General features: G+C 68.0%; 56 protein-coding genes (2 of these 56 cut by a window edge). 28 read left to right on the forward strand and 28 right to left on the reverse strand.

The window, feature by feature from the left end:
• The 4 genes from QGN31_RS13915 to QGN31_RS13930 form a co-directional block, all read left to right on the forward strand.
• Positions 1-426, forward strand: the 3' portion of a protein-coding gene (locus tag QGN31_RS13915) for an MBL fold metallo-hydrolase (RefSeq protein ID WP_014384706.1). 288 nt of this gene lie to the left of the window's left edge; the window shows 426 of its 714 coding nt (coding positions 289-714); the start codon falls outside the window, past its left edge; it ends in the stop codon at positions 424-426.
• A 137-nt stretch (positions 427-563) separates the two neighbouring features.
• Entirely contained in the window at positions 564-2,852 is a 2,289-nt protein-coding gene (aceA, locus tag QGN31_RS13920; protein WP_008256786.1) for an isocitrate lyase ICL2, read from the forward strand.
• 419 nt (positions 2,853-3,271) lie between these two features.
• On the forward strand, positions 3,272-3,682 hold the full coding sequence (locus QGN31_RS13925; protein ID WP_038538645.1) for a hypothetical protein: 411 nt from the start codon (positions 3,272-3,274) through the stop codon (positions 3,680-3,682).
• Between the two features lie 168 nt (positions 3,683-3,850).
• A complete protein-coding gene (locus tag QGN31_RS13930) occupies positions 3,851-5,014 on the forward strand; it encodes an LLM class flavin-dependent oxidoreductase (RefSeq protein ID WP_009956988.1) in 1,164 nt (387 codons plus the stop codon).
• A gap of 59 nt (positions 5,015-5,073) precedes the next feature.
• On the opposite strand, the gene QGN31_RS13935 is transcribed toward QGN31_RS13930, so the two are convergent.
• Entirely contained in the window at positions 5,074-5,541 is a 468-nt protein-coding gene (locus QGN31_RS13935; RefSeq protein ID WP_036459043.1) for an SRPBCC family protein, read from the reverse strand.
• A gap of 199 nt (positions 5,542-5,740) precedes the next feature.
• Here QGN31_RS13935 and QGN31_RS13940 point away from each other — a divergent pair, with 199 nt between their 5' ends.
• The 3 genes from QGN31_RS13940 (at position 5,741) to QGN31_RS13950 (ending at position 9,694) form a co-directional block, all read left to right on the forward strand.
• Positions 5,741-7,585 carry a fatty acyl-AMP ligase gene (locus QGN31_RS13940; RefSeq protein WP_036459042.1) on the forward strand — a complete coding sequence of 615 codons (1,845 nt, stop codon included), beginning with the start codon at positions 5,741-5,743 and terminating at the stop codon, positions 7,583-7,585.
• Positions 7,586-7,649: 64 nt separating this feature from the next.
• Positions 7,650-8,882 carry a serine hydrolase domain-containing protein gene (locus QGN31_RS13945; protein ID WP_201409399.1) on the forward strand — a complete coding sequence of 411 codons (1,233 nt, stop codon included), beginning with the start codon at positions 7,650-7,652 and terminating at the stop codon, positions 8,880-8,882.
• Between the two features lie 134 nt (positions 8,883-9,016).
• Positions 9,017-9,694, forward strand: coding sequence for a hypothetical protein (locus tag QGN31_RS13950; RefSeq protein WP_201409400.1), 678 nt, complete (start codon positions 9,017-9,019; stop codon positions 9,692-9,694).
• A gap of 7 nt (positions 9,695-9,701) precedes the next feature.
• Here QGN31_RS13950 and QGN31_RS13955 read toward each other — a convergent pair whose 3' ends face one another.
• Positions 9,702-10,472: an SDR family oxidoreductase gene (locus tag QGN31_RS13955; protein WP_020822552.1), complete on the reverse strand. Its 771-nt coding sequence runs from the start codon at positions 10,470-10,472 to the stop codon at positions 9,702-9,704.
• 59 nt (positions 10,473-10,531) lie between these two features.
• Between QGN31_RS13955 and QGN31_RS13960 the strand changes: the two genes are divergently transcribed.
• Positions 10,532-11,008 carry a nuclear transport factor 2 family protein gene (locus QGN31_RS13960; RefSeq protein WP_201409401.1) on the forward strand — a complete coding sequence of 159 codons (477 nt, stop codon included), beginning with the start codon at positions 10,532-10,534 and terminating at the stop codon, positions 11,006-11,008.
• Between the two features lie 153 nt (positions 11,009-11,161).
• Here the strand turns inward: QGN31_RS13960 and QGN31_RS13965 are convergent, their stop codons facing one another.
• Positions 11,162-11,569: a tautomerase family protein gene (locus tag QGN31_RS13965; protein ID WP_201409406.1), complete on the reverse strand. Its 408-nt coding sequence runs from the start codon at positions 11,567-11,569 to the stop codon at positions 11,162-11,164.
• A gap of 113 nt (positions 11,570-11,682) precedes the next feature.
• Here QGN31_RS13965 and QGN31_RS13970 point away from each other — a divergent pair, with 113 nt between their 5' ends.
• A complete protein-coding gene (locus QGN31_RS13970) occupies positions 11,683-12,357 on the forward strand; it encodes a winged helix-turn-helix transcriptional regulator (protein ID WP_236600380.1) in 675 nt (224 codons plus the stop codon).
• A 25-nt stretch (positions 12,358-12,382) separates the two neighbouring features.
• Here the strand turns inward: QGN31_RS13970 and QGN31_RS13975 are convergent, their stop codons facing one another.
• Both QGN31_RS13975 and QGN31_RS13980 read right to left on the reverse strand, forming a co-directional pair.
• Positions 12,383-13,126: a DJ-1/PfpI family protein gene (locus QGN31_RS13975; protein WP_036459034.1), complete on the reverse strand. Its 744-nt coding sequence runs from the start codon at positions 13,124-13,126 to the stop codon at positions 12,383-12,385.
• Between the two features lie 18 nt (positions 13,127-13,144).
• On the reverse strand, positions 13,145-14,095 hold the full coding sequence (locus QGN31_RS13980) for a GlxA family transcriptional regulator (protein WP_009954860.1): 951 nt from the start codon (positions 14,093-14,095) through the stop codon (positions 13,145-13,147).
• Positions 14,096-14,216: 121 nt separating this feature from the next.
• Between QGN31_RS13980 and tpx the strand changes: the two genes are divergently transcribed.
• Positions 14,217-14,711: a thiol peroxidase gene (tpx, locus tag QGN31_RS13985; protein ID WP_009954859.1), complete on the forward strand. Its 495-nt coding sequence runs from the start codon at positions 14,217-14,219 to the stop codon at positions 14,709-14,711.
• A 12-nt stretch (positions 14,712-14,723) separates the two neighbouring features.
• On the opposite strand, the gene QGN31_RS13990 is transcribed toward tpx, so the two are convergent.
• Positions 14,724-15,695, reverse strand: coding sequence for an NAD(P)H-dependent flavin oxidoreductase (locus tag QGN31_RS13990; RefSeq protein ID WP_201358508.1), 972 nt, complete (start codon positions 15,693-15,695; stop codon positions 14,724-14,726).
• Positions 15,692-16,072: an NYN domain-containing protein gene (locus QGN31_RS13995; protein WP_201358522.1), complete on the reverse strand. Its 381-nt coding sequence runs from the start codon at positions 16,070-16,072 to the stop codon at positions 15,692-15,694. Before QGN31_RS13995 ends, QGN31_RS13990 begins: the two co-directional genes overlap by 4 nt.
• 77 nt (positions 16,073-16,149) lie before the next feature.
• On the opposite strand from QGN31_RS13995, the gene QGN31_RS14000 reads away from it, so the two are divergent.
• The 6 genes from QGN31_RS14000 (at position 16,150) to QGN31_RS14025 (ending at position 21,752) form a co-directional block, all read left to right on the forward strand.
• The gene (locus QGN31_RS14000) at positions 16,150-17,334 is read left to right on the forward strand and encodes an acyl-CoA dehydrogenase family protein (protein WP_201358507.1); all 1,185 of its coding nucleotides are present in this window, start codon (positions 16,150-16,152) and stop codon (positions 17,332-17,334) included.
• A gap of 62 nt (positions 17,335-17,396) precedes the next feature.
• Complete coding sequence (locus QGN31_RS14005; protein ID WP_014382565.1) at positions 17,397-18,299, forward strand: NAD-dependent epimerase/dehydratase family protein; 903 nt, start codon at positions 17,397-17,399, stop codon at positions 18,297-18,299.
• A 19-nt stretch (positions 18,300-18,318) separates the two neighbouring features.
• On the forward strand, positions 18,319-18,771 hold the full coding sequence (locus tag QGN31_RS14010) for a helix-turn-helix transcriptional regulator (RefSeq protein WP_009954852.1): 453 nt from the start codon (positions 18,319-18,321) through the stop codon (positions 18,769-18,771).
• 4 nt (positions 18,772-18,775) lie between these two features.
• Entirely contained in the window at positions 18,776-19,186 is a 411-nt protein-coding gene (locus QGN31_RS14015; RefSeq protein ID WP_009954851.1) for a VOC family protein, read from the forward strand.
• A gap of 111 nt (positions 19,187-19,297) precedes the next feature.
• A complete protein-coding gene (locus QGN31_RS14020) occupies positions 19,298-20,752 on the forward strand; it encodes an aldehyde dehydrogenase family protein (protein ID WP_014382562.1) in 1,455 nt (484 codons plus the stop codon).
• A 154-nt stretch (positions 20,753-20,906) separates the two neighbouring features.
• Positions 20,907-21,752 (forward strand): class I SAM-dependent methyltransferase, encoded by an 846-nt coding sequence (locus QGN31_RS14025; protein WP_201409402.1) that lies wholly within the window; start codon positions 20,907-20,909, stop codon positions 21,750-21,752.
• 10 nt (positions 21,753-21,762) lie between these two features.
• On the opposite strand, the gene QGN31_RS14030 is transcribed toward QGN31_RS14025, so the two are convergent.
• Entirely contained in the window at positions 21,763-22,611 is an 849-nt protein-coding gene (locus QGN31_RS14030) for a glycoside hydrolase family 16 protein (protein ID WP_014382560.1), read from the reverse strand.
• Between the two features lie 253 nt (positions 22,612-22,864).
• Between QGN31_RS14030 and QGN31_RS14035 the strand changes: the two genes are divergently transcribed.
• On the forward strand, positions 22,865-23,071 hold the full coding sequence (locus QGN31_RS14035; RefSeq protein ID WP_131810880.1) for a hypothetical protein: 207 nt from the start codon (positions 22,865-22,867) through the stop codon (positions 23,069-23,071).
• A 340-nt stretch (positions 23,072-23,411) separates the two neighbouring features.
• On the opposite strand, the gene QGN31_RS14040 is transcribed toward QGN31_RS14035, so the two are convergent.
• The gene (locus QGN31_RS14040) at positions 23,412-23,711 is read right to left on the reverse strand and encodes a PE family protein (RefSeq protein ID WP_014384695.1); all 300 of its coding nucleotides are present in this window, start codon (positions 23,709-23,711) and stop codon (positions 23,412-23,414) included.
• 677 nt (positions 23,712-24,388) lie between these two features.
• Here QGN31_RS14040 and QGN31_RS14045 point away from each other — a divergent pair.
• Positions 24,389-24,577: a hypothetical protein gene (locus QGN31_RS14045; protein WP_201409403.1), complete on the forward strand. Its 189-nt coding sequence runs from the start codon at positions 24,389-24,391 to the stop codon at positions 24,575-24,577.
• A 36-nt stretch (positions 24,578-24,613) separates the two neighbouring features.
• Here QGN31_RS14045 and QGN31_RS14050 read toward each other — a convergent pair whose 3' ends face one another.
• Positions 24,614-25,255 carry a carboxymuconolactone decarboxylase family protein gene (locus QGN31_RS14050; protein WP_201358505.1) on the reverse strand — a complete coding sequence of 214 codons (642 nt, stop codon included), beginning with the start codon at positions 25,253-25,255 and terminating at the stop codon, positions 24,614-24,616.
• A 158-nt stretch (positions 25,256-25,413) separates the two neighbouring features.
• The gene (locus tag QGN31_RS14055; RefSeq protein ID WP_201358504.1) at positions 25,414-26,109 is read right to left on the reverse strand and encodes a cutinase family protein; all 696 of its coding nucleotides are present in this window, start codon (positions 26,107-26,109) and stop codon (positions 25,414-25,416) included.
• A 119-nt stretch (positions 26,110-26,228) separates the two neighbouring features.
• Here QGN31_RS14055 and QGN31_RS14060 point away from each other — a divergent pair, with 119 nt between their 5' ends.
• The gene (locus QGN31_RS14060; protein WP_038536312.1) at positions 26,229-26,891 is read left to right on the forward strand and encodes a class I SAM-dependent methyltransferase; all 663 of its coding nucleotides are present in this window, start codon (positions 26,229-26,231) and stop codon (positions 26,889-26,891) included.
• 14 nt (positions 26,892-26,905) lie between these two features.
• Here the strand turns inward: QGN31_RS14060 and QGN31_RS14065 are convergent, their stop codons facing one another.
• From QGN31_RS14065 to QGN31_RS14075, 3 genes are read right to left on the reverse strand one after another with little or no spacing between them, the layout of a single operon-like run.
• Positions 26,906-27,982, reverse strand: coding sequence for a prenyltransferase (locus tag QGN31_RS14065; RefSeq protein ID WP_038536309.1), 1,077 nt, complete (start codon positions 27,980-27,982; stop codon positions 26,906-26,908).
• Entirely contained in the window at positions 27,969-28,727 is a 759-nt protein-coding gene (locus QGN31_RS14070) for a class I SAM-dependent methyltransferase (protein ID WP_201409404.1), read from the reverse strand. The genes QGN31_RS14065 and QGN31_RS14070 overlap by 14 nt, the downstream gene beginning before the upstream one ends.
• Positions 28,721-29,971 carry a glycosyltransferase family 4 protein gene (locus QGN31_RS14075; RefSeq protein WP_008256684.1) on the reverse strand — a complete coding sequence of 417 codons (1,251 nt, stop codon included), beginning with the start codon at positions 29,969-29,971 and terminating at the stop codon, positions 28,721-28,723. Before QGN31_RS14075 ends, QGN31_RS14070 begins: the two co-directional genes overlap by 7 nt.
• 290 nt (positions 29,972-30,261) lie before the next feature.
• Between QGN31_RS14075 and QGN31_RS14080 the strand changes: the two genes are divergently transcribed.
• Positions 30,262-31,059 carry a DUF1906 domain-containing protein gene (locus QGN31_RS14080; protein WP_201407210.1) on the forward strand — a complete coding sequence of 266 codons (798 nt, stop codon included), beginning with the start codon at positions 30,262-30,264 and terminating at the stop codon, positions 31,057-31,059.
• Positions 31,060-31,119: 60 nt separating this feature from the next.
• Here the strand turns inward: QGN31_RS14080 and katG are convergent, their stop codons facing one another.
• The 3 genes from katG to QGN31_RS14095 form a co-directional block, all read right to left on the reverse strand.
• Complete coding sequence (katG, locus tag QGN31_RS14085; protein WP_201409405.1) at positions 31,120-33,360, reverse strand: catalase/peroxidase HPI; 2,241 nt, start codon at positions 33,358-33,360, stop codon at positions 31,120-31,122.
• Positions 33,361-33,410: 50 nt separating this feature from the next.
• Entirely contained in the window at positions 33,411-33,851 is a 441-nt protein-coding gene (locus QGN31_RS14090) for a Fur family transcriptional regulator (RefSeq protein ID WP_008256681.1), read from the reverse strand.
• 111 nt (positions 33,852-33,962) lie between these two features.
• Positions 33,963-35,189: a L,D-transpeptidase gene (locus QGN31_RS14095; protein WP_008256680.1), complete on the reverse strand. Its 1,227-nt coding sequence runs from the start codon at positions 35,187-35,189 to the stop codon at positions 33,963-33,965.
• 158 nt (positions 35,190-35,347) lie between these two features.
• On the opposite strand from QGN31_RS14095, the gene QGN31_RS14100 reads away from it, so the two are divergent.
• Positions 35,348-36,100: a hypothetical protein gene (locus QGN31_RS14100; protein WP_008256679.1), complete on the forward strand. Its 753-nt coding sequence runs from the start codon at positions 35,348-35,350 to the stop codon at positions 36,098-36,100.
• Between the two features lie 61 nt (positions 36,101-36,161).
• Positions 36,162-37,649, forward strand: a complete 1,488-nt coding sequence (locus tag QGN31_RS14105) for an FAD-dependent oxidoreductase (protein WP_008256678.1) — start codon at positions 36,162-36,164, stop codon at positions 37,647-37,649.
• An 11-nt stretch (positions 37,650-37,660) separates the two neighbouring features.
• Here QGN31_RS14105 and QGN31_RS14110 read toward each other — a convergent pair whose 3' ends face one another.
• A complete protein-coding gene (locus tag QGN31_RS14110; protein WP_263651982.1) occupies positions 37,661-38,671 on the reverse strand; it encodes a class I SAM-dependent methyltransferase in 1,011 nt (336 codons plus the stop codon).
• Between the two features lie 91 nt (positions 38,672-38,762).
• Positions 38,763-39,944, reverse strand: a complete 1,182-nt coding sequence (locus tag QGN31_RS14115; protein WP_036428872.1) for a glycosyltransferase — start codon at positions 39,942-39,944, stop codon at positions 38,763-38,765.
• A gap of 463 nt (positions 39,945-40,407) precedes the next feature.
• On the opposite strand from QGN31_RS14115, the gene QGN31_RS14120 reads away from it, so the two are divergent.
• Positions 40,408-41,805 (forward strand): PPE family protein, SVP subgroup, encoded by a 1,398-nt coding sequence (locus tag QGN31_RS14120; RefSeq protein WP_014382550.1) that lies wholly within the window; start codon positions 40,408-40,410, stop codon positions 41,803-41,805.
• 89 nt (positions 41,806-41,894) lie between these two features.
• A complete protein-coding gene (locus QGN31_RS14125) occupies positions 41,895-42,740 on the forward strand; it encodes an MOSC domain-containing protein (protein ID WP_089151747.1) in 846 nt (281 codons plus the stop codon).
• Positions 42,741-42,748: 8 nt separating this feature from the next.
• Here the strand turns inward: QGN31_RS14125 and QGN31_RS14130 are convergent, their stop codons facing one another.
• From QGN31_RS14130 to QGN31_RS14155, 6 genes are all read right to left on the reverse strand, one after another.
• Positions 42,749-43,000 (reverse strand): hypothetical protein, encoded by a 252-nt coding sequence (locus QGN31_RS14130; RefSeq protein WP_038536277.1) that lies wholly within the window; start codon positions 42,998-43,000, stop codon positions 42,749-42,751.
• Positions 43,001-43,096: 96 nt separating this feature from the next.
• Complete coding sequence (locus QGN31_RS14135) at positions 43,097-43,345, reverse strand: DUF6480 family protein (protein WP_134770564.1); 249 nt, start codon at positions 43,343-43,345, stop codon at positions 43,097-43,099.
• Positions 43,320-44,555, reverse strand: coding sequence for a zinc-dependent alcohol dehydrogenase (locus tag QGN31_RS14140; protein WP_029385454.1), 1,236 nt, complete (start codon positions 44,553-44,555; stop codon positions 43,320-43,322). The genes QGN31_RS14135 and QGN31_RS14140 overlap by 26 nt, the downstream gene beginning before the upstream one ends.
• Positions 44,556-44,569: 14 nt before the next feature.
• Positions 44,570-45,058, reverse strand: coding sequence for a hypothetical protein (locus tag QGN31_RS14145; RefSeq protein WP_014384690.1), 489 nt, complete (start codon positions 45,056-45,058; stop codon positions 44,570-44,572).
• 222 nt (positions 45,059-45,280) lie between these two features.
• A complete protein-coding gene (locus tag QGN31_RS14150; protein ID WP_009957172.1) occupies positions 45,281-45,535 on the reverse strand; it encodes a hypothetical protein in 255 nt (84 codons plus the stop codon).
• 45 nt (positions 45,536-45,580) lie between these two features.
• A complete protein-coding gene (locus tag QGN31_RS14155; RefSeq protein ID WP_014384689.1) occupies positions 45,581-46,597 on the reverse strand; it encodes a zinc-dependent alcohol dehydrogenase family protein in 1,017 nt (338 codons plus the stop codon).
• A gap of 320 nt (positions 46,598-46,917) precedes the next feature.
• Between QGN31_RS14155 and QGN31_RS14160 the strand changes: the two genes are divergently transcribed.
• Positions 46,918-47,475, forward strand: a complete 558-nt coding sequence (locus QGN31_RS14160; RefSeq protein ID WP_009957170.1) for a general stress protein CsbD — start codon at positions 46,918-46,920, stop codon at positions 47,473-47,475.
• A gap of 26 nt (positions 47,476-47,501) precedes the next feature.
• A complete protein-coding gene (locus QGN31_RS14165; RefSeq protein ID WP_014382546.1) occupies positions 47,502-48,176 on the forward strand; it encodes a hypothetical protein in 675 nt (224 codons plus the stop codon).
• A gap of 8 nt (positions 48,177-48,184) precedes the next feature.
• On the opposite strand, the gene QGN31_RS14170 is transcribed toward QGN31_RS14165, so the two are convergent.
• From QGN31_RS14170 to QGN31_RS14180, 3 genes are all read right to left on the reverse strand, one after another.
• Positions 48,185-48,847, reverse strand: a complete 663-nt coding sequence (locus QGN31_RS14170) for a cutinase family protein (protein ID WP_026071609.1) — start codon at positions 48,845-48,847, stop codon at positions 48,185-48,187.
• 67 nt (positions 48,848-48,914) lie between these two features.
• Positions 48,915-49,688 carry an enoyl-CoA hydratase/isomerase family protein gene (locus tag QGN31_RS14175; protein ID WP_014382545.1) on the reverse strand — a complete coding sequence of 258 codons (774 nt, stop codon included), beginning with the start codon at positions 49,686-49,688 and terminating at the stop codon, positions 48,915-48,917.
• Between the two features lie 59 nt (positions 49,689-49,747).
• On the reverse strand, positions 49,748-50,770 hold the full coding sequence (locus QGN31_RS14180; protein WP_201407214.1) for a YhjD/YihY/BrkB family envelope integrity protein: 1,023 nt from the start codon (positions 50,768-50,770) through the stop codon (positions 49,748-49,750).
• Positions 50,771-50,909: 139 nt separating this feature from the next.
• Here QGN31_RS14180 and hrpA point away from each other — a divergent pair, with 139 nt between their 5' ends.
• Together hrpA and QGN31_RS14190 are read left to right on the forward strand one after the other, a co-directional pair.
• A complete protein-coding gene (gene hrpA, locus QGN31_RS14185) occupies positions 50,910-54,827 on the forward strand; it encodes an ATP-dependent RNA helicase HrpA (RefSeq protein ID WP_201407215.1) in 3,918 nt (1,305 codons plus the stop codon).
• Positions 54,828-55,019: 192 nt separating this feature from the next.
• A protein-coding gene (locus tag QGN31_RS14190; RefSeq protein WP_236591192.1) for an FAD-dependent monooxygenase crosses the window boundary here: on the forward strand, positions 55,020-55,717 show its 5' portion. 730 nt of this gene lie beyond the right edge of the window; the window shows 698 of its 1,428 coding nt (coding positions 1-698); its start codon is at positions 55,020-55,022; its stop codon lies beyond the right edge, outside the window.

The raw sequence follows: 55,717 nt of genomic DNA on the forward strand, positions 1-55,717 counted from the left end.
GCGACCGACCAGATCCGCGCCGAGGCGCTGCGGTACGGCGCCGACGCCACTGAGGTGGACGCGGCGATCGCCGCGCTACGCCCTCCGCGCCGTGGGGTCTACGACGCCAGCGTCGATCTGGGGGATCGGACGGTGACGATCACGCACCTCGGGCGCGGCCACACCGCCTCCGACCTGGTGGTGATCGCGCCCGCGACCAACGCCGGCGACAGGATGGTGGTGTTCACAGGTGACCTGGTCGAGGAGTCCGCCGACCCGGCGATCGACGCCGATTCCGACGTGGCGGCCTGGCCGGCCACCCTCGGGCGACTGCTCGCCGTCGGCGGACCCGACGCCATCTACGTCCCGGGCCACGGCAAGGTCGTCGACGCCGCATTCGTGGCCCGTCAGCGGGACTGGCTTGCCCGGCGCGGAGGCGTCCCGTGATCGGTGGACCATCGAAATGCGCTGTGCCCCAGTAGTTTTGCAACCGTTTCAGCCGAGTCTTTCGACTCCTGATTGAACCGCCCTTCGCGGGGATAGACTCACGTTCAGTGGAGTCGTGCCGGAGAGGGGCGTAAGACATGGCGATCATCGACAAGGACACACAAGTCCGGCCATCGTTCGACGACGAGGTCGCTGCCACGCAGCAATACTTCGACGATCCGCGCTTTTCCCGGATCACCCGCCTGTACACGGCCCGCCAGGTAGCCGAGCAGCGCGGCACCATCCCGACCGACTACACCGTGGCACGAAACGCGGCGGCGGCCTTCTACGAGCGGTTGCGCGAGCTGTTCGCCCAGAAGAAGAGCATCACGACGTTCGGCCCGTACTCGCCCGGCCAGGCGGTCGCGATGAAGCGGATGGGCATCGAGGGGATCTATCTGGGCGGCTGGGCCACCTCGGCCAAGGGGTCCACCACCGAAGATCCCGGACCCGACCTCGCCAGCTACCCGCTAAGCCAGGTGCCCGACGACGCCGCGGTGCTGGTGCGCGCCCTGCTGACCGCCGACCGCAACCAGCAATACCAGCGCCTGCAGATGAGCGAAAAGCAGCGCGCCGCGGCCCCGGTCTACGACTACCGGCCGTTCATCATCGCCGACGCTGATACCGGCCACGGCGGTGACCCGCACGTGCGCAACCTGATCCGCCGGTTCGTCGAGGTCGGCGTGCCCGGCTACCACATCGAGGACCAGCGCCCCGGCACCAAGAAGTGCGGCCATCAGGGCGGCAAGGTGTTGGTGCCGTCCGACGAACAGATCAAACGGCTCAACACCGCGCGCTTCCAGCTCGACATCATGAAGGTGCCGGGCATCATCGTCGCGCGCACCGACGCCGAGGCCGCCAACCTGCTGGACAGCCGGGCCGACGAGCGTGACCAGCCGTTCCTGCTCGGAGCCACCAACCTCAAGATCCCGTCGTACAAGTCGTGCTTCCTGGCGTTGGTGCGTCGCTTCTACGAGCTGGGCGTCAAAGACCTCAACGGCCACCTGCTGTACGCGCTGCCCGAAGGGGAGTACGCCGAGGCCACAGCTTGGCTTGAGCGCCAAGGGATCCAGGGCCTGGTCTCCGACGCCGTCAACGCCTGGCGCGAGGACGGTCAACAGTCGATCGACGACCTGTTCGACCAAGTCGAGTCGCGGTTCGTGGCGGCCTGGGAGGACGACGCCGGCCTGATGACCTACGGCGAGGCCGTCGCCGATGTGCTCGCGTTCGCCGCCAGCGAGGGCGAACCGGCCGATATGAGCGCCGAGGAGTGGCGAGAGTTCGCCGCGACCGCCTCGCTCTACTCGGCCAGGGCCAAGGCGAAGGAGTTGGGCGTCGACCCCGGTTGGGACTGCGAACTCTCGAAGACGCCCGAGGGCTACTACCAGATCCGCGGCGGCATCCCGTACGCCATCGCCAAATCGCTGGCGGCCGCGCCGTTCGCCGACCTCTTGTGGATGGAGACCAAGACCGCCGACCTGGACGACGCCCGGCAGTTCGCCGACGCCATCCACGCCAAGTTCCCCGACCAGATGCTGGCCTACAACCTGTCCCCGTCGTTCAACTGGGACACCACCGGCATGACCGACGAGCAGATGAAGCAGTTCCCCGAGGAACTGGGCAAGATGGGTTTCGTCTTCAACTTCATCACCTACGGCGGACACCAGATCGACGGCGTCGCCGCCGAGGAGTTCGCCACCTCGCTGCAACAGGACGGCATGCTGGCGCTGGCCCGCCTGCAGCGCAAGATGCGCCTGGTCGAATCTCCTTACCGCACACCGCAAACCCTCGTCGGGGGACCGCGCAGTGACGCCGCGCTCACGGCCTCCTCGGGCCGCACCGCCACCACCAAGTCGATGGGCGAAGGCTCGACCCAGCACCAGCACCTGGTGCAGACCGAGGTGCCGAAGAAGCTGCTCGAGGAGTGGCTGGCGATGTGGAGCGAGAACTACGACCTCGGCGAGAAACTGCGGGTGCAACTGCGGCCCCGCCGGGCCGGCTCGGACGTGCTCGAACTCGGCATCTACGGGAACGACGACGAGCAGCTGGCCAACGTGGTCGTCGACCCGATCAAGGACCGGCACGGCCGCAGCATCCTTCAGGTGCGCGACCAGAACACCTTCGCGGAGAAGCTCCGGCAGAAGCGGCTGATGACCTTGATCCACCTCTGGCTGGTGCACCGCTTCAAGGCCGACGGGGTGATCTATGTGACGCCGACCGAGGACAACCTGTATCAGACCTCGAAGATGAAATCCCACGGCATCTTCAGCGAGGTCTACCAGGAGGTCGGCGAGATCATCGTCGCCGAGGTGAATCAGCCCCGCATCGCCGAACTGCTCAAGCCCGACCGCGTGGCGCTGCGCAAGCTGATCACCAAGGAGGGGTAGCCGCGGTTTCGGCTGCGGCCCTGGTCACAGGCTTGCGCGCGGCCCACGCCCGATCGGAAGACGGTCTACTTAGTGAATATAAGGAATTTTCTAATTTACGAGTCAGACATTTCGCCCACGGGAAGGCCCGCACCCGGATACGATTTATTTCGCCGATGGTCCATAGGCCCGAGATGGGCCATCGGCTTTTAAAAGCCTCGATGGTCATGTTCCCGCGTTCGCCAGATTCCCTTGTGCCGCTGCGGCTCCGCTCCACGGGATCGCGCACGCTCCACTTTCCCGGCCGGCCACGCCCACCCGCGTGACGGCCATCCTTTTCCCGTCGCAATCTCGGCGCCGGAAGTAGTTTGCGCGCCGACGCCCCTGGGTAACAAACAGTGGGCGCCGCGGTGTGGCGCAAGTGGAGATTGGGGGATCTGATGGGATCTGGACCGAGGACAACGGTCGCCCTTTTCGGCGGCGCGGCCATGCTCGTACTGGCGGTCGGCTGCGGCGGCGGTCATAAAGAGGGCCCGAGCAGCACCACCACCCCGACGACCACGCCCTCGTCGAGCGTCGCGCCCTCCACTGCGCCCGGTGAAGGCGGCGGCGGCAACGTGCCCGGCGGCCCGACCGGGGGCGGTGGCCCCGGTGGCGGCGGCGGCAGCGTGCCCGGCGGCCCGACCGGCGGCGGCGGTCCCGGTGGCGGCGGCGGCAGCGTCCCCGGCGGCCCGACCGGCGGCGGCGGTCCCGGTGGCGGCGGCGGCAGCATCCCCGGCGTCGGCGGTGGCGGCGGTGGCCCGGGCGGTGGCGGCGGGTGCGTCGGCAACGTCTGCGGCGGCTACCCGTGATCAGCCACTGGCGTTGAGCCCGTTCTAGTTCGAAGTCCCAGACTTGTTTCGCTAGCCGGTGGGGCCATGGTTACCTGGCCCCACCGGCTGATAACTCTCGGGTTTTTTCTGGCTTCCCGCAGCGCCCGTTGAGCTATGGTTCGGGGGACTCGACTGCAAAGGGATCCCATGGGCAAGCTCAGGTTTGGATACTTCATCGCCCCCTTTCATCGCGCGGGCACCAATCCGACGCTGGCCCTGCAGCGTGATCTCGCGTTCATCGAGCATCTCGACGCCCTTGGCTTTGACGAAGTCTGGTTAGGCGAGCACCATTCCGCCGGAAGCGAAATCATCAGCTCCCCGGAGATTTTCATCGCCGCCGCCGCCGAACGTGCAAAGCGAATCCGGTTCGGCACCGGGGTGATTTCGCTCTCGTATCACAATCCGCTGTGGGTCGCGGATCGGCTGATGCTGCTGGACCATCTCACCCACGGCCGCATCATCGGCGGTGTCGGGCCGGGCTCGCTGCCCAGCGACTCGTCGATGATCGGACTCACCCCCACCGACACGCGCGAGTTGCTGGAAACGAACCTCGACATCGTCGTGCGGCTGCTGGCGGGGGAGACGGTCAGCGCCAAAACGGCAACCCATCAGCTGTTCGACGCCAGGTTGCAGCTCGCCCCGTACTCCGATGGCGGGATCCCGCTGTCGGTCGCCGCGGTCGCGTCGCCGACGGGGGCGCGGCTGGCCGGCAAGCACGGCATCGGGCTGCTGTCCATCGGGGCGACGCTGACCGTCGAGGGCTTCAACGCGCTGTCGTACCACTGGGACATCGTCGAGGAGCGCGCGGCGACCTTCGGCGCGCAGGTCGATCGCCGCAACTGGAGCCTGGTCGGCCTGTTCCATCTCGCCGAGACAGAAAAGCAGGCCCGCGAAGAGGTCAAGTTCGGCATCGAGCCCTGGTTCCGGTACTTCCAGAAGGTGGCCGCGTTCCCGCAGATGACGATGCCGGGAGAACAGCTCGACGAGATGATCGACGTCATCAACGACAACGGCGCGGGCGTGATCGGCACGCCCGAGCGGGCGCGCGAGCAGGTGCAAAGGCTGTGGGATCAGTCCGGCGGGTTCGGTTGCATGCTGCAGATGGGTCACGAGTGGGCGAATCCGGCCGCCACCAGGCGATCCGCCGAATTGTTCGCCGCCGAAGTGATGCCGCACTTTCAGGGCCAGGCTCAGCCGACGCTGGACGCGGCGGCGCGCGCCGGGCAGGCGCGGGAGAGCCTCGCGCAGTCGCAGCTCGATGCGGTCGCGCACATGACCAAGAAGTATCAGGACGAGGTCGAGTCCAAGTAACGGCTTACCGACCCAACCGCCGCGCGAGTGTGCTTCGCGGACCGCATATTTCGCGCTGACTAACGCCCGGCGTTCGACTCGCGCTCGGCCGCCTTCACCAAGCGGCCGGAGAAGAACCGCACCGCCCCGCCCATCGCGGCGCGCATCACCGGGCCGGTTCCGCGAACGCCCTCGGTGAATGAGCCGGTCCAGCGGATGTTAGTGCCGCCGGCCGCATTCGGCGTGAAGACCACCTCGCCGGCGTAGTCCTTGGCCGGGGTAGGCGGCCCCACCAGCTTGTAGGCGTGGCGGCGGTCCGGTTCGTACGCGACGGTCTCCTCCTGCACGAAGACGGGCCACATGCCCACCTTGCGGATGGCCCCGACCCCGCCCGGTGCGGGATCGCCCTCGCGGGCCCAACTCGAGCGCAACACGATTGGCTTGGCCCACTGCGACCAGTTGGCGCCATCAGCGACGAGCCGAAACAGCGTCTCGGCGGGTGCGCTGCTGGTACGGGTGATTTCGAAGGAGAACTTCCGGCCCGACATGACAACTCCTGGTGATAGCAAACCCTACGGCCTTCGATGGCCCTGGACGCCGCTCGCCGGTAGGCTACCGCCCGCCCGACCAGGACCCGGCCACGGGGCCACCTACACCTCACGGAATGAGCGAATGCGGCCGCCGCTCTTGGCGTTTCCCCATTCGTCGGCGTAGGGCCCGCCTGATCGGCTTGCCTAGACTGGCGGCATGGATCACGGTTCCCGGCGCGACGCCGGTGTCCCCGGGCTGCTCCGAATCGAGGACTGCCTGGACGGCGACGGGGGTATCGCGCTGCCACCCGGCGTCAACCTGATATCCCTGATCGACCGCAACATCGCCAACGTCGGTGACGCCGTCGCCTATCGCTACCTCGATTACAGCGGCCCGGGGGATGGCAAGGCCGACGAGGTGACCTGGACCCAGTTCGGTGTCCGGCTGGAAGCCATCGGCGCGCGCATCCAGCAAGTCGCGAGCCGTGGCGAGCGCGTCGCGGTCCTCGCGCCGCAGGGCATCGACTACGTCGCCGGGTTCTACGCGGCCGTCAAGGCCGGAGCCATCGCGGTCCCGCTGTTCGCCCCGGAATTGCCCGGGCACGCCGAGCGCCTGGATACCGCGTTGCGCGACTCGGAGCCCACGGCCCTGCTCACGACCACCGCCGCGCACGGCGCGGTCGCGAAATTCCTGGCCGACCACCCCCACCTGGGCCGGGCGGAAGTGATCGCCATCGACCAGATCCCCGATTCGGCCGGCGAGTCGTTCGAGGCGACCGAGCTCGGCATGGACGACGTGTCGCACCTGCAGTACACGTCGGGATCCACCCGGCCGCCGGTCGGCGTGGAGATCACCCACCGCGCCGTCGGCACCAACCTGGTGCAGATGATCCTGTCGATCGACCTCTTGGACCGAAACACCCACGGCGTCAGCTGGTTACCGCTCTACCACGACATGGGTTTGTCGATGATCGGCTTTCCCGCCGTCTACGGCGGCCATTCCACCCTGATGTCTCCGGCCGCGTTCGTGCGCCGGCCATTGCGGTGGATCCAGGCGCTGTCCGACGGCTCGCGGCAGGGCAACGTCGTCACCGCCGCGCCAAACTTCGCCTACGAGTGGGCGGCACAGCGCGGCCTGCCCACCGGCGGCGAGGACATCGATCTGCGCAACGTGGTGATGATCATCGGTTCCGAACCGGTCAGCATCGACGCGATCAGGACCTTCAACAAGGCGTTCGCGCCATACGGGTTGCCCCGCACCGCGTTCAAACCGTCCTACGGCATCGCCGAGGGGACGCTGCTCGTCGCGACCATCGCCCCAACGGCGGAAGCGACGGCGGTGTACTTCGACCGCGAACAGCTGGGCGCCGGGCACGCGGTCCGCGTTCCCGCGGACGCTCCCAACGCCGTCGCTCAGGTGTCCTGTGGCCAGGTGGCACGTAGCGAATGGGCCGTGATCGTCGACCCCGGCAAAGCAGCCGAATTGCCCGACGGTCAGGTGGGCGAAATCTGGTTGCAGGGCAACAACATTGGTCGCGGATACTGGGCCCTGCCCGAGGCGACTCGGCTGGCGTTCGGCGCCGAACTGCGATCGCGACTGACCGACGGCAGCCATGCTCACGGCGCCGATCTCCAACGCTCGTGGTTGCGCACCGGCGATCTGGGCCTGTACCTCGACGGCGAGCTGTACGTGACGGGGCGGATGGCGGACCTCATCACGATCGAGGGCCGCAACCACTATCCGCACGACATCGAGGCCACCGTCGCCGAAGCGTCCCCGATGATTCGGCGCGGATACGTGACGGCGTTTTCCGTACCGGCCGAAAACAACCCGGGCGCCGACCGGCTCGTCGTCGTCGCCGAACGTGCCGCCGGCACCAGCCGTCAGGACCCACAGCCGGCGATCGAGGCGATCCACGAGGCGGTCTCGCGGCGACACGGCCTGACAATCTCCGACGTGCGCCTGCTGCCGGCCGGCGCCATCCCGCGGACCACCAGCGGCAAACTGGCCCGTCGGGCATGCCGCGCCGAATACCTCCGTGGCGGCCTAAGCGCCCACTGACCGGGGCGCCCAAACCGGCCCCGCGTGCGCACCTGGCTGGCTAATCTCCACTCGGAGGCGCCAGATGGTTCTCAAGATGACGGTGTCGCCGGACTTGATCGGCGGCGACGTGGATGCCGGCTACGGCAAGGTGGCCGACGCTTTCCGCGCGACTCTTCGCGGCGGCGCGGAAGTCGGCGCGGCCGTCGCCGTCTACCGCGACGGCGCCAAGGTGGTCGACCTGTGGGGCGGGTACCGGAACGGATTGACCAAGGATCCGTGGCGGCCCGACACGATGGTGAACATGTTCTCCACGACCAAAGGGGTGGCCGCCCTCGTCGTGGCGGTGGCGGTGTCCCGCGGACTCATCTCCTATGACGCCAAGGTCGCCGATTACTGGCCGGAATTCGCCCAGTCGGGAAAGGCGAATGTCACGGTCCGCCAACTGCTGGGACATCAGGCCGGACTGTGTGCGCTCAAACCGAAGCCGACGCTGGCCGATGTGGCCGACCCGGAGCGGCTGTCGGCGATCCTGGCCGCCCAGACACCGGCGTGGCGACCGGGCACCCGGCACGGATACCACGCGATCACGCTGGGCTGGTACGAATCCGAATTGATCCGCCGCACCGACCCCGCCGGCCGCACCCTGGGCCGATTCCTGGCCGACGAGATCGTCACGCCGTCAGGACTCGACCTGCACATCGGCCTGCCGGACTCGGTCGACCGCACGCGAGTCGCCCACGTCCACAATTGGGTGCGGGCGGAAACACTTCTGCACCTGGGCGTGATGCCCCCCGGGTTCGTCGGCGCCTCGCTCAATCCCGTCGGCCTGACGGCACGCACCGTCGGGGTCCCACGGGGGGTCAACGCGTTCAACGGCGACTACAACCGCGACGACGTCCGGGCGGTCGAGATCCCGTCGGTCAACGGCATCGGAACCGCCAGATCGGTGGCGCGCATGTACGGCAGCGCCGCCGCCGGAGGCGCCGAGGTGGGGCTGAGCGCCGCCACGCTCGAGTCCCTGGCGGCGCCGGCGATCTCGCCGAGTCAGGGCATGCGCGACAAGGTGATGCACGTAGACGTGGCGTATTCGCTCGGCTTCTGTAAGCCGGTGCCGCACTTCACATTCGGTTCATCGGACAAGGCCTTCGGCACCCCCGGCTTCGGCGGCTCCTTCGGATGTGCGGACCCCGACACCGGCATCGGCTTCGCCTACGTCATGAACCGGCTCGGGTTTCACCTGTGGAGCGACCCCCGTGAACTCGCGTTGCGGCAGGCGTTGTTTCGCGATGTGCTCGGGGCGCGCCCACAGAGTTGACCGGATTCGTGCGGCGTCGAGTGTGGGCCCCAGGGACGCGAACCGCACCGGATTCGTCCGTAGTCCCCACGCTCGGCGGCGGGTGCGCCCGCAGAGTGACCGAACACCGACCGTCCTGATGGCATCCTGGCCATGTGGGCTTGCTATTCCGGTTGGCGGAGCTGCTGATCGTGATCCTGCCGCTGACGGGCGCGATCGTGGCCGCGGCGCGCGCGTTCGGTGCCTACCGGCGGCGCGCCGGCGAGCAGCCGCGGGAAGCCGACCGGGCGCCACTGCCCGACGCGCCCGCCGGCGGGGCCGCCGCCAACAACCACGCGGCCCAGTGGCGCGCGATCCGGCGCGTCCTCGACGAGCACAACCGCACCGATGATCGTTGGCTCGAGTACGAACTCGACGTCGCCAAGCTGCTGGACTTTCCGCTCATGACCGACATGCGCGATGCGCTGACGGTCGCGTTCCACAAGGCCAAACTCCGCGCCGACTTCCTGCGGCCCGCCAAGGCCGAAGATCTGCTCGACGATCGGGAAGCCGCCGCCCAATACATGGCAGCCGTCGAGGATTACGCGACCGCGTTCAACGCCGCGGAGGCCGAAGCGATGCGCCGACGCCGCAACGATTTTTCCCAGGCGGATCAGCAACGGATTGCCCGCGCCCAGAGTCTGCTTCGGGTGGCCGCCGACCCCGCGGCGGCGGCGCACGAACGTCAGCGCGCCTACGAGGTTGCCCGCGGCGAACTCGACGGCATTTTGGTGCTGCCGTCCACTGCGCAGGCGAAGATCGAACGCGGGATCTCCGGCGAGATCGAGCGGTGACGAAGCGCTACGGGCAGCTGTATCCGCCGTCGATCACGAGGTCCGAACCGGTCATGTAGCTGGACGCCTCGCTGGCCAGGTACAGGTAGAGGCCGGTGAGTTCCTCGGGCCGGCCGATGCGGCCGAGCGGAATCTTGGGCTCCCACAGGCGGTGATACTCCTCGAGGGGCTCGACGAGCTCGGTGAGGATGTAGCCGGGGCTGACGCTGTTGACCCGAATGTTGTGGGGCGCGAATTCGACGGCCATCGCCTTGGTCAGGTGGATGACGGCCGCCTTGGAGGCGCAGTAGTGGCCGACCTGCTGCGGGACGTTGATGATGTGGCCGGACATCGAGGCGGTGGTGATGATGGCGCCACCGTGTCCCTGGCGGACCATCGCCCGGGCCGCCGCCTGGGCGGTGAGAAAGACTCCGGTCACGTTGGTGTCCTGGATGCGCTGGAACTCCTCCGGCGACATCTCCAGCATCGGGGTGACGGCGATGATCCCGGCGTTGCACACGGCGACGTCGATGCCGCCCAACTCCGCGGTCACCCGGTCCACCATGGTGCCCACCTGGTCCGGTTGGGTCACGTCGCAACGGATCGGCACCACGTTGCCCTCCCCGTCCGCGGCCAGCTCGGCGGCGACGCGTTGCAAGGCTTCGAAATTCCGTGCCGCAAGGGCCACCTGGGCGCCGGCTTGCAGATACGCCTGGGCCACCTTCTTGCCGATGCCGCTTGACGCCCCGGTCACCAACGCGCGCTTGCCGCGCAAGTCGAACAGGTCCCACACGTTCATTCGATAACCCTATTCGCAACGGGCAACCCGAAACCGAAACACGTTCTAGTGTGTCCGCTATGGGCAAATTCACCAGGGCAGAAATCGACAAAGCCGTCGAGAACTACACCAAGGTCGTCGAGGGGTGCAGCGCGTCGGGCGACTGGCGTCCCTTCGCGGATCTGTTCACCGAAGACGTCGTCTACACCGAGCATCACTACGGCGTCTTCCACGGGCGCGAGGCGGTCCGGGACTGGATCGTCGCGGTGATGGCGCCGTTTCCGCACATGCGCTTTCCCAACGACTGGATCGCCCACGATGAGGACAACGACGCCGTCGTCGTCATGATCAAGAACCTGCTGGACCATCCCACCGATCCGGACGGCGAACCGTTCTGGTTCCCCAACTGGACCCGGCTGGACTATGCCGGGAACGGCCTGTTCTCCAGCGAGGAGGACATCTACAACCCCGACCGTGATGCGCCCGGTGTCGTCGCGGCGTGGATGCAGGCCGGCGGGCAGCTCGCCACGACCGAGATCCTGCAGCCCAACGCTTAACGTCCCGACCTAAGCTCCAACCATACTGCGCGCCAAAGCATTTCGAAAAGCTGACGCCGACCGGCGTCCCCGCGCACCGTACCGGCTTGGACCAGAGCACCGCGTCTGCACCCCGGTCCAAGCCGATCGGCGAGTCCGCTGCCGTGCGGGATCTCAGCGGTTCAGCGCGGCGACCGCTTCAACGATTTCCGGCTTGTCGGATTGAAGGCTGCCCCGCCAGCCGACGTCGCGTAACGGGTAGTGATTGATCAACACGAGAACTTCGTCGATGTTGGCGATGCCGTCGTAGGCCGCGCCGACGGCCGACTCGATCTTTTGCACCAACTTCCTCTTGGCGTCGAGGTTCGCCAGTTCGGGCGCTTCCAAGGAAACCACCGGGCGGATCGGCTCGGCTCGCACGCGACCATCTTGGGACACGTTGTCAGCCGGGTACTCCCGCAGCCATCCGCGGGTATCGGGGATGGGATAGGCCTCATCGAGCGCGTCGGTGATCTCCTTCAGCATTTTTTGCTTGGCGTTCGGTGGCGCACCGATCGGTGCGTCAACGGTGAATACGGGCATGACTCCCTCTCCTTGATGGTCGTCCGGGTGGACACGTTCGATGCTAATCCGATTACTTGGAATTTCCAAGTATGAACTTGGGTAATCCAATTAGCACTGGTAGACTGCCGTTCATGGCAGGGAAACGCAGGTACGACACCGGGTGCGCGGTGGCCCACGCGCTGGATTTGGTCGGTGAGCGTTGGGCGTTGTTGGTGGTTCGCGAGCTGCTGCTCGGCCCAAAACGTTTCACGGATCTGCTGGCCGGCTTGCCCGGCGCCAGTCCGGACATGCTTACCCAGCGATTGCGCGAGCTCACCGACGCGCAAGTCGTGCTCCGGCGTCGGCTCAACCCGCCCAGCGCGTCCTGGGTCTACGAATTGACGCCGTGGGGGGCCGAATTGGCGCCGACCGTGCTCGGGCTGGCCCGCTGGGCCAGCCGCTCACCGTCCATGCCTTACGACGCTCCGCTGAGCGTCGACTCCCTGATGCTTTCCCTGACAGCCCTTTTCGACCGACGAGCCGCAGCCGGGTTGGACGCGACAATCGCAATCCATCTGAGCGGTCAACCCTTTCGGCTCCGCATCACCGGCGGCGAGCTCAGCCTCACGCGCGGCGAGGACGATCACCCGGACGCCACCCTGGTAACCGATCAGGCCACGCTCCTGTCGCTGCTCCGCACCGACAATGGGCTCGACGCGACGGTCGAGGACGGGTCGCTACGCATCGTCGGCGACCGCGCCGTCGTGGAGAGGTTCCGGCGCCTGTTTCCCTTGCCGGCTCCTGCCGAACCTGCGCCTGACGCGTGAAGCTCACGGCGCGCAGTCGGCGGTGCTAGGCGGGGAAACGAACCGGCTGGCGCCTGCGCCGCCGCGACCGGACCCTACCCAGCGCCTGCTCCCAGGCCAGCAACGTCGTGGCCTTGACGTTGGCGGGCTTCACGCTGTCCTTGGACAGCAGCGCCGTCGCCGCGGCCTTCGTGGTCGCAGACGCCTTCGACATGTGGCCCGAGTCGAACGGCGGCTGCGGGTCGTATTCGAGCGCGAGTTGGATTGCTTTGGCGCGGTTTTCGCCACCGATCTGTCCGGCCAGCCACAGCGCGAGGTCGAGGCCGGCGGATACACCCGCGCTGGTGACGATGTCGTCCTGGTGCACGATCCGTTCGTCGGCCACGGGGATGGCGCCGAAGGCCTTCAGCGCGGGAATCGTCAGCCAGTGCGACGTCGCCCGCCGCCCGTCGAGCAGGCCCGCTGCGGCCAGGATGACCGAGCCCGAGCACACCGACGTCGTCCAGCTCGCGGTTTGGTGCGTGCGGCGCAGCCAGTCGAGCAGCGCGTCATCGCGGGCATGGACCGGGGTCGAGGGACCTCCGGGGACGAGAATCACGTCGGGAGAGGGTGTTTCGGCCAGGGTGTGCGTGGCGCCGATGACCAGCACGCCGGAGTCGGCGGTGATCGGTCCGGCCTCGTGCCAGACGAACCGCACCTGCGCGCCCGGCAGGTTGCGCAGCACCTCGTAGGGGCCGATCATGTCCAGCGCGGTGAATCCTGGGTAGGCCACGAAGGCGATTTGGGTCATGAGTGTCGTCCTTTCCGGCTAAGCGAAGGCCTTGCGGTACTGGTCGGGCGAAATGCCCACGCGGCGAAGGAAATTGCGGCGCATCGTCTCCGCGGTTCCGAAGCCGCATCGGGCGGCGATTGCGACGACGGTGTCGTCGGTCTCCTCCAACTGCCGGCGCGCGGCCTCGGTGCGAATGCGCTCGACGTACTGGCCGGGCGCCTCGCCGATTTCGGCGGTGAACACCCGGGTGAAGTGGCGCGGGCTCATCGCCGCCCGGCGGGCCAGGTCGTCGACGCTGTGCGAACCGCCCGGTTCGGCCTCGATGGTCTCCTGCACCTCGCGGATCGAGTCGCGGCGGGCCCGCGGCATCCACACCGGCGCCGCGAACTGCGTCTGCCCGCCGGGGCGGCGCAGATGCAGCACGAGCCAACGAGCCACCGTCTGCGCGACCTCGGTGCCGTGGTCCTCCTCGATCAGCGCGAGCGCAAGGTCGATGCCCGCCGTGACCCCCGCCGCGGTCCACACGGTCTCGGAGCTCCGGACGAAGATCGGGTCGGCGTCGACCTCGATGGCGGGGAACTCGCTCGCCAACCGCTCGGCGAAGGCCCAGTGGGTGGTCACCCGCTGCCCGTCCAGCAGCCCCGCCTGGGCGGCCAGGAACGCGCCGGTGCACACCGTCACCATGCGCCGGGCATGTCCGGCGACGGCCTTGACCCAGGCGACGAGCTCGGCATCGGCGCGCGCCGCGTCGATGCCGCCGCCTCCGGGCAGCACGACCGTGTCGATCGAGTCGCCCGGGTCCGGCAACGGCGCCGCGACGAAGGCCAGCCCGGTAGCCGTCGACACCGGTTGGCCGTCGACCGAGGCGACGGTGACGTCGTAGCTGCCGCCCGTCAACAGCGACGCGGTCGTGAAGACGTCATGAGGCCCGATCACATCGAGCGCCTGCACGCCGGGATAACCGGCGATCACCACCTTGCGAGGCATGAACCCAGTGTTGGACACGCGACGGCGTGGCGTCTACGCCATGCACCCCACCAATTAGGACACGCGGGCCTGCGCCCACCCTGCCCCATCGCGCTCGCGGCAGTGTTGGCAGACTGTGCGCATGGCACAGATAACGTTGCGTGGAAACCCGATCAACACAGTCGGCGAGCTGCCCCCCGTCGGATCCAAAGCCCCGGGCTTCAGCCTGACGGGCGGCGATCTGGCCCCGGTCAGCAGCGAGCAGTTCGGCGGTAAGCCCGTGGTGCTCAACATCTTTCCGTCCGTGGACACCCCGGTCTGCGCGACCAGTGTGCGGACATTCAACGAGCGCGCCGCCGGGGGCGGGGCGACCGTCGTGAACGTCTCGAAGGATCTGCCGTTCGCGCAGGCGCGATTCTGTGGCGCCGAGGGCATCGAGAACGTCAAGACCGCGTCGGCGTTCCGGGACAGCTTCGGCGAGGACTACGGCGTCACCATCGCCGACGGCCCGATGGCGGGGCTGCTCGCGCGGGCCATCGTGGTGATCGGCGCCGACGGCAACGTCGCCTACACCGAACTGGTGCCCGAGATCGCGCAGGAGCCCAACTACGACGCGGCGCTGGCCGCGGCGGGCTGATCTCGCGGCACGCTAGGCGCGCGCCTCGCCGCCGACCGTCCCGAGGCGGTCGGCGGTGGCGGCGAGCACCTCGCGGCAGCCTTTCCACATCTGATCGATGATGTCGGCGGCCGGGGGCAGGTCGTCGATACGACCCGCCACCTGGCCGGTATTGGCGACGCTGGCGTCCAGGTCGCCGTCGAAATAGAGCCGCTGCACGCGTTGCAGCGCCGCGGCGCCCTCGCCGGCAGACGTCGCGGCGTCCAGCCGCTCGGCCGCGGGCGTGCGGATGACGCGCATCATCCGTTTGCCGTCGAGGGGGAGCATTACCGTGCCCGTCTCGTCGGCGTCGACGACCGCTTGCTTGAGATTGCTGTGCACCGGCGAATCCGCCGAGGCGAGTAACCGCGTGCCCATCTGCACCGCTTCGGCGCCCAGGACGAAAGCGGCCGCCATCGATCGGGCGTCGCAGATCCCGCCGGCGGCCACGATCGGAACGTCGACGTGGGCCGCCACCAAGGGCAGCAGCACCATGGTGGAGGCGCCGAAGCGGTTCTTGAAGCCGCCGCCCTCGACGCCTTCGACCACGAGCCCGTCCACGCCGGCGTCGACGGCCTTGCGGGCCGCGGCCAACGTGCCCACCACGTGGAAGACCGTGATGCCCGCGTCGTGCAGCCGATCGGTGAACAGCGCGGGGTCCCCGGCCGAGGTGGTCACGAACCGAATGTCGTTGGCGACAAGTAAATCCAGCATGGCGGGATCACGGTTGAACAGCAGCGCGATGTTGGCGCCCACGGCACCGTCGGTCAGGTCGCGCACCCGCCGCAGGTCGGCTCGGCCTTGATCCGAGGTGGTCTCGATGATGCCGAGGCCCCCGGCGTTCGACACCGCCGCGGCCAGCTGGGCGCCGGCGATGTAGGTCATCGGGGCCTGCATGATCGGGATGTCGATGCGCGCGAGCGCGCAGACCCGGTTGGGTACGGGACCCGGCGCGCCGGCGGTCATCGGTCCCGCGGATCGACAAGGTCGCGAAAGCTTTCCGACCGATGGACGGACGCCCCCAGGCTTCGCACCCGCTCGGTCAGCGCGCGGTCGGATGTCACCACCCGAATGTCGCGCGGCGCGGCGTCGTCCGCGACCAGCCGGACGATCTCGTCGTCGGCCGAGTTCGCGGCCGCCCTGGGGGCGTGGGCAATCTCGACCGCCGACGACGCGATCACCCTCGACGGCGGTCGCTCAAAAACCACTGTCACCGTTTCTCCTTGACTCGAGGCCCATCGATCCAGGCGCTCCACCAATGCGACCATCGCACCCTCGCGGTCCTTCCACCAACCGTCGGGGCGACTTCCGATCACATTCATGCCGTCGACGATCCAGCGCACAACCCACACCGTAAACGACGTGCCGCGACGGCCGATTTTCGTTCTCAAAGCCATGGCCGGTTGATACGGTCACCCCCATGACGTCGATCGCCGACACCGAAGACCGGGTCGTCTCGCTCGCGCGCGGCATGCGCGAGCTGGTGGCTGCCCAGGCGCCCGAATCCGAACGCATGCGCACCCTGACTCCGGCGATCGTCGACGAGATGTGGGCCAGCGGGCTGATGTCGGCGTTCAACCCCGTCGCCGCCGGCGGCGTCGAGCCGTCCTTCACCGAGATGATCGAGACCTGGATCGAAATGGCTTGGCAGGACGGTTCGTTCGGCTGGGTGGGGATCGCCAATCTGCCGTCGTCCTTCGCCGCCGCCGCATACCTGCCGGACGAGGGCTTCGCCGAGGTGTTCACCGCCCACGACAACCGCGTCACCATGGGCGGTCAATTCTTTCCCAACGGACAGGGAACCTCCGTCGACGGCGGCTACGTCGTCACCGGGGCGTGGAACTTCGGTTCGGGAATCGGGCACTCGCACTACGTTGCCGCCGGGTTCCTGCCGATGGACAACGGCGAGATGCGCTGGATCAGTGAAGGTTTCCCCGAGATGCGGGTCGCCGTCATTCCCCGCTCCGAGATCAGCTTCGACGACGGCTGGTATGTCCAGGGGCTCAAGGGAACCGGGTCCTACGACTACAGCGCCACCGACGTGTTCGTCCCGGCAGGCCGCACGTTCGAACTGTTCACCCGGCAGCCGCACCGGGGATCGTCGCCGGCCACCCGGATGGGCCTGATGCCCGTCACCGCGGCCGGGCACGCGTCGTGGGCCCTGGGCGTCGCCAAGAGCATGCTCGACGACGTTCAGGAGCTGGCCGCGACGAAATTCCGGATGAGTGACATGGCGTCGCTGGCCAGCCGCCCGACCTTCCAGAAAGGGCTGGCACATCACCGCGCGGCCTGGCGTGCGGCCCGGCTGCTGGTGCTCGACGCGTTCACCACCGCCGAGGCGGCGGTGGCCTCGGGGGAGGAGCTGACACCGGCCCTGCGCGCCGACATGCGGGTGGCCGCCGTCTTCGCCACCGACACCGCCCGAAGCTGCGCCGAGTGGGCCCATCTCGTCGCCGGGACCACCTCGATCCGGGAGGGCAGCCGGCTCGAGCGCGCCTTCCGTGACATCTACACCGGCACCCAGCACGCCTTCATCAGCGAGAAGGTGGCCATCGACGCCGCGCAGATATGGCTGGGCATCATCGACGACCAGCCCGGGCTGTGATCCGCCGGCGAACGTTGACGGATCCACTGACGGCCCAACGGCTCCTCGCTAGCATTGCCCCCATGCGCGGCTCGAAGATCCTGATCACCGGTCCAACCGGTCAAATCGCGACCCCCATCGCCCGGGCGCTCGCGGCCGACAACGAAGTGTGGGGGATCGCCCGCTTCACCGATCCCGCCGCGCGACAAGGCCTCGAGGCGGCCGGAATTCGATGCGAGACAGTGAATTTGGCCGCCGGCGACTTCAACGGTATCCCAAAGGATTTCGATTACGTGCTCAACTTGGCGGTGGCCAAGAGCGGCAGCTGGGACAAGGACCTGGCGGCCAACGCGGAGTCGGTGGGCCTGCTCATGGCCCACTGCCGCGAGGCGAAGGCCTTCCTGCATTGTTCGTCGGCCGCCGTCTACGACCCCCCGGACGACGACCCCCGCAGCGAGCGCTCCGCCCTGGGGGACAACCACAAGCCGCTGTTTCCCACCTATTCCATCTCCAAAATCGCCGGGGAGGTGGTCGCCCGTTCGGTGGCCCGTGTCATCGGACTGCCCACCACGATCGCCCGGCTCAACGTCCCCTACGGCGACAACGGCGGGTGGCCGTTCTACCACATGGAGATGATGCTGGCCGGCATCCCGATCCCCGTGCCGCCCGGCGAACCCGCCCGCTACAACCCGATTCACGAGGACGACATCATCGCCACCATCCCCAAGCTGCTTCAGGTCGCGTCGGTCCCGGCCACCACCGTCAACTGGTGCGGTGACCAGACCGTCAGCCTGCAGGAGTGGTGTGACTACCTCGGCTCGCTGGTCGGCAAAGCGCCGATCTTCGAGCCCAGCGACCAAGCGCTGCGCGGCAACCCCACCACCGTCGACAGGATGCACGAGCTCATCGGCAGCACCACGGTCGACTGGCGCGAGGGAATTCGCCGCATGGCGGCCAAGTTCCACCCGGAACTTGTCGGCGTCTAACCGATTGCGGTAGCCCGGAGTGACCGGCAGAGCGGACGCGACGGCGCAGCGGCTGCGGACCCTTGTTCTGTTGCGCCGCGTCCGGGACCGAATCGACCGCGACTACACGCAGCCGTTGAACGTCGAAGCGCTGGCCCGTGACGCGCACATGTCCGCCGGCCACCTCAGCCGCGAATTCCGTTCTGCCTACGGCGAATCGCCGTACTCCTACTTGATGACGCGACGCATCGAGCGCGCGATGGCACTGCTTCGCCGCGGCGACCTGAGCGTCACCGAGGTCTGCTTCGCGGTCGGCTGCTCGTCATTGGGCACCTTCAGTAGCCGGTTCACCGAATTGGTGGGTGTACCACCCAGCACTTATCGCCGGCAGTCAACCGATGCGCTGGCCGGCATACCGCCATGCGTGGCCAAACAGGTGTCGAGACCGATCAGGAATCGAGAAGCAGCCGCCGGCGGACCGGACCTAGCCTGACCGCATGAACATCACCATTCACTCGAGCTTCCTTCCCCATGACGATCCGGAAGCGTCACTCGCCTTCTATCGCGACGTTCTCGGCTTCGAAGTCCGCCTCGACGTCGGCAAGGGCGCGATGCGCTGGATCACGGTCGGCCCGCCGAACCAGCCGGACACCTCCATCGTCTTGAACCCCCCGGCCGCCAACCCGGGCCTCACCGACGACGAGCGCCGCACCATCGCCGAGATGATGGCCAAGGGCAGCTACGCCACACTGTTGCTGGCCACCAAGGATTTGGACGGCACCTTCGAACAGCTCCAGGGCAATGACGTCGAGATCGTCCAGGAGCCCACCGACCAGCCGTACGGCCTTCGCGACTGCGCCGTGCGCGATCCCGCGGGCAACCTCATTCGTATCCAAGAACTGCGCTGAGCCCATCCGCCTGCGAATGCTTGACCAGCCGTGTGCAGAATGCTAAGCAAGTGCTCAGCACTGAGCGCATTCGGCGCTGGTTGCGACGACTGGCAAGACGAAAGGGATCAGATGACGGTGCAGGCGGTACTGGACGACCTTCGAAAGCGACCCGGAACGGGTGACGTCATCACGGTCATCGATCCCGCGACCGAGGAGACGATCACCGAGTTCTCCGACTGCGGGCAGGAAGCGGTCAACGAGGCCGCCGCGCGGGCGAAGGCGTCGTTCGAGTCCGGCGTCTGGTCCGAGCTTCCCGGCCGCGAGCGGGCCAAGATCTTGTGGCGGATTGGGGATTTGATCGACGAACACGCCGAAGAGTTCGCCCAACTCGACTCCCTGAACACGGGAATGCCCTTGATGCAGGCCCAGTTACAGATGTCCACCTGTTCGGAGTTCTTCCGCTACTACGCCGGTTGGTGTTCGAAGATCAACGGCGTCGCCTACGACGTCAAGACCGACGGCATCGCGACCGACAACTACGTCAACATGCACGCCTACACGCTCAAAGAGCCGTACAGCGTGGTGGGGCTGATCTTCCCGTGGAACGGCCCGATCTTCAACGCCAGCGCGAAACTCGCGCCGGCCCTGGCCGCGGGCGGCAGCCTGCTCGTCAAGCCCGCCGAGGAGACGCCGCTGTCGGCGCTGTTGTTGGACAGGCTCATCCACGAGGCCGGCGTTCCCGAGGGCGTCGTCAACCTGCTGACCGGTTACGGCCACACCGCGGGCGCCGCGATCACCGCGCACCCCGACGTCGAGAAGGTCGCCTTCACCGGTTCGACCGAGGTCGGTAAGGAGATCGTGCGTGCCTCGGCGGACAACCTGAAGAAGGTCACGCTCGAACTCGGCGGGAAATCGCCGGTGCTGATCTTCGACGACGCCAACCTGGACAACGCCATCATGATGGCGTCGCTGGGCATCTTCGTGCACTCCGGCCAGGGCTGCGTGTGCGGGTCGCGCATCTTCGCCCAGCGCGGGGTCTACGACCGGGTCGTGGAAGGCATTGCGATGATGGCGAATTCGTTCAAGCTGGGCGCCCCGAGCGAAGAGGGCTGCGTCAGTGGCCCGCTGATCAGTCAGAAGCAGCTGAACCGGGTGATGGGATTCATCGACGAAGGCAAGAAGGACGGCGTGGAAGTGGTCACCGGGGGCCACCGCCTGGACCGCAAGGGCTACTTCGTCCACCCGACGGTGCTGACCAACGTGGACCCGGGCATGCGCCTGTACCAGCAGGAGATCTTCGGGCCGGTGGTCACCATCCTGCCGTTCGACGACGAGGACGAGGCCGTGGCCCTGGCCAACGACACCACCTACGGCCTGGCGGCCACCGCGTGGACGGAGAACCTCGGCCGGGCCCACCGCATCATGAGGCGGCTGCAGGCCGGCAGCGTTCAGGTCAATTGCCAGTTGGTCTTCGACCACGATGTGCCCTTCGGCGGCTACAAGCAGTCCGGCTGGGGCCACGAGTTCGGCAAAGAGGGCCTGGAGATCTACCTGAAGACGAAGTCGGTCTGGGCGCAGCTGTAGATCCCGGTCGGACCCCGCCGCGGGCAATCCGACGCGCGAGAGTGCAACTGCCGACACGCTTTCCGAGAGAGACCGTCGGAGTCGCACTCTCGCGCGAAAGCCGCGCGGGCGGGGCCGGTCAGTAGGGCGGCAACGAGGTGCTATAACGCAACGTATGTCTGGCCCCGCGCACGCGATCACCCATGTTTCGGACACGGCCCGGTGGACGGCATTGCACCGGGCCACCGAATCGGCGCGCCCCGACGCGTTGTTCAGCGACCCGCTCGCCGGACTCCTGGCCGGAGACCACGGCCGCGCGATCGTCGACAACGTGCCCCGCACGACCCGCAATGGCTGGTGGCTGGTCGCGCGGACCAAGATCATCGACGACGCCATCGCCGACGCGATCGCCGACGGATGCGACCGGGTGCTGAATCTGGCCGCCGGGCTGGACACCAGGCCGTACCGGCTGGACCTTCCCCCCGACTTCGTCTGGGTGGAAGCGGATCTGCCGAAGCTGCTCGCCGAAAAGACGCAGGTGCTCGCCGAGCAGGTGCCGCGCTGCCGGTTGACGCGAACCGCCGTCGATCTCGCCGACCCTCAGGCCCGCGACGCCTTCCTGAACGAGGCGCTCGACGGCGCAACCAAGGCGCTGGTGCTGACCGAGGGCCTGCTGATGTATCTGGACGACGCTGACGTGACCGCCCTTTCCGCGGCGATCACGCGGTCCGAGGTCCACTGGTGGATGCTCGACTTCGCCGGGCCCGGTTTGAAGAAGATGATGAACAAGAAGATGGCGGGCATGTTGCAGAACGCGCCGTTCAAGTTCGCACCCGAGAACGGGCTGGCCTACTTCGAAAACCTCGGCTGGCGCACCGTCGACGTGCAAGCGCTGTATCTGGCCGCCCACCGCATGCGTCGCCTACCGCTGGTGATGCGCCCGCTCGCGTGGCTGCCGCAGCCGGATCCCCGCCGTCCGGGTGGCCGGGCCTGGAGCGCGACCGCCCTGCTGACGCACTGAGCGCGCCCGTCTACCAGACGCGGATCCAGTCGATGAGCATGTCGGCGGGGTAGGTGCCGGGGCCGGGGTCACCGCCACCCGAGCCGGCCACCGCCAGGTTGAACACCGGATAGGCCGTGTAACCCGCCCCGTTGAACGGCCAATCGGGCAGGGCACTGGCCGGCACGTCGAAGTAGGGTTGCGCGCCGTCGGCGTAGTCCTTCCAGAACCGGATGCCGGCCTCGTCCCACTGGCATCGCCAGGTGTGCCATGCGCTGTCCACCGCGATGTTGTGGGTCTTCCACTCGCCCCCGTTGGCCTTGGCGTGGACGGTGGTGGCCGAGGGCCAGTTGCCGTTGCCGTACCACTCCATGACATCGATCTCGCCCTGGTCGTCGTTGCCCAGCCAGTAGGCGGGCCAGGCGCCCGCGGTCAGGCAGTTCAGCTTGATCCGGGCTTCCCAGGTGTGGCCGACCCCGCCGCGCCAGGTGCTCTGAACCTTGCCGCTGTAGTAGGTGGGTCCGTCCTTGGCGGCGCGCAGGACCAGATTGGACTTGCCGTCCAGGAACACGTTCCGGCGATCATCGCGGTACTGGCCGATGTTCTCGGGTCGCTCCCAATAGGTCGGGTCCTTGATCGTCTCGCGGGCTTTCGCCACCACCCACTTGGACGCATCGGGTGCAGAACCGGCAGGGCCGTCGAATTCGTCGGCGAATATGTAGGTCCCGGACTGGCCGCTGGGCGCGGCGGGCGCCGGTATCCGACCGGCGGGTTCATCCCGTCCGGCCGGGGAGGCCCAGGTTTTCGGGGCCGGCAGCGCGGCTGCCAGCACGCCGATTCCGGTTGTCAAAATCATGCGGCGGCGATCGATCTCCGGCATAAGCAAGGGACCCTAGCAGCCGGCCGTGCACGACGGTAAACGGGAATTGTCGGAGCCTGCCGCTACGGTTCGAATCACGGTCGGCCGAGCGCGGGCCGGCGGCACGGCAGGGGCACCCGGATGAGATTTGGGAATTCACGGTCAATTCTCATCTAGGGGGATGGTTTGGTCTCAGGATTCGGCGGGCATTCTGGGATCACGATCCAATAACCACTGTCCTAGCTTTGCGGGTGGTCTGAGAGGAGTGACGATCGTGGCGAATACCCAAGAAGGCACGGTTATTTTCCTTCAGTCCCACCCGGTATGGGCCGCCGCCCAACGTCGTGAACGCGAACGTAGCGAGGCGATGCGTCGCCATCCTTCGTTTCGGACCCGTCAGCGCGCAGCGGTCTCGGGCAATGCGGTTATTCCCTTGATCCGCAATTTCAAGGCCTACTCGAGCACAAACACCCCGGCCTGATCTCTTTCGGGTTCGCTGGGTGCCTGGCCATCACGCGCACCCCACGCGGCTGCCCATGGCCCGGCGCAGATACGTCCGTGGGCGGCGACGACGGAGTCCAGCGCATCACACTCTTATCCTCGACCGCTTGGTCGCCGCGGCCGCGGGCACCAAACCTTTCACGAATGTCGTCACGTGAACAATGGCGTTGTCGATCATCGTGTATTGCGAGATATAGTCCTCGATTGATTTGAGCGTAGTTTGGCGCTCGCCAATGCGTTTTGCGCGCCCCTGTTACCGAATTCTCTTGGCCGCCGCGACGGCAGCAGTCCGCTGTTCTGATCCCCGGACGCCCGAACGCTCACTCCGCCGACGACGTGTTGGTCGCCTCGGTCGCCGCATAAGAGCCGGCGCTGGCGGCCAGCATCACCACGATCAGGTCTTGGATCGCGGCCGCGCGCGCACTCAGTTCCTGAAACCGTTGAGCATGAGCCGCAAATCGCACCGCGGTCAACATTGAAACCTCATCTGCCGCGGCCGGAACGACCGCGACCGTCGGGGCCGCCGCGGCGGTGTTCTCAGCTTTGAGTGCCGCGCCGATCGATTGCAGGTTTGCGGCCGCGGCCGACAGCTTGTCTGGAGCAGAAGATGCGGACGACATCTGACTTCCCTTCAGTGGACTGGACCCCCGGACCAACACACCGACGTGTCCGGTTGCCCCGAGACGGTATTTATCGCGAAGCGACACGTTCAACGCGTCCGCTGCCGTGAAAAAGGGCTGAACTTTGCCTTTCGTACACGCTCTCATTGATTTTAATTGGCCCGACTATGGTTCGATAAACTCAACTACGGGAGCTCTGAATTTGCTATGGAAATATATGTTCACGACGCGAAAACATATACTGTCGCTGAACATATGTGTCCTATTTGAATAGTTGTTCAGACATTGACGCCGCGCGACTTGGAGGGTTCGTCCACCTAAGCGGGGCGGCGGCCACACCCCGCGGTCGCGGTATTTACACGCATCCCCAGAGCTACTACCGTTTGTAGTAGTCGCTAGTTGGGAGAAGCCGATGTCCGGCAACTGGGATGCGGTGACAACACAGCGTCCGATACCAACGGCGACGATCGGGTTCGTCGCCGCCTTTGCAGTGCACGCGATCGACCATTTCCGGCGCGGGATGTCGGCATCGCCGCCGGCGGTCATGGTCGGCGGAACGCTCCAGGGCCTGATCGTGGTAATCGCCCTCGCGCTGATATTGCGCGGCCACCCCCTGGGCGTCCCGGGTCGCGATCGTCGTCGGATTCGGCAGCGCGACCCTGTTCGTCTACGCGGGCGTGCTGCCCACGTTTCTTCCCGGCTACCAGGACAGCTTCACCGCGGGACCGCGGATCAATGTCACCTGGTTCTCCTGGCTGTCCGCCGTCGGTGAGATCGGGGCCGGGCTGATCCTCGGCGTCGTGGGTCTGCGAGCGCGGCGCCGGGCGGCCGTCGAGCCGCCCGGCCACCCCCGCGCAATCGCCTAGGCCCGCAAGCGGCGACCGGGTCTCCCACCGCGATAGTCAGTCATCCGGCGACGTGGCGGCACCGATGTCGAGCACACCGCCGCCTTCCGGATCGACTACCTCGACGGTCGGGTCCTCGACGTCGTCAAATTCCAGCCGCAAGGCCCGAGACATGATCGCGTGCATCACGTACATGGTTGTGGTGTACGTGAACTCGAGGATCTCGGTGTCGCTGAAGATTTCCCGCAGTTGGGTCATCAGCCGCTCCGGAACCCGGCCATGCTGTCCCGCAAGGCAATCCGTGTAGGCCAGGAGCAGCCGCTCGGTCTGGTCGAAGCAGTCGGCGGTCTGCCAGGACGGTATGGCAGCGATCTTCTCCTCGGATAAACCCGCCGATCGGCACGCTTTGCAGTGTTGCGAGAAGACGAACTGGCTCCCGACCACCCAGCCCGCGCGGGTCTGGCCCAGTTCGCGGTGGTCGGCGCGGATGGAAACCTCTTCGCGGTACAGGCGGAAGCCACGGACGGCGTGGCGCAGGGCGGCGGGGGATTGCGCCATCACCGTCCACCAGTTGCCGGGAGTGCCACCGATGGTGCCCGGCTCGGCCACCGGGTCGCGATCGCCGAACATGAAGTCATACATCTTCAGCGTGAATTCGTCGCTGACTTCGTCCCGTGGGATCGGCTTCAGACGCGGCATCGCGTCTCCTCTCAGCTGGCGGCACGAATCGGGCATACGCAGTCGGATCGATCTTAGGTTCCGCGCGGCGTCAACGTAGTTGGCAGCAACGACAGACGGCAAGAGCGGTCTGGCGTCTGGCCGGCGCGCCGAATCGGGTACCGCCCGGCGCGCCTGGCTCAGAGCTTGCCGGCGACGAAGTCGGCGGCCTGGTTGGCCATGCCCGCGTCGATGTACGCGCCGGCGAGATGCTGGGGCCAATTCTGCTTCCACGTGTTCGGGTCGGCCGGGTTGCAGATCGGGTCGGCGCCGTGGCACAGCTCGATGGTCCGGTCGTTATAGGTCGGGTTGAAGTTGGTGATCGGACCCACCCACTGACTTCCGTTGCCGAACAACGCGACCGCGGCGATGTGCTGGTCGACGCCCGGCGGCAGGGGGCTGTCGAAACCGAACGCGCCGATGGGCGCCGCGAGCACGACGTCGGTGACCGCCGCGCCCAGCGAGTAGCCGCCCAGCACCAGCCGGGTGTCGGGGCAACTGTTGACCATGTCCTGGATGTGGTGGCTCATGTCGTTGGCGCCCTGCGCGACCTCGGTGTCGGCGGGGTATCGCACGGCATAGGCGTCGACGGTCCTGTTCACCTTGGATCGCAGCGCGCTGATGAACGCGTTGCCCAGCACGCCCGGTCCCGGCGATTCGTTGCGGCCGCGGGCGAACACGACCTGCACCGGCGCGCAGGCCGCGGCGGCCGATGGCGCCGCGAGCGGCGACGCGGGCGGAAGGGCCGCGGTGGCCAGCACCAGGGTGGCCGCGGTGGTCACCGCGGCAAGGCCGACGGCAGCGAATTTACGGATAGGCAAGGCGCGCACGCCCATGATGGTAAAGCGATCCCGCCACGCCCGCTGGCCGGCCGGCACGCAGACCTCGCGTGATCGCTCAGCGCGAACATCGACCACGGTGACGGTGGCGCCGATCCAGGCGATAGGTTCAGCTGATGGATCACGTCGACGCGGGAGCGCCCGAGCGCTTGTTCGCCCTGGCCGAACGGGTACAGGGTTTCATGCCGGCCGACGAGGGGCGCGCGCTGTACGACGCCGCGCTGCGCTATCTCGACGGCGGCACCGGCGTCGAGATCGGCACGTACTGCGGCAAATCCACCCTGTTGCTGGGCGCGGCGGCGCAGCAAACCGCGAGTGTGCTCTACACGATCGACCACCACCACGGCTCCGAGGAACATCAGGCGGGCTGGGAATTCCACGACGCCTCGCTGGTCGACGAGGTCACGGGCTTGTTCGACACCCTGCCGACGTTTCGCCGCACCCTCGACACCGCCCAGCTGGACGACCACGTCGTCACGATTGTCGGCAAGTCGCCGCTGGTGGCGCGGGCATGGCGGGCGCCGCTGCAGTTCCTGTTCATCGACGGGGGCCACAGCGAGGACGCCGCCAACCAGGACTTCGACGGATGGGCCAAGTGGGTGGCCGCCGGTGGGGCGCTGGCCATCCACGACGTCTTTCCCGACCCCAAGGACGGTGGGCGGCCTCCGTACTACATCTACTGTCGCGCAATCGATTCCGGGAAGTTCCGGGAGGTGTCGGCCACCGGGTCGCTACGCGTGCTCGAACGCGTCAGCGGCCAGCCCGAGGAACCCGTTTAGCGGACAGTCTCCGGCTACCGGCCGGGCCCGGCTGCGACGCATTCGCAGTCGAAGTCGGTCTGCAGGCCCATCGGCAGCGCGTCGCCGCGGAAGATGCCCGCGCCGGCGGTCGCATTCGACAGGGCGTCCGCCGCCAGGATCATCGCGGCGCCGGTCCAGGTGGTGCGCTCCTCGGGCCACCGTTTCCCGTCCGCGAAAACCAGGCCCGTCCAATAGGATCCGTCGCTTTCGCGAAGGTGCTGCATGGCGGCGAACTGGCGGTGAGCCTCGGAGCGCTGGCCGAGGGCATCCAGCGCCATCACGAGCTCGCAGGTCTCGGCCCCGGTCACCCAGGGGCGATCGCCGACGCATCGGATGCCCAGACCGTAGACGACGAAGTCGTCCCAGCGCTGCTTGATGCGCGCGTCCGCCGCCGGACCCCGCAAGGCACTGCCGAGGATGGGGTAGTACCAGTCCATCGAGTAGCGCTCTTTTTCGGTGAACGCCTCCGGATGGTCGGTGATGGCGTGGCCCAATCTGCCAACCGCCAATTCCCACTCGGGCTGCGGGTCCTCGACGAAGGCCGCCAGCGCGAGCGCGCAGCGGATGCTGTGATACACGCTGGAGCACCCGGTCAGCAAGGCTTCCGGCAGCAGACCGGCCTCGCTTCGCGCCCAAGCGATTTCACCGTTGCCGACCTGCATGTCGATGACGAAATCAATAGCCGTGCGCACCGCCGGCCACATGTCGGCCGCGAACGAGGCGTCGCCCGTGACCAGTACGTGGTGCCAGACACCGGCGGCGATGTAGGCGCAGAAGTTGCTGTCGCTGTTGGCGTCTTCGATCACGCCCGCCCGAAACTGGATGGGCCAGGAACCGTCGGACCGCTGGGTGCGGCGGCTCCAGTCGAAGGCCGCCCGCGCGGACTCCAGCAGTCCGGCGGTGGTGAGCGCCATCGCGCACTCCACGTGATCCCACGGGTCGGTGTGGCCGCCCTCGAACCAGGGGATGGCGCCCGAGGATTCCTGAGCGGCGGCAATCGACAGCGCGGTCTGTCGGCATTGTTCGGGAGTGAGCACCCCCGCGACCGCGGGCAGGTTAGACCGTTGCAACTGAATATCCCGCGCTCGGTTGGCTATCGGCGTCCTGCTGTTTGACGAAGTACATCGCCACGCTCTTGCCGACCAGCGGATTGAGCAGTGACTCGGCAAGCTGGGTGATCTTGGGTCGCTGCATCAGATCCCATACCAGAAGTTTGTGGTAGGCGGTCACCGCGCGGTGGTCGGTGTTCGAGACGCCCACAGCGCATTTCAGCCACCAGAAGGGCGAGTGCAGCGCATGCGCGTGATGGGTATGTGTCAGTTCCATTCCGCCATCGAGGATCTTGCCGCGCAATTCGTTGGCCCGGTAGATGCGCACGTGGCCGCCCTCGTTGGCGTGGTATTCGTCGGACAGCAACCAGCACAGGCGTTCGGGCAGCCAGCGCGGCACACTGACCGCCAGCGTACCGCCGACTTTGAGCACCCTGATCAGTTCGGCGATGGCGATGTCGTCTTGCGGTATGTGCTCCAGAATCTCCGAGGCGATGACACAGTCGAATGTCTGATCGGCGTACGGCAACGTGAGCGCATCACCGACCACCACCTTCGCCGACGCTGCGGCGGGCGCCTCGCCGTTGTCGGCCATCGCGCGCAAAATGGTGTCGACCGACCGTAATTCGTCCTCGTCGCGGTCGAAGGCGATGACGTCGGCGCCGCGTCGATACGCTTCGAACGCGTGCCGGCCCGCGCCGCAACCCACGTCGATGACCTTGCTCGACGGCCCGATCCCGAGCCGGTCGAAATCGACTGTCAGCATGTCGCCTCGCCCCGCGCGGTACGGGCGATCGCCCGCTCGTAGACCCGGACGGTCTGGGCGGCGACGGCTTCCCAGCTGAACACGTCGACTGCGCGTGTTCGTCCCGCCCTGCCGAGGTTGCGGCGCTTTTCCGGAGAATCCAGGAGTTCGGCGAGCGCGTGGGTCAGTGCGTCCACGTCGGCGGGCGGCACCAGCTCGGCGCAAGCGCCGTCCGTCCCAAGGACTTCAGGCAGCGCGCCCACCCGGCTGGCGACGATCGGGGTGCCGCTGGCCATGGCTTCCACGGCCGGCAGCGAAAACCCTTCGTAGAGCGACGGAATGCACGCCACCTCCGCGGACGCGAACAACGCCGCGAGCTCGGCATCCGAGAGCCCGCTGGTGATGTGCACGATGTCGGAGATCCCGAGTTCGGCGATGAGCTTGTGGGTCGGGCCGTTGGGTTCGACCTTGGCGACGAGCCGTAACTCGAGATCACGGACGGTGCGCAGCCTGGCCACCGCTTGCAGCAGGGTACGGACGCCCTTGAGCGGGGTGTCGGCGCTGGCGATCGCGATGATGCGACCCGGTTCCCGCGGGCCGGAGCCCGGTTTGAACAGCTCGGTGTTCACCCCGAGCGGCACCACGTGCAGCTGGTCCGGCGAGACGCCGAAGTCGCTGATGATGTCGGCGGCCGAGGACGACGAGACAGTCAACAGGTCGGGGATGTGGCGGGCGACCTCCTGCTGCATGTCCAAAAACCCATACCAGCGGCGCACCAACGGTTTTCGCCACCATCGCGCCGCGGCCAGATCCAGCACCCGATCGCGGGTGATCGGGTGGTGCACGGTGGCCACCACCGGCAGTCCCGCGCCCGCAATGGTGAGCAGCCCGGTGCCAAGGCTCTGGTTGTCGTGCACGACGTCGAAATCGGCTGCCCGCTCGGCCAATAACCGCGCGGCCCGCATCGTGAACGTCCGCGGTTCGGGAAAGCCCGCGGTCCACGTGGTCAGCAATTCCAAAAGGTCGATGGAGTCGCGAATTTCGCTCGGCCGCGGCACCCGGAAAGGGTCGGGTTCCCGATACAGATCAAGGCTCGGAACCTCGGTGAGCCGGACCCGAGGGTCGAGCAGGTCGGGATACGGCTGCCCGGAAAACACCTCGACGTCGTGACCGAGTTCCACCAGACCGTGGCTGAGATGGCGCACGTAGACGCCCTGTCCGCCGCAATGGGTCTTACTACGGTAGGACAGCAGGGCAATTCGCATACTCAACTCTTCTTTGCTGGAAAATGACCGCGGAAAGGCGCCGAATCCATCGCGGTCAACGGGCTCCCGAACTCCGTGACAGCAAACTGGACATGTGTCCAGACTATAGTTCGATCACCTAAGCGAGCGCAACGAGCCCGGAATCCTCCGTCTCGCGCGGAGACGGCCCCCGGGATGTCCGACACGCAAAGATCATGCCACTGGCGGAGGGCCGCCGGCTTTCCGGCCGGGGACCTGCCGGTGCTGACCGGCGAAAATGAGCGGCCCGCGGCCTTTGTTACCATCGCGCGGTGCGGGATTCGGCTGCACCGGCGGGACACGCGCCGCGATCTGTCTCCAGACGCGACGTCCTGAGGTACGCGTTCGCCCCCACCATCCTCGGCCTGGCGGCCGCGATGGCCGAGGGACCGACGGCGGCGGCCGCCGGACTGACGCTGATCGATTTCGCCGAGAAGAGGATCGCGCCGGACGAGATCAAGGCCGCGGGATACGGCGGCGTGGTCAATTACGTGTCGGAGTCGCGGCCTGGCGCGAACTTCGAGGCGAAGCCCATCACCCGCCCGTACGCGGACTCGCTGCGCGCGGCGGGCCTGCAGATCGTCAGCAACTTCCAGTACGGCAAGCCGGGTTGGCCCGACCCGTCGGACTGCACCCGCGGGCACGAGGGGGGCGTCGCCGACGCTCTAGCGGCGATGCGGCTGCACACCGCGGCCGGGGGACCGGACTCGGCGCCGATCTTCTTCAGCATCGACGACGACATCGACGAGAACACCTGGAATGGCGTTGCCGTCGACTGGTTTCGAGGGATCAACTCGGTGCTGGGCGTCGGCCGCACCGGCATCTACGGGCACGCCAGGGCGTGCGGCTGGGCGATCCGCGACGGCGTCATCGGGAACTCCAGCACGCCGGGGCACCGGTGGGCGTGGCAGACGCGGTCGTGGTCGCACGGGGAGCGCGAACCGGCGGCGGTGCTCTACCAGGCCGTCGTCAACAGCCCGTCGAACCCGGGCCCGCTGCTCGGCGGGATCAACGTGGACGTCGACGACGTCCTCGCGCCCGACTACGGACAATGGGATCTGGCGCGCTGATCCGAACGCACGACACCCCGCGAACCGGTGGCCCGCGGGGTGTCGCTCGCTATCCGACTGTTATTTGAGGTCGAACCGGTCGCTGTTCATGACCTTCACCCACGCCGCGACGAAGTCCTCGACGAACTTCCCGTGGGCGTCATCCTGGGCGTAGACCTCGACGAGGCCACGCAGCACCGAGTTGGAGCCGAAGACGAGGTCGTTCGCGGTCGCGGTCCACTTGAGCGCGCCGGAAGCCCGGTCGCGTCCCTCGTAGACGTTCTCCGCGGTCTCCGACGCCTTCCACTCGCTGCCCATGTCGAGCAGGTTGACGAAGAAGTCGTTGGTCAACGCGCCCGGCCTGTCGGTGAAGACCCCGTGCTTGCTGCTGCCGTGGTTGGCACCGAGGGCACGCAGACCGCCGACGAGCACCGTCATCTCCGGACCGGTCACGCCGAGCAGGTACGCACGCTCGATCAGTAGCTGCTCGAGCGGCGCCTTCTCACCCGGCCGGATGTAGTTGCGGAATCCGTCGGCCCGCGGTTCGAGCACCGCGAACGACTCCACGTCGGTGCTCTCCTGCGAGGCGTCGGTGCGGCCCGGCGCGAAGTGCACCGAGATCTCGTAGCCGGCGTCCTTGGCCGCCTTCTCGACGGCCGCCGAGCCCGCCAGCACGATCAGGTCGGCCAGCGAGATCTTCTTGCCACCGGATGCCAAGGCGTTGAACTCCTGCTGGATCTTTTCCAGCACCGGCAGCACCTTGTCGAGCTCGGAGGGCTCGTTGACCTCCCAGCTGCGCTGCGGCTGCAGGCGCAGCCGGCCACCGTTCGCTCCGCCGCGCTTGTCGGTGTTGCGATAGCTCGCCGCCGCCGACCAGGCCGTCTTGACCAACTGCGGGATGGACAACCCGGAGTCGAGCACCTTCTTCTTCAGCGCCGCGACGTCGTTGTCGTCGACCAGCTCGTGGTCGACGGCGGGGACGGGGTCCTGCCACAGCTGCGGCTCGGCGACCCACGGGCCCAGGTAGCGGCTGATCGGGCCCATGTCGCGGTGCAACAGCTTGTACCACGCCTTGGCGAACGCGTCGGCCAGCTCCTCGGGGTGGTCCAACCAGCGCCGCGTGATGTCGGCGTAGATCGGGGACTCCCGCAACGAGATGTCGGTCACCAGCATCGTCGGGGCCCGCCCGGCACCGCCGAACGGGTCGGGGATCGTGCCCGCACCCGCGCCGTCCTTGGCGGTGAACTGCCACGCCCCGGCGGGGCTCTTGGTCAGCTCCCATTCGTAGCCGTACAGCGTCTCCAGGAAGCTGTTGTCCCACTTCGTCGGGGTGGGCGTCCAGACCACCTCGAGGCCGCTGGTGATCGCATCCTTGCCCGAACCGGTGCCGTACGAGCTCTTCCAGCCCAGCCCCTGCTGTTCGATCGGGGCGGCCTCCGGCTCGGGGCCCACCAGGTCGGCGTCACCGGCGCCGTGGGTCTTGCCGAAGCTGTGCCCGCCGACGATCAGCGCGGCGGTCTCCTCGTCGTTCATCGCCATCCGGCCGAACGTCTCGCGGATGTCGATCGCCGCGGCGATCGGGTCGGGCTTGCCCTCCGGGCCTTCGGGGTTGACGTAGATCAGGCCCATGGTCGTCGCGCCGTAGGGCTGCGCGAGCTCGCGCTCACCCGAGTAGCGCTTGTCGGTGCCCAGCCATTCCTCCTCTTCTCCCCAGAGGATCTCTTCGGGCTCCCAGACGTCCTCGCGGCCGAAGCCGAAGCCAAAGGTCTTGAAGCCCATCGACTCCAGGGCCACGTTGCCCGCGTAGGTGATCAGGTCGGCCCAGGAGATCTTGTTGCCGTACTTCTTCTTGATCGGCCACAGCAGCCGCCGGGCCTTGTCCAGGCTCGCGTTGTCCGGCCAGCTGTTCAGCGGGGCGAAGCGCTGCATGCCCTGGCCGGCGCCGCCGCGGCCGTCGTGGATGCGGTAGGTGCCCGCGGCGTGCCAGCTCATCCGGATGAACAGGCCGCCGTAGTGGCCGTAGTCGGCCGGCCACCAGTCCTGCGACGTGGTCATCAGCGAGATCATGTCGGCCTTGAGCGCCTCGACGTCGAGCTTGGCGAACTCCGCGGCGTAATCGAAGTCGTCGCCGAGCGGGTTGGACAGCGGCGAGTGCGGGTGCAGCGACGAGACGTCGACCTGGTCGGGCCACCAGTCCCGGTTGGTCAGCGGGGCATGTGCCTTCGGCTTGGGTGAAGGGATTGCTGGGTTTTCGCTTTCGCTCTTGCTAGCCGTCCCGCTGTCTGGTTGGGGTGGGCGGCTACTGGATGTATCAGATGACACAGCATTCCTTTCGAGGGTGGGTGAATCGGGCTGCGATCACGGGCTGTGATCTAGGAGCCTGCAGTCGAGCAATCGGCGCACAGGCCCCAGTAGATGACTTCGGCCTCGTCGAGAACGAAGCCATCAAGCACGTTGTCGTCGTCCGACGGTGTCAGGCACGGTGCCTCGCCGACGGCGCAGTCGACGTCGCCGATGGTCCCGCAGGACCGGCAGACGACGTGGTGGTGGTTGTCGCCGACCCGCGACTCGTAGCGCGCGACCATGCCCAACGGCTGGATGCGCCGGACCAGGCCGACCGCGGTCAGCGCGTTGAGGACGTCGTACACCGCCTGTCGGGACACATCCGGCAGGCCCACCCGGACCGCCGAGAAGATCGTCTCGGTGTCGGCGTGCGGATTCGCGTCTACGACCTCCAGCACGGCAACCCTGGGGCGGGTGACCCGCAGATCGGCCATCCGCAACCTGTCCGCGTAATCGGCCGTCGATGACACCGCACCAATATGACGCACTTATCTGGAACGAGTCAAGAGTTTCCTGTGAAGTGGGGCACAATTCCGGGTAACGAATGGGCTGCGTCACGTCTGAATCACGTCGCGCGAATATCAGGTGGGCTTGAGCGCGCTGCCCTCGCGCCACTGATCCCAGCTCAGCGTCCAGTCGCCGTTCTGCTCCAGCGCCAGCGGCGGCCCGCCACTGTTGCGGACCTCGACCACGTCGCCGGGCACCGAAAAGTCGTAAAACCATTTCGCGTTGTCGGCGTTGAGGTTCAAGCACCCGTGCGAGGTGTCGCGGTGCCCCTGAGCCCACACCGTCGCTTCGAGCTCGTGCAGGTAGATGCCGTCCGTGCTGATCTTGGTGGCGTAGTTGATGGTTTCGCGATACCCGAGCCGGGAGTTCTTGGGCAACCCGAAGGTCGAGGAGTCCATGACGACCGGATTGCCCTTGTCGAGCACGGTGTACACGCCCGGCGGGGTCCACAGCGAGATCTTGCGGCCGCCGACATCTTCGGTGCCGCCCATTCCCATGCTGGTGGGCATCGTGCGCACGAGCGCTCCGTTGTTGAAGACGCTGATCTGTTTGGTGGCGTCGTCGGCGATGGAGACGTGCGCATCCCCGATCCGGAACGAGACCCGACTGTCGTCTTGCCCGAATAGCCCGTCGCCCAAAGCGATTCCGTAGATTTGCGCCTCGGCCGTGATCTGCGTGCCCGGGGCGTAGTAGTGCTCCGGGCGCCAGTGCGCGTTCTGGCCGTCGACCCAGAACCATGAGCCCTCGACCTTCGGGGTGGTGGTCACGGCCAGGTGTCGCTCGGCGGCCGCCCGGTCGGCGATCTGCTCGTCGAAGTGCGCGACGATGACCGTTCCGACGCCGTAGGTGCCGCCGTCGCGCAGCGGCGCCTCCGCGGTGGTGGTGAACGACACCTTGGTCTGGTTGGACGGTCGCAACGTCGTGAACGTCGAGACTTGTTTGGCCGCAACACCGTTGGTGCCGCGACTGGTGACCGTCAGTGTGTAGGTGCGCCCGTAGCCCAACGGGACGGTGGGCTTCCACACCAGGTTGTCCGGGGTCATGACGCCCTGGACCGACGTACCGGCCTCGTTGACCATGTCGACCCCGGCCAGGGTGCCCACCTCGGCCTTGACCATCACGGGAGCGACGGGGTCGACGTCGTGTGCGTCGGGGGCGGGGGTGAACGTCACGTGCGCGGGCCCGGGCGTCGTCGCCGCGGTTTCGGAGTGATGATCCCGCGATGCGATCTGGATCGCGCCGACCACGCCGACAACGACGAACACGACCAGCAGGAGCCGGCGGGGCCAAGGGAATGTCATGGTGTGCACCTGATAACCCGCGACGCCCTGCCCGTAAACGTGCAGGTGTCCTGGGCCGAACGCGCATTGCGGGCGAGAAGATCGCCGGACCTCGCCGTGGGTACACGCCCGGCGCAAAGAATCATGCCGACGCCCGGCCCGCGAGAGATCATGGCTTCATGGCCGACGAGGAACTCGACGATCTTTATGGCGTGCCGCCGAAGGAGTTCACCGCCGAACGCGCCCGGCTGACGGCCGCGGCCAGGAAGCGCGGTGACGACGCCGCCGCCGAACGCATTTCGGCGGCCACCAAGCCGACGACGGCGGCGTGGATCGTCAACCGGCTGGCCCTGCGGCGCAAGGACACCCGCGAGCGCCTGGCCGACCTCGGTGAGCGGTTGCGGGCGGCGCACGCCGCGATGGACGGCGCGCGCATCCGCGACCTGTCGGTCGAGCAACACAAGCTCATCGACGAACTCACGCGCGACGCGCTGCGGGCCGCCGAGGTGAAGCAGCCGTCGGCGTCCGTGCGCGAGGATCTGACCAGTACCCTGCAAGCCGCCGTCGCCGACCCGCAGGTGAGGGCGCGGCTGGGCCGACTGACGCGGCCCGAACAGTGGTCGGGTTTCGGCGCCCTCGGGCAGGCGGCGCCGGAATCGGCGCCCGAGAAACCCCATCGCGGGCGCGTCGAGAAGCTCCGCGCGGCGGTCGCCGAAGCCGAGCGGGCCAAAGCCGAAGCCGACGACAGGTTGTCCGAGCGGGAAGCCCAGCGCGACGAGGCCCGGCGCCGCCGTGACGAGGCGGCGCGGGCGCTGCGGGCGGCCGAGCGCGAACTCGGTAGCGCCGAACACAATTACGAGCGGGCCGAGGAAGCCAGCCGAACCGCCGCCGACTCGCTTGCGGAGGCGAAAGCCCGGCTGAAGCGGGGGTGAACGCGCGCGGCGTTTCTTCGTGCCGGGTTGGGGTATCAGCACAGCCGTGACTTCTTTGTGGATGACCGACCGAACCGAACGCCCGTGGGCGGCAAGCCCGCTTGACCGGGGCCCCGCATCCGCCGATGTCATCGTCGTGGGCGCCGGTATCACCGGGCTGATGACGGCGGTTCTGCTGGCCCGCGCGGGCAAGGACGTGCTGGTGCTGGAGGCGCGCACGGTGGGTGCCTGCGCGACCGGGAACACGACCGCCAAAATCAGCCTGCTGCAAGGCAGTCAGCTCTCGAAGGTGCTGCCGCGGCACGGCAGGGAAGTGGCCCGGGCCTACGTCGACGGCAATCGCGAGGGACAGGAATGGGTGCTGGGCCACTGCGAGGCGCACGGGGTGGCGGTGCAGCGCGAGGACGCCTACACCTACGCCCAGTCGGCCCGCGGCGTGCCGTCGGCGCGCGCCGAACTCAAGGCGTGTCAGGCGGCCGGCCTGCCGGCGGTGTGGGAAGACGATGCCGACGTGCCGTTCGACTACCACGGCGGCGTGCGGCTGCCCGACCAGGCCCAGTTCGATCCGATGCCCTTCCTCGACTCGTTGGCCGTCGAGTTGCTCAACCGGGGTGGGCGGCTGGTCGAGGGCACCCGGGTGCGACGAGTCTCCACGCGCGGCAAGGGCGTGCGCGTGCACGTCAACGACGCCGCCCAGCAGGACGTCGAACTTCAGGCCGGCCAGCTGGTGCTCGCCACCGGGATCCCGATCCTGGATCGCGGCGGCTACTTCGCGCGGGTCAAGCCCAGCCGGTCGTACTGCCTGGCCTTCAAGGTTCCCGGCAACATCACCCGGCCGATGATGATCACCACCGATTCGCCGACACGTTCGGTGCGCTACGCGCCCGTCGCGGATGGGGAAAGGCTGATCGTCGGTGGGGCGGGCCACACCGTCGGCCGCGAGAAGAGCCCGTCCGAAGCGCTCGATGAGCTGGCGACGTGGACGCGCAAGCACTTTCCGGGGGCCGTGCAGACCCATTTCTGGTCCGCGCAGGACTACACGCCGATCGACCACCTGCCGTATGTGGGCCCCATCCTGCCGAACAATGAAAACATCTTTGTTGCAACGGGTTTCAACAAGTGGGGCATGACCAATGGCGCCGCGGCGGCCTTGGCGCTGTCGAGCCGGATGCTGGGTGGGCGGATGGATTGGGCGCGCGCGTTCGCCAGCTGGAGTCCGCACGAGCTGACCGGCCTGGCGACGGCGCTGCAGGCCAACCTCGAGGTCGGCTTCAATTTGACCAAGGGCTGGATCACCCCGGCGGCACGCATCGGCCGCCGCAGCCCCGACGGGGAGGGCGGCGTGGTGAGCGGCCCGCCGTGGCAGCTCGAGGCCCGCTGCCGCGTCGACGGCACCGAGCACCGCGTCTCACCGGTGTGCCCGCACCTCGGCGGGATCGTGAATTGGAACGACGCCGACAAGGCGTGGGAATGCCCGCTGCACGGGTCGCGCTTCGCGCCCGACGGCACCTTGTTGGAGGGGCCGGCGACGCGCGATCTGACCGCGTAGACCGCCTGAGCTCAGCCCGCCTTCTCAAAGACGAGCCAGCGCAGCTCGATCGGGCAGTCGTCTCGCTCGACGTCGAACACGTCGATGCCGGTGGCCCACCCCTCGAACCACGCCGTGGGCGGCCACGCCTCGGCGGGCAACCGCGCCTTCTCGTACTCGTAGGCGGAGTCGTCGGCGACGGGCTCGAGCGGCAGGCCCACCGCCGCGCCCTTCACCTCTTCCCGGGTGAAGATCATGCTGTTGCACTGTTGGCCGAGTTGCACCGCGGCGTCGTCGGGCACGTAGCCGTCGCGGGCCAGGAAGGTGTTGAAGACCAGGCGCCCGCCGGGGGCCAGACATTCGGCGGCGAGTTCGAACATCCCGCGCAACTCGTGCGGAGTCCGGAAATCGGGCACCACCTCCGAGAGCACCATCAGGTGGTACCGGGCGTGCGCACCCTCCATGGCGGTGAACACGTCGCTTTGGATGACGTTCACGCGCAGCGCTTCGCGGCCGGCTTCCGCGCGGATGACGTCGGCGAACTTCGCCGTCATCTCCACCGCATCGACCTGGTGGCCGCGGCGGGCCAGGGCCAGGGCGTTGCGTCCGGTTCCCGCGCCGACGTCGAGCACCCGAAAGGCGGCGGGATCGGCCGCCTGCGCGGCGAGGTCCAGCACGCGCGCGTCCGGTTCGGTGCCGAATAGCGGCGGCGGGCGCACGGCGACCCACTGCTCGTAGTCGGCCTCGATCGTCCGCGCGTCGGCCTGGACGCGGAAGTCCACACCGGCCGACCCGAACGGGGAGTGGTACGAGATGACCACGTCGGACCGCGGGGATGCCTTGAACGCCTTCGCCAACTCGGTTTCCAGCGCGGCCCGCAGCTGCGCGGACTGTTCGGGGGTGTACCAGACACCCAGCGTGGCGCACACGTTGGCGCACAATTGCACGTACTCGTCGATCAGGCCCGGCACCGCCGGCACCCGGAGCTGGCCCTCGGCCGACGATCGCCGATACATCCGCCGGATGAGCGCCTCGCGCAGCATCGACGGGTCGAATGATCCCTCCGGCGGTTCGTGCACCAGAACCTTCTACACGACCGATCGGCTTTGCACCACCGCCAAGCCGGTGCGCCTATCAGTCCCGCCGCGCCGTGCGGGCAGCGTCTTCGAGGAGATCGGCGGCGCGGGCGACGCTCTGGGCGGGCTCGGTCACTTGGGTGGCGACCTCGCGCGCCCGTTTGAGGTAGCGGGCATCCAGGACCGAGCGCAGGTCCGCGACCAGTGAGTCCAACGTGGACGCCGAGAACGCCCGCGCCACGCCGACTTCCAACGCGCCGACGGCCTCGGCCCACATCGGCTGATCGAGCCAGAGCCACAGAATCAGCATGGGCACTCCGGCCCGCAGGCCCGCGGCGGTGGTGCCGGCCCCGCCGTGGTGCGCGATCGCGCGGCAGGCCGGAAACACGGCGGCGTGATTCACCTCCGTCACGATCTTGACGTGATCTTCCGGCGGGAGGCCGGTGAAATCGTTTGGGCCGCTACAGATCAACGCCCGCTCGCCCAACCGGGCGCAGGCCGCGCTGATGACGGCGACCGTCTCGGCGGGAAAGGTGACGGGGGTGCTGCCGAACCCGAAGTAGATGGGCGGCGTCCCCGTGGCGATCCAGGACAACACTTCGTCGTCGGCCTCGCCCGGCATGCCCAGCGTCAGCGAACCGACGAAGGGCCGTCGGTACTGCGGGGTTGCCCATTGCTTTGCCAGCTCGGGCACGCACAACGCGTCATAGGCCTGAATCTCCAGCGTCGGCCCCGTGGACGCCACGGCCTGCGCGGGCAAACCGAGCGCTTGGCGTTGCGCGTTCTCGGCCGCGCTGGTGACCTGGGACTGCAACCAGCCGAGTTCCAGGGCGGCCGCCGGGAAGAAGTGCAGCGCGGCCAGCGGAATGCCGAAGCGCTCGGCGACGTTGGCGGCGAGCCTTTGCTCGTTCATCCCGGCCACCAGCAGGCCGGCATCGGTCGCCAGGCGGGCCAGCGTCTCGCTCTTTGCGGCCCAGATGTTGGTGACGCGCTCCATGAGGTGCGGCAAAGCGCTGATCGGATCCTGCACGTTGCGGATGAAGTCGGTGGCGGTGTCGAGCTGCTCGCGGCTGTCGGGCCCGTAGGCGACCGCGGCAAGCCCGGCCGATTCGGCCAAGGCGAGCTTGTCGGGCGGCACCGCGATCACGACGTCGTGGCCCCGGCGTTGCAGCTCCCGCGCGACGGCGGCACAGGGTTCGACGTCGCCGCGGCTGCCGTAGGCGGCCAGCACACATTTCATTAACGGACCTCACTCGCGGTGGTGCCACAAATCCAAGCAGAGCCGGCGGCGCCCAACCTTCTGGGCGCGAGAAGCCCAACCTGACCACGCCTTTTGTCGGTGCCCGGCGGACGCCCCCGTGCCCGAATCGATGCGGCGACGCCCTTGCGGCCCCACCGACCACGCGCCGAAACGATTTGCGCGGCGCGCGCCAAACCCTTGTGAGTTTCCTGTGTCATGTGCCGGTAACCTATCGTTAACCCATCGCAACAATTTCGCTGTATTCGTTAACGTTGGGCCACACTTGCGAAGGTGTGAGACCGATCCCTCAGCAGTCGGGACGGTCTCGTTAGGTCGCCTTCCTTCGCGGTACCGGCGCTGCCCGAAGGAATGCGATTTGTTTGCTGTTCGGCTGGCTACCCCCATACGACGCGCACCGGAGCCGTCGGCGCCCTCGCGGCCATGAAAGCGATCGGAGGAGAACGTGGACTTCGCAGTACTACCGCCGGAGGTCAACTCCGCGCGGATGTACGCCGGTCCGGGGTCGGGACCCATGCTGGCCGCCGCCATGGCCTGGGACGAATTGGCCGCCGCGCTGCAGTCGACGGCGGACTCGTACCAGGCGGAGATCACCGCCCTCACCTCCGGCCCGTGGGTCGGCCCGTCGGCTGCCGCCATGACCGCGGCGATCACCCCTTATCTCGAGTGGATGCGGACCACCGGCGCCCAGGCCGAAGAAGCCGCCACCCAGGCCCGGGCCGCGGCCTTCGCCTACGAGACGGCCTTCGCCGAGACGGTGCCGCCCCCGGTGATCACTGCGAACCGCACCCTGCTGGCGTCCCTCGTCGCGACGAACTTCCTCGGCCAGAACACGCCGGCGATCGCCACGACCGAGACCGAGTATGCGGAGATGTGGGCGCGCGATACCGCGGCGATGTTCGGCTACGCGGGTTCCACGGCGTCGGCGACCAGGCTGACACCGTTTGCCGAGCCCGATCAGACCACCAACTCCGGCGCCGACCAATCCGGAGCCGTGGCCCAGGCCACCGGCACGGCCGCCGGGAGCACACGCAATGCCGTTACGCAGCAATCACTCTCGGCGGTGCCCAACATGCTGAGCCGAGCGTCCCTGGCACCGAACGCCTTGGCCGCCGACCCGTCGCCGGTGGAAGCCCTGGACGTGGGTGCCGATCTCATCACGTATTTTCTGGACGCACCGGGCAGCTTGGTCACGTTTTTCGTCGACGCACCCGCGGCTACGATTGCCCTTCCCTACGACATCGCCGGTGCCCTGACCGGTTTCCACACCGATGACATCGTCAGCGGCTGGGCCGGGGTGCAGTCGTTCCCGGGGACGGGCGCGGTGCCGCCATCGCCATTCCCCGTCATCACTAACCCGGCCGGTGGATTCGGAACTCTCGCGTCAGCGGGGCTGGGGGAGGCCAACACCGTCGGCGGCCTATCGGTACCGCCCGGGTGGACAGCCGCCGCCCCGGCGATCAGACCGGCCGCGCTGGCGCTGCCGGCGACCAGCGTCGGCGCCGCCGCGGAAGCCGCGGCCGCAGCCGCCCCCAGCGGCACCGGGAGCCTGTTCGGCGAGATGGCGGTGGCGAGCATGGCCGGGCGCGCGATGGCCGGCACGAGCGCGTTGGGTCGCGAGCGAAGCCGGGCCGAGACGGCGAGATCCCCGCGCGACCCGAACAAGCGCGACCCGAACAAGAAGGACAAGGCGGACGAGTCCGCAACGACCCCGCAGGTGTCGGCGGGGGGACCGATCACGAGCATCGCCGCCGAGCTGCGCGAGCTGGCATCGCTGCGCGACGCCGGAATCCTCACGCAGCAGGAATTCGAGGAGCAGAAGAAGCGGCTGCTCCCCGGCTGACCCAGCGGTTCCGTTGCCGCCGTTGTGAGAAGTGGTGACGCCCTGCGATTTGGGGCACAGTGGGCAGTGACGCTCGAGTGAAGGTGCCTATGGACACGTCGTCGACCGGCAACGGCCCCGGTGCCGTGCAGATGCGCGTGGAGGCGCTGCTTCGCTACCCGGTGAAGTCGATGCTCGGCGAAACGGTGGATGCCCTGGCGGTCGACGAGCGCGGCGCCGAAGGCGACCGGCGGCTCGCGCTCGTGGACGGCGAGACCGGCCATGTGGCCAGCGCCAAGAATCCGCGGCTCTGGCGGGACCTCTTGACGTGCACCGCCCGCGCGGGCGCCGACGGCGTGAGCATCAGGCTGCCCGACGGGACGGACGTGGCCTTCGACGACCCCGTTGTCGACGAGCTGATCTCCCGATTGACCGGACGACGGGTCCAACTCGTGGCCCAGCGGCCCGAGGGGGCCACGCTGGTTCGCCCCGATCCGGAGCAACTGCTCGAACTCGGTCTCGACGCCGAGGTCGACGGCCGTATTCTGCGGATCGCCCAGGCCACCCCGGGGGACTCGTTCACCGACGAAGCCCCGCTGCACGCGATCACCACGGCGACCCTCGAGCACATCGGGGTGGAGGCGCTGCGGTACCGGCCGAATCTGGTGATCGCGACACCACCGGACTATCCCCCGTACGCCGAAAACGATTGGGTCGGAAGCGATATCACCGTCGGTGAGGCGCGGCTGCGGGTGCTGACCGCCACGTCACGGTGCGTGGTTCCCACGCTCGAACACGGCCCCCTGCCGCGTGCCCCGCAAGCGCTTCGCATCCCCGCGAAGGAAAACCGGTTGAACACGGGCGGTCACGGGGCGCAGGCCTGCGCGGGGGCCTACCTCTCCGTGGTGACCAAAGGCGTTATCCGCGTGGGTGATCCGGTCGGCATCCGGCCGTAGCCGTGGCATCAGCCGCCCAGATTGCGCACCGCCGTGTCGAGGTCTTCGCCCTGCTCGGCCAGCTCACGGTCGGATAGCTCCGCGCGCCCGATGCGCTGCACCAATTCCTGGCGGGTGGCGACCTGCAGGGCGCCTCGATATTCGGCAGAGTTCAGGTCCTCTGGCGTGACGACCGCGGCGCGCCCCTCGACCACCACGAGTGTGGCGTCCTGCTCTTGGCTGGCGAGTAGCCGACGAACGTCGTCGGCCCCGATGGTCATGAGCCGTCCAGCTGTGACAAACCGTCGATCATGCATGTGGCTATGCCCACTCCGGGGCCGAGGTAATCAGAAAATGTCGTCATCGTTTCCGACCCGCTAGCCTGTCGCCCCAACCATTTTCATCACCAGCAGCACCGCTACCGCGATGAACGCCACGACGAAGATGCCGACGGCGATCACTGTGAGCACCGAGCTGGGCGTGAATCGCCGGGTGTTCGGCGGTTGCGGCTCGGACACACCGGATGTTTGGGGCGCGGCCGGGGGAGTAGCGCCCGGTGCGGTTCCTCCTCCCGGCTCGAGTCCGGGGGTTCGTGCGGGGTCAGGATCGGGAGGTTGCGCGGTCATGGCGGACAGCGCTCCTTTCGCCGCCGGTGACGGTCGATACGCCCGGCCGCATCGCGACGCGGATGCACTTGTCTTTCTTGTTCTTGAACAAGTCGTAGGCCCGCACGCCCTCCTCGAGCGGCACGTCGTGGGTGATCAGTTTGGCCGGGTCGAGGTCGCCCTGCTCGACGTAATCGAAAAGCCGGGTTATGTAGCGTTGTCCGTGTTGCTGCGCCGTCTTCAGCGTCAGGCCTTTGTTGGTCAGGACACCCGTCGGGAATTTGTCGGTCAGCCCGTACACCCCGAGCACCGACACGACTCCGCCCTTGCGGCAGGCCAGGATCGCCTGGCGCAGCGCGGTGGCGCGGTCGGTCTCCATGCGCAGCAGTTGCTTGGCCCGGTCGTAGAGTTGCTGCACGCCGGTGCCGTGACCTTCCATGCCGACGGCGTCGATGCACGCATCGGGGCCGCGGCCGCCGGTCATCTCCCGAAGCGTCTCGTGCACGCTGTCGACCGCGGTATAGTCGATGGTTTCCAAGCCAAAGGCGTTGCGCGCCAGGGCCAGCCGCTCCGGTATGCGGTCGACGACGATGGCCCGCTCGGCGCCCAACAGCAGCGCGCTCCGGGCCGCCATCAAGCCCACCCCGCCGGCTCCCCAGACCGCGACCGTGTCGCCACCGGCGATGTCACAGAAATCGGCGCCCATGAAACCCGTCGGCACCGCGTCGGACAAGAACAGCGCCTGCTCGTCGGCGATGTCACCGGGAATCACGAAGCAATTCGCGTCGGCGAACGGTACCCGGACGTATTGGGCGTGGGATCCGGCGTAGCCCCCGAACGGATGGGTGTATCCGTAGATGCCGCCGGAGGGATAGCCCAGCAACGGCTGCTGCAGCTCGGCGTTGGGATTGGTGGTGTCGCAACACGAATACAACTCGTGATCGCAATACCAGCAGCGGTTGCAGGCGATGAACGACGGGACCACCACACGGTCGCCCACCTTGGTGTCGCGCACCTCGCGGCCCGTTTCCGCCACCACGCCCATGAATTCGTGGCCGAAGATGTCGCCGGCCCGCATGCCCGGCAGGTAGCCGTCGATGAAGTGCAGATCCGATCCGCAGGTCGTGGTGAGGCGGACTTCGACGATCGCGTCGTGCGGATTCAGGATCTTCGGGTCATCGACCGTCTCCACCGAGAGATCGTTGACCCCGTTCCAGCACAGTGCTCGCATGTTGGGCCTTTCGCTTAGCGCGCGGACTCGCGTGCGCTGGGGTTGGACTGGATGGTCGGCACCTCGCCGGTCTGCATCAAGGCGCGCAGCCGGTAGAGGACCTTGAAGGCCGCCGCGCCGGACAGCAACGCGGGCGCGGGCGCCTGGACGCACAGCGTGACCTCGGTGCCCAGCTCGCGCGGGGCGGGCCGGTAGTTGACGACGATCTGGTTCCCGTTGCCGACGAAGCGGATTCCGCCGGATTCCTCGACCAGCGTGGAATCCCAGGCCACGTCAGGCGCCGCGGATGACCGCCAGCGATAGCGATTCCGTCCGTCGGATTCGACGTCGGCGATGTCGCCGAGCACCACCGACAACTGGTCGGGGTCGTGCCAAAAACGCTCGATCCGCTCGACGGGGCACGCGATCGTGACCGTTTGCGCCTTGGCGCGTCGCGGCACCTTGTCGATCACCCTGTTCACCGCGCCCAACACTTGGTTTTTCGCGAAGCCGAGATAACTCACCGCGCGCTCCCTCCGTCGGGGCATTGCGGTACCCGCCCACGGGCCGCCCAAACCGACCGCGGGCGCGGGGCCGGTGACGCGAAGGGGTCCCTACAGCGGATCGCCGTCCGGCGATGCCGTCTGCAAGGTGCGGCCGACCGGCGGGTCGGTCACCGAATAGGCTGCGGGCCAAGGCTTTTCGTGCGGTCCGCCGCGTTCATGGAGCCGGAATCGCCGGCGTCGTCAGTTTTCGGAGTTCGGTGTGGGACTTTGCGCGGATTCCCACTTCGCCTCGAGGGACCTCTCCACCGTGGTGCCGGCGGCCAGGTCGAGCTGAAAGGTCTCCCCGCGGTCGCTTTCCAGCGTGACGAGATATCCCGCATCGGTGGGGTCCTTGAACACGACCTTGTAGGGCTGTGCGCCGGAGCCGCGGTCAACGGCGATGATGTCGCCAGGGGTGACGTCGTCGATGCGGTCGTTACCGGAGGCTTTGGACATACCGCCGACCGTAGCCGATGTCCGCCCGCCGCGGCCGGGGCCCGGTCAGGGCTGCAGGAAGGCCTTGATGGCGCGCCGCTCATCCATGGCCCGGTAGGCCTCGGCGACTTGTTCAAGCGGCAGGTGTAGGTCGAAGACCTTGCCGGGATTGATTCGCCCGTCGAGCACCGACTCGATCAGGTCGGGCAGGAAGTGCCGGACCGGGGCGGGGCCGCCGCGGAGCCCGACCTGACTCCTGAAGAGTTGCTCGCCGGTGATGCTGACGTCGTGGGGGACTCCCACGAACCCGACGAAGGCGCCTGGGCGGGCGGATTGGATGGCTTGCTGCATGGATTGGCCGGTACCCACGCATTCGAGCACGGCGTCGGTGCCGACGCCTTCGGTCATGTCCTTGATGACGGCGACACCGTCGTCGCCGCGCTCGGTGACGATGTCGGTGGCGCCGAACTCGCGCGCCAGCTTCTGCCGGGGCTCGTGGCGGCTCATCGCGATGATCCGCTCGGCGCCCTTTTCGCGGGCGGCGAGCACCGCGCACAAGCCGACCGCGCCGTCCCCCACGACGGCCACCGTCATGCCGGGAGCGACGTTGGCCGCTTCGGCGGCAAACCATCCGGTCCCCATCACGTCCGACAGGGTCAGCAGGTCCGGAATCGATTCGTGGTCGGGTTGGTCGGGGAGGGCGACCAGGCTGCCGTCCGCCCACGGGATGCGGATCACCTCCGCCTGGCAACCGCTCATCAGTACCCCCTGCACACACGATGTTTGAACTCCGTTGCGGCAGTTCGGGCAGGTGCCGTCGGAAGCGAAGAAGGATCCGATGACGAACTGGCCGGGCTTGACCGAGGTGACCTCGCTGCCAACGGCTTCGACGACGCCGCAGTATTCGTGACCGAACGGCTTGGGCTCGGGAACGGGGTTGATGCCGCGGTAATCCCAAAGATCCGAGCCGCACACGCACGTGGCGGTGGTGCGGACGATGGCGTCGGTGGGGGCGACGATCTCGGGGTCCGCGATGTCCTCGAAACGGACGTCGCCGGCGCCGTAAATGACGGCTCCTCGCATGATGCCTTCCCTCCCGCGCCAGCCGGCCCTACCCAAATCGATGGGTTTCAACCGCGCCTCGACGCCATTTGACGTGCCCATCCGTCGAGTCGGACGCGACGGCCCTGCCGGCAAGAGTATCGCCCTGCCGCTCTTTCGCGCATGGCAAGGCGCCTCCGTCACGAACGATGTTGCGGCAGTTGTTAATTCACGCCCGCCGACCGCGGCGATGACGTCCTGGCGATCAGTGACGCGGTTCACGTCGTGTTTGAGCCACCGAGTCCGTGGAATCCCCCTGCGTGAACGAACGTTCTTGGCCAACGCCGCAAGGAGAAATTTCGATGAGTAAGCACGACAAGGCAGACGAGGCGCGTAGGGGCCTGATCGATTCGGTCAAGGGCAAAGCCAAAGAGGTCGTCGGCGCCGTGACGGGCAATGATTCGCTGACCGCCGAAGGACAGCTCGAGCAAACCCAGGCGCACGAACGCAAAGAAGCGAACGCAACCGAGGCCGTCGCCGAGGCCCAGGCCAAGCAAGCGCGGGATGACGCGGCCGAAGCCAAGGCGGATGGCGCCCGACAGCGCCTGGCGGCGAACGCCAGCGCGGTGGTTACGGAGGATTCGATCGAAGCCCGACAAGCCGCGCAGAAGCGCGCGGCCGAGCGCGCGGCGCAGCAGACCGCCGCAACGGAACAAACGCGGGCTGAGCTCGACGCACAACAGCAGATCCAACGGGCCAAGGCCGACGAACGCGAGGAAATCGGTGACGCGACGGAGGACGTCGTCGATGCCGCCGCGCAGCATCAAACCTCGGTGCAGGTGGCCGCGAACGAAAAGGCGGAGGCCGATCGCCTTCGCCACCATGCCCAGAACGTGTCCGACGAAGCCGACCTGCCCTGAGGGCGGGCCACGTACAGGAGAAAACGATGAAAATATCCGACGCCCCGTTGGCGGTTCTGCGGTTTCACTACCAACTCGCCCGGTTCCCGCTGCAGTTGATCGAAGATCGGGTCGTTACCCGAATCCCAGCGGAAGCGCGTGCGCGGCTGCTCTATGAGCGCTCGCTCGGGATGCTTGACAGCACTGTCGGGAATGCGCTCGGCGATCCCCGGCTGGTCGAGCGGGGGACGGCGCTCGTGGAACGCAGCGACGCGCTCGGACGTGCCGCACAGCTGGATGCGACGGCGGCGACCAGGAAAAAGCAGGCCGACGCGGAGTTGGCGGGTGCTCGTGACGAGGCGATCGAGGAACGCCAGCAAGCGCAGGCGGCAACAGCTCAGGAGATCGCGGAGGCCCGCAACGCCGCCGGGGACCGCAAGCGGCAGGCGGCAGATTCGGCGCAGAAGGCGAGCGCCTCGGCAAAGCAGCGCGTCGACGAGGCGGCCGCCAAGCAGAAGGACGCCGTCGAATCGGCAAAACGCCAGGTGGAGAACAGGACTCAGGCCGCCGAGCGGGCCGCGTCCAAGGCTTCCGCCGCCAAACTCGATGAGGCCGAGGACAAGCTAGGCGAGGCCGCCGACAAGCGCGCCGAAGCGGATCGCGTCGCGGATTTGGCGGCCGCCGAAAAGCAAGAACGCCAAGAGCGGCGCGCGAACGACTAGAACCTGCCTCAGACGCGCGGCGCGGCTTGGTTGACCTTGTCGGCCGCGAACGTCGCGGCCTGGGCCGTCATCCCGGCGTCGATGTAGGAGACGTGCGCGATGATGTTGCCGCCACCCGAGCAGATCGGGTCGTCGGGGGCGCACAGGCTGATGGTCTTGGCGCCGTACGCCGGGTTGATCGTGGGGAGCGGCTGGCCGCCCCACAACATGGTGGAGAAGCCGCTGGACGGCTCGCCGAAGAGGGCGACGGCGGCGACGTGGTCGGCCGCCGAGGCGGGCAGCGCGTTGGTGGCGAGGTCGATCACCGTCGAGCCCTGCGAGTACCCGCCGAGCACGATCCGCGAGTTCGGGCAGCTGGCCACGGTGTCCTGGATGTGGGTGGCCGCGTCGTCCGCGCCGGCGTTCGCGCTGTTGTGGTAGTCGTCGTTGGCCGGGTAGTTGACGGCGTAGACGTCGACGGATCGCCCGCCGAGCTGCGACGTGAGCGAGTCGACGAACGCCTGGCCGATGTTGCCGAGGCCGGGCTCCTGGTGGGTGCCGCGGGCGAAGACCACCGAGACGTCCGAGCATGGATCGGCGGCGGCGGTCGGAGCGCCGATGGGTGCATTCAGCAGCGCCCACGCCGTCACAGTCGAGATACCAACGAAGCGAGCAAGTCTGCGTGCATTCATCCCCGAATCCTGACACATGCGCCACGACGACGGTGGCGGTGGCCGGTTCGGCGCCATCCGCGGCACGTCAACGGCCACGCCACTGCGGCTTGCGCTTCTCGCTCCAGGCCCGGATACCCTCGGCCACGTCTTCGGTCGCGCCGGCCACCTTGCGCATCGTCTCGCCGAAGCGCACCGACTCGATCCAGCCCATGTCCGCGGTCCGCCAGGCCACCTCCTTGGTCGCCCGCTGGGCCAACGGTGCGGCCTCGGTGAGGGTGCGGGCCCAGGCCTGCGCCTCGGCCTGCAGTCGGTCGGGCTCGACGAGCCTCCAGACCAGGCCGACCTCTTTGGCGCGCTCGGCGCTCATCGGCTTGCCGGTCAACAGCAGTTCCATGGCGTTGGCCCAGCCCACCCGCTGCGGCAGCCGGATCGCCCCGACGATGGTGGGCACCCCGATCGAGACCTCGGGGAAACAGAACGTGGCCTCGGTACTGGCGATGACGAAGTCACAGAACAACACCCCGGTCACCCCGTAGCCGATGCAGGGACCGTGCACGGCGGCGATCGTCGGCTTGAACAGTTCCATCCCGGATTCGAACGAGTTGATCGTCGGTTTCTCCCAGAAGGTGCCGCCGAACGTGCCGACGGAGCCTTCGCCGTCCTTGAGGTCGCCGCCCGCGCAGAACACGCTGCCGTTGGCGGTCAGGATCCCGACCCAGGCGTCCAGGTCGTCGCGGAAACGATCCCATGCGGCGTTGAGGTCCTGGCGCAGCGCGCCGTTGATGGCATTGCGCGCCTCGGGGCGATTCAGCGTGATGGTGGCGACGTGATCTTGCAGCTCATAGGTGACCAGACTCATGCCTGCAGAGTATTGCGCCGGGCGTGACGACCCACCGATACGCCGGGCGCGAACCTACCTCACGGCGTGCGGGAGCGGCGAGAGTCGTCGGAAACCCCGGGGCGCCCAACGGCTTTCGCGGAGAGACGCCTGACGTCATCGAACCGCACGCTGACACGCTCGAAGGCCTTGACGCGTTCGGCTTTGACTTTCTTGGTGTAGGTCCTGCGGTCGGCCGGCGTGAGGTCCGCGTCGTCGCTGAACGCGCTGAGCAGGGCGCGCGGGTACAGCTTTTCCCCCAAGACGACGTTGACCTCGGCGCACAACACCAGCGCCACCGAGGCGAGGAACAGAAAGGCCAACGCCCCCAACACCAGTGCGAACACACTGTTGGTGGCGCTGGCCCGTTTCACGGTGTGCGCGACATAGCCCGCCCCGAACCACTGCAGCATCTGCCAGATGAAGGCCGCGGCGACCGCCCCGGGCAACACCTGCCGGTACGTCAGTGCCCGCGCGGTTGTCACGCGAAAAGCCACCAGGCAGATCAACGCGTTGATCACGACGGCGGCGAGCGCGAGGCCGGCGGTTTCGAGAATGCCGACGGCGCCGGCGGCGTGACCGACCGCGGCCAACACGGTGGCCGCGATGGCCGCCGAGCCGAGCACCAACAGCAACAGCAAGCTGCGCAGGCGTGACCGAATGGGGTTGGGCCGCTTGTGTTTCGGCACCGCCCAGACGGAATCCATCGCGTTCTGCAGCGCCTGTCCCACACCCAGACCGCCGTATAGCGCTCCGAGCAGGCCCACGATCACGCCGACGGCGCCTCCGCTGAGCCCCTCGGGGTGATGCAATTGGTTGCCCAGGACCGGGAACTGGCTCAGCGTGCTGTGCAGCACCTGTGCCTGCAGATCGGGCCGGCCGGCCAGCACGACCCCCAGCGCGGTGGTCAACAGCAGCAGCAGCGGAAACAGGGACACCAGCGCGTAGTAGGTGATCAGCGCGGCGAGGTAGCCGCCCTGATCGTCGTTGTATTTGTAGATGACGGCGACGATCACGCCCACGGTTCGATTCCGTCGCTGCAGCTCGTCTAACCAACCGACCATCGCCGATCACGTCCCCCGCACAAGCCCGCATCCCGTTCGATGCGCTCGCCAGGTCATACCCGAATTGGGCCGCCGTCAACCGCGGTGGGCGCCCCGGGGCTTGGGACGCCACCGGCGGCGGGTGCCTATTCTGTGCGGGGTGGCCGGACCGTCTGCAGCGCAGTTGCGCAACCAACTCGACGGCCTGACGTTGCGCGACGCCGCCCGCATCGGCAGGCGCCTGAAGAACCTCCGCGCCGCCACGCCCGAGAAGCTGCGGCGGCTCGCCGACGAGATCGCGGCGGCGCGGCCGCTCGTCGCGGCCCGCCAGGCCGCCGTTCCGACGATCACCTACCCCGACCTGCCGGTCAGCGCACGGCGGCAGGAAATCGCCGACGCAATCCGCGGGAATCAGGTGGTGGTGATCGCCGGGGAGACCGGGTCGGGCAAAACCACGCAGCTGCCCAAGATCTGCCTGGAGGCGGGTCGCGGCATCCGCGGAACCATCGGGCATACCCAGCCCCGCCGGCTGGCCGCGCGCACCGTCGCCCAGCGCATCGCCGACGAGCTGGCAAGCCCGCTGGGCGAGACCGTCGGCTACAGCGTGCGGTTCACCGACCGGGTCGGCGACCGCACCCTGATCAAGCTGATGACCGACGGAATCCTGCTCGCCGAGATCCAGCGCGACCGCCGCCTGCTGCGCTACGACACCCTGATCCTCGACGAGGCACACGAGCGCAGCCTCAACATCGATTTTCTGCTCGGCTATCTGCGCGAGTTGTTGCCGCGCCGGCCCGATTTGAGGGTGATCGTCACCTCGGCGACCATCGAGCCGCAGCGCTTCGCCGCGCATTTCGAGAATGCGCCGATCATCGAGGTGTCCGGGCGGACCTATCCGGTCGAGGTGCGTTACCGGCCGCTGGAGGTCGCCGTGCCTTCCGCATCGACGGACGATCCCGACGATCCGGACCACGAGATCGTCCGCACCGAGACCCGCGACGAGATCGAGGCGATCGTCGACGCCATCCGTGAACTCGAAGCCGAGCCGCCCGGCGACGTCCTCGTCTTTCTCTCGGGTGAGCGCGAGATCCGTGACACCGCAGATGCTTTGACGTTTTTGACGAACGGCCCGGGCCACACCGAAGTGCTTCCGCTGTATGCCCGGCTGCCCACCGCCGAGCAACAAAAGGTGTTCGCGCCGCATACCGGGCGTCGCGTCGTGCTGGCGACCAACGTCGCCGAGACGTCGTTGACCGTGCCGGGAATCCGCTACGTCATCGACCCTGGCAACGCCCGGATTTCGCGCTACAGTCGCCGCCTGAAGGTGCAGCGGCTGCCGATCGAGCCCATCTCGCAGGCCTCCGCCGCCCAACGGGCCGGCCGGTGCGGCCGGGTCGCGCCCGGCGTGTGCATCCGGTTGTACTCCGAGCAGGACTTCGCGGCCCGGCCGCGCTACACCGAGCCCGAGATCCTGCGGACGAACCTCGCCGCCGTGCTGCTGCAGATGGCGGCGCTGCAAATCGGCGATATCGAAAAGTTCCCGTTCCTCGATCCGCCGGACCGGCGCAGCGTCCGCGACGGCGTCCAGCTGCTGGTCGAGCTCGGCGCGTTCGACGGCCGGGGCGCGATCACCGAGCTCGGCCGCCGCCTTGCCCGGCTGCCGGTCGACCCACGGCTGGGCCGGATGATCCTGCAGGCCGAGACCGAAGGATGCGTGCGGGAGATGCTGGTTTTGGCCGCGGCGCTGAGCATCCCGGACCCGCGGGAACGGCCGAGCGATCGCGAGGAAGCCGCCCGCGAAAAGCACGCCCGCTTCGCCGACGAACACTCCGACTTCATGTCGTACCTCAACCTGTGGCACTATCTCCGCGGACAACGGAAGTCGTTATCCGGCAGCGCGTTTCGACGGATGTGCCGATCCGAATTCCTGCACTACCTGCGCATCCGCGAGTGGCAGGACCTGGTCGGCCAGCTACGCAGCATCGCCGGCGACCTGGGCATCGTCGAAGACACCGCCGGCGAGCCCGCCGATCCGGCCCGCGTGCACGCGGCGCTGGTCGCCGGGTTGCTGTCGCATGTGGGCATGCGCCGCGAGGACACGCGCGAGTACCTGGGAGCGCGTAACGCGAACTTCGTGCTGGCGCCCGGCTCGGTGCTCACCAAACGGCCGCCGCGCTGGGTCGTCGTGGCGGAGTTGGTCGAGACCAGCCGGCTGTATGGGCGCACGGCCGCGCGCATCCAGCCGGAGGTGGTCGAGCGGGTGGCCGGCGACCTGGTGCAGCGCACCTACAGCGAGCCGCATTGGGACGCCAAGCGCGGCGAGGTGATGGCCTACGAGCGGGTGACGCTGTATGGCCTGCCGCTGGTGGCGCGCCGCCGCGTCGGATACGCCCTCATCGAGCCGGTGGTGGCGCGCGAGCTGTTCATCCGGCACGCCCTGGTCGAAGGGGAGTGGCAGACCCGGCATCACTTCTTTCGCGACAACGCCCGGCTGCGCGCCGAGCTCGAGGAGCTCGAGGAGCGTGCCCGCCGCCGCGACCTGCTGGTCGGCGACGACGACGTCTACGCGCTCTACGACGCCCGCGTTCCCACCGAGGTGGTCTCGGCGCGGCATTTCGACGCGTGGTGGAAACGCCAGCGGCACAAGACACCCGACCTGCTGACGTTCACCCGCGCCGACCTGCTGCGCACCGACGACAACGCCGGCACCGATCGGCCCACCACGTGGCGGACGGGCGACGCCGCGCTGCCGCTGACCTACCGGTTCGAGCCGGGGGCCGCCGACGACGGGGTCACGGTGCATGTCCCGATCGACGTGCTGGCGCGCCTGGGGGGTGACGAGTTCGCCTGGCAGGTACCCGCGCTGCGCGAGGAACTGGTCACCGCGCTCATCCGCTCACTGCCGAAAGACCTGCGCCGCAACTTCGTTCCCGCCCCCGACACGGCACGCGCGGTGCTGGCCGCAATCGAGCCGGCCGCCGAGCCGCTGCTGTCGGCGTTGCAGCGCGAATTGCGCCGTCGCACCGGTGTTTTGGTGCCCGTCGAGGCGTTCGACCTGGACAAGCTGCCGCCGCACCTGCGGGTGACGTTCGCGGTGGAGTCCCCTGACGGCGCCGAGGTCGCCCGCGGCAAGGATCTGCAGGAGCTGCAGGAACGACTCACGACGCCGGCCCGCCGCGCGGTGGCGCACGCGGTCGCGGGCGAGCTCGAGCGCACCGGGTTGCGCGACTGGCCCGACGATCTCGACGAACTGCCGCGCGTCATCGAACGCGCCGTGCAGGGGCGCACCGTGCGAGGCTTTCCGGCGTTCGTCGACACCGGCGGCGCCGTCGACCTACGCGTGTTGGCGACGCCGGACGAACAGCACCGGGCGATCGGTCCCGGCCTTCGGCGATTGGTCCGGCTCAGCGTTGCGTCCCCGGTGAAAGCCATTGCGCGACAACTTGACCCGCGCACCCGTCTGACGCTCGGCACCAACCCCGACGGCGACCTGTCCGCGCTGCTGGAGGACTGTGCCGACGCCGCGGCCGACACCCTCATGCCGACGCCGGTGTGGACGCGGGGGGAGTTCGTCGCGTTGCAAGAACGCCTGGGAAAGACCTTGGCGCCCACGGCCGCCGAGATTGCGCGCGCGGTCGAGCGGGTACTCGCCGCCGCCCACGACGTGCGACTCCTGCTGCCCACCAACCCGCCGCCCGCGCACTCCGAGGCGATCGCGGACGTGCGCGCCCAGCTCGACCGGCTCTTGCCGCCGGGCTTCGTCACCGCGACCGGCCGGGCGCACCTCGCCGATCTCACCCGCTATCTGCTCGCGATCCGTCGCCGGCTCGACGGGCTGGCGCGCGGCGCCCAGGCCGACCGGGAGCGGATGGACCGGGTGCACGCCGTGCAGGACGCCTACGACGAACTGCTGCGTGAGCTGCCACGAACGGCGAGGACGGACCCCGGCGTCCTCGATATCGCCCGCCAGATCGAGGAACTCAGGGTGAGCCTGTGGGCCCAGCAGCTCGGCACGCCGCGCCCGGTCAGCGAGCAGCGGATCTACCGCGCCATGGACGCTGTGCGCGATCGTCGCTGAATGTTTTTCCCCGCCACTTTCAACCTATAGCGCACCCCGGGGCTTGCCGCAAGACCCAGGTGATGTCGCAAAATCGCTGTCCGAAACCAAAATTCGGGAGAGCGCGGGGGTATCGACGTGGTTGTTTCGCGGAGTTCGGGCGGGAAGGTCGAGCATGCGGTGCTCATCGCCGGAGGTGGCCCCACGGGGCTGATGCTCGCCGGCGAATTGGGTTTGGCCGGCGTCGACGTCGCGATCGTCGAGCGGCGCGCCAACCAGGATTTGATCGGATCGCGCGCCGGGGGTCTGCACGCTCGCACCATCGAAGTCCTCGATCAGCGCGGCATCGCCGATCGATTCTTGTCGCGGGGACAGGTGGCGCAGGTGGCGGGTTTCGCCCAGATTCGGCTGGACATCAGCGACTTTCCCACCCGCCACCCGTACGGACTGGCGCTGTGGCAGAACCAGATCGAACGAATCCTGGCCGAGTGGGTCGGCGAACTCGGCGTGCGCATCTATCGCGGCACAGAGGTGGCCACCCTCGCCCAGGACGACAACGGCGTCGACGTCGGCCTGTCCGATGGCCGGGTGATGCGGGCGGGCTATCTCGTCGGGTGCGACGGCGGACGCAGCGTGGTCCGCAAGGCAGCCGGCATCGAATTTCCGGGGTGGGATGCCACGACGAGCTATCTGCTCGCCGAGGCGGACATGGACTACGAAGATGACCAGCCGCCGCCGTGGGGTATCCGCCGCGACGCGCTTGGAGTCCACGCCCTGTCCACCACCGAGGAGGGCGGGCCGGTGCGAATCATGGTCACCGAGAAGCGCCTCCGGACCTCCGGCGAACCCACGGTGCACGATGCGAGGCGGGCGCTCGTCGCCGTCTACGGGACGGATTACGGAATCCACAG

This window comes from Mycobacterium sp. 2-64 (assembly GCF_035918375.1).
In the GTDB taxonomy this organism is placed as follows: Bacteria; Actinomycetota; Actinomycetes; order Mycobacteriales; family Mycobacteriaceae; genus Mycobacterium; species Mycobacterium intracellulare.

Excerpts from the sequence above, each read along its gene's own strand:
- aceA (WP_008256786.1), top strand. The coding sequence starts at position 564 with ATGGCGATCATCGACAAGGACACACAAGTCCGGCCATCGTTCGACGAC.
- QGN31_RS13925 (WP_038538645.1), top strand. The coding sequence starts at position 3,272 with ATGGGATCTGGACCGAGGACAACGGTCGCCCTTTTCGGCGGCGCGGCC.
- QGN31_RS13930 (WP_009956988.1), top strand. The coding sequence starts at position 3,851 with ATGGGCAAGCTCAGGTTTGGATACTTCATCGCCCCCTTTCATCGCGCG.
- QGN31_RS13935 (WP_036459043.1), bottom strand. The coding sequence starts at position 5,541 with ATGTCGGGCCGGAAGTTCTCCTTCGAAATCACCCGTACCAGCAGCGCA.
- QGN31_RS13940 (WP_036459042.1), top strand. The coding sequence starts at position 5,741 with ATGGATCACGGTTCCCGGCGCGACGCCGGTGTCCCCGGGCTGCTCCGA.
- QGN31_RS13945 (WP_201409399.1), top strand. The coding sequence starts at position 7,650 with ATGGTTCTCAAGATGACGGTGTCGCCGGACTTGATCGGCGGCGACGTG.
- QGN31_RS13955 (WP_020822552.1), bottom strand. The coding sequence starts at position 10,472 with ATGAACGTGTGGGACCTGTTCGACTTGCGCGGCAAGCGCGCGTTGGTG.
- QGN31_RS13960 (WP_201409401.1), top strand. The coding sequence starts at position 10,532 with ATGGGCAAATTCACCAGGGCAGAAATCGACAAAGCCGTCGAGAACTAC.
- QGN31_RS13965 (WP_201409406.1), bottom strand. The coding sequence starts at position 11,569 with ATGCCCGTATTCACCGTTGACGCACCGATCGGTGCGCCACCGAACGCC.
- QGN31_RS13970 (WP_236600380.1), top strand. The coding sequence starts at position 11,683 with ATGGCAGGGAAACGCAGGTACGACACCGGGTGCGCGGTGGCCCACGCG.
- QGN31_RS13975 (WP_036459034.1), bottom strand. The coding sequence starts at position 13,126 with ATGACCCAAATCGCCTTCGTGGCCTACCCAGGATTCACCGCGCTGGAC.
- QGN31_RS13980 (WP_009954860.1), bottom strand. The coding sequence starts at position 14,095 with ATGCCTCGCAAGGTGGTGATCGCCGGTTATCCCGGCGTGCAGGCGCTC.
- tpx (WP_009954859.1), top strand. The coding sequence starts at position 14,217 with ATGGCACAGATAACGTTGCGTGGAAACCCGATCAACACAGTCGGCGAG.
- QGN31_RS13990 (WP_201358508.1), bottom strand. The coding sequence starts at position 15,695 with ATGACCGCCGGCGCGCCGGGTCCCGTACCCAACCGGGTCTGCGCGCTC.
- QGN31_RS14000 (WP_201358507.1), top strand. The coding sequence starts at position 16,150 with ATGACGTCGATCGCCGACACCGAAGACCGGGTCGTCTCGCTCGCGCGC.
- QGN31_RS14005 (WP_014382565.1), top strand. The coding sequence starts at position 17,397 with ATGCGCGGCTCGAAGATCCTGATCACCGGTCCAACCGGTCAAATCGCG.
- QGN31_RS14015 (WP_009954851.1), top strand. The coding sequence starts at position 18,776 with ATGAACATCACCATTCACTCGAGCTTCCTTCCCCATGACGATCCGGAA.
- QGN31_RS14020 (WP_014382562.1), top strand. The coding sequence starts at position 19,298 with ATGACGGTGCAGGCGGTACTGGACGACCTTCGAAAGCGACCCGGAACG.
- QGN31_RS14025 (WP_201409402.1), top strand. The coding sequence starts at position 20,907 with ATGTCTGGCCCCGCGCACGCGATCACCCATGTTTCGGACACGGCCCGG.
- QGN31_RS14030 (WP_014382560.1), bottom strand. The coding sequence starts at position 22,611 with ATGCCGGAGATCGATCGCCGCCGCATGATTTTGACAACCGGAATCGGC.
- QGN31_RS14040 (WP_014384695.1), bottom strand. The coding sequence starts at position 23,711 with ATGTCGTCCGCATCTTCTGCTCCAGACAAGCTGTCGGCCGCGGCCGCA.
- QGN31_RS14050 (WP_201358505.1), bottom strand. The coding sequence starts at position 25,255 with ATGCCGCGTCTGAAGCCGATCCCACGGGACGAAGTCAGCGACGAATTC.
- QGN31_RS14055 (WP_201358504.1), bottom strand. The coding sequence starts at position 26,109 with ATGGGCGTGCGCGCCTTGCCTATCCGTAAATTCGCTGCCGTCGGCCTT.
- QGN31_RS14060 (WP_038536312.1), top strand. The coding sequence starts at position 26,229 with ATGGATCACGTCGACGCGGGAGCGCCCGAGCGCTTGTTCGCCCTGGCC.
- QGN31_RS14070 (WP_201409404.1), bottom strand. The coding sequence starts at position 28,727 with ATGCTGACAGTCGATTTCGACCGGCTCGGGATCGGGCCGTCGAGCAAG.
- QGN31_RS14075 (WP_008256684.1), bottom strand. The coding sequence starts at position 29,971 with ATGCGAATTGCCCTGCTGTCCTACCGTAGTAAGACCCATTGCGGCGGA.
- QGN31_RS14095 (WP_008256680.1), bottom strand. The coding sequence starts at position 35,189 with ATGACATTCCCTTGGCCCCGCCGGCTCCTGCTGGTCGTGTTCGTCGTT.
- QGN31_RS14100 (WP_008256679.1), top strand. The coding sequence starts at position 35,348 with ATGGCCGACGAGGAACTCGACGATCTTTATGGCGTGCCGCCGAAGGAG.
- QGN31_RS14105 (WP_008256678.1), top strand. The coding sequence starts at position 36,162 with ATGACCGACCGAACCGAACGCCCGTGGGCGGCAAGCCCGCTTGACCGG.
- QGN31_RS14110 (WP_263651982.1), bottom strand. The coding sequence starts at position 38,671 with ATGCTGCGCGAGGCGCTCATCCGGCGGATGTATCGGCGATCGTCGGCC.
- QGN31_RS14115 (WP_036428872.1), bottom strand. The coding sequence starts at position 39,944 with ATGAAATGTGTGCTGGCCGCCTACGGCAGCCGCGGCGACGTCGAACCC.
- QGN31_RS14125 (WP_089151747.1), top strand. The coding sequence starts at position 41,895 with ATGGACACGTCGTCGACCGGCAACGGCCCCGGTGCCGTGCAGATGCGC.
- QGN31_RS14130 (WP_038536277.1), bottom strand. The coding sequence starts at position 43,000 with ATGACCATCGGGGCCGACGACGTTCGTCGGCTACTCGCCAGCCAAGAG.
- QGN31_RS14135 (WP_134770564.1), bottom strand. The coding sequence starts at position 43,345 with ATGACCGCGCAACCTCCCGATCCTGACCCCGCACGAACCCCCGGACTC.
- QGN31_RS14140 (WP_029385454.1), bottom strand. The coding sequence starts at position 44,555 with ATGCGAGCACTGTGCTGGAACGGGGTCAACGATCTCTCGGTGGAGACG.
- QGN31_RS14150 (WP_009957172.1), bottom strand. The coding sequence starts at position 45,535 with ATGTCCAAAGCCTCCGGTAACGACCGCATCGACGACGTCACCCCTGGC.
- QGN31_RS14155 (WP_014384689.1), bottom strand. The coding sequence starts at position 46,597 with ATGCGAGGAGCCGTCATTTACGGCGCCGGCGACGTCCGTTTCGAGGAC.
- QGN31_RS14160 (WP_009957170.1), top strand. The coding sequence starts at position 46,918 with ATGAGTAAGCACGACAAGGCAGACGAGGCGCGTAGGGGCCTGATCGAT.
- QGN31_RS14165 (WP_014382546.1), top strand. The coding sequence starts at position 47,502 with ATGAAAATATCCGACGCCCCGTTGGCGGTTCTGCGGTTTCACTACCAA.
- QGN31_RS14170 (WP_026071609.1), bottom strand. The coding sequence starts at position 48,847 with ATGAATGCACGCAGACTTGCTCGCTTCGTTGGTATCTCGACTGTGACG.
- QGN31_RS14175 (WP_014382545.1), bottom strand. The coding sequence starts at position 49,688 with ATGAGTCTGGTCACCTATGAGCTGCAAGATCACGTCGCCACCATCACG.
- QGN31_RS14180 (WP_201407214.1), bottom strand. The coding sequence starts at position 50,770 with ATGGTCGGTTGGTTAGACGAGCTGCAGCGACGGAATCGAACCGTGGGC.